Here is a 56526-nt window from a genome sequence, read left to right as displayed (position 1 = left end):
TCGGCCGCCTCTTCCAGCAGCAGCGACAGGTCCACGCGTTCCCGCGCAAACGAACGCTGGCCGGCGCGGCTGAGCAGCAGCAAGGCTTCCGTCAATTCGATCGCCCGCGCATTCACCGCATGGAGGCGTTCGACGAGCTCGCCGGTGTCGCCACGCGGATCCTGCCGCGCGACATCGAGCATCGCCTGCGTCACCGCCAGCGGCGTGCGCAGTTCGTGCGCGGCATTGGCGGCAAACCGCTGCTGTTCGGCGACGTGCGCTTCGAGCCGGGCGAGCATGGCGTCGAACACGTCGGCCAGTTCGCGGAACTCGTCGCTGCGTCCCGAAAGCCGGATCCGATGCGACAGCGAGCCGTTCGCGGCCAGGCGCGTGGCGTCGCCGATGCGATCCAGCGGAGCGAGCATGCGCCCGGCGAGCCACCATCCGCCCACCAGGCCCAGCACCAGCAGAAAACCCAGCGCCAGCACGGCGGCCGAGCCGAACACGACGGGGCCGAAGTTGCTCGGATCGAGCGCTCGCCGCAGGTTGGCAAAGCTGGGTATCAGCATGCCGACGGGCACGCTGCGCAGCAGGAACACCCACGCCGCCGCGAGCAGCAACAGGCCCGCAAGCATGAGGAAGCCCGCATAGCTCAGCGTGAGCTTCATGCGCACGCTCAAGCCCTGCGCCCTAGCCACGCCCGGCTCCTTCGTCCGCGCCCGAATCGATGCGATAACCCACGCCCGGCACGGTTGCGATCAACCACGGTTGACCGAGGCGCTTGCGCAACGCGGAGACGGTGATGCGCACGGCGTTGGTAAACGGGTCGGCGTGTTCATCCCAGGCCTGTTCCAGCAACTGCTCCGCGCTGATCACACCGCCTTCCGCGGCCACCAGCACCTCCAGTACGGCGAACTGTTTCCTGGTCAGCGCGATATGCCGGCCATCGCGATAGACCTCGCGCCGGAACGGGTCCAGCCGCAAACCCGCGATCTCCCGCACCGGCGGCCGGCTGCGCGTGCGCCGGCGATCCAGCGCGCGCAGCCTGAGCACGAGTTCCTTCAGCGCGAAAGGCTTGGTGAGATAGTCGTCGGCGCCGAGTTCGAAACCCGAAGCCTTGTCGTCCAGCCGGTCGGCGGCGGTAAGCATCAGGATCGGCATGCCGCTGCCGGAAGCGACGATGTGCCTGGCGATCTCGTCGCCGGAAGGTCCGGGAATATCGCGATCGAGCACGGCGATGTCGTAGGCGTTGACGCCGAGCAATTGCAGCGCGGTATTTCCATCGCCCGCGATATCGGCGGCGATCGCCTCCAGCCGCAGGCCCGCGCGGATCGCTTCCGCCAGATAGGGTTCGTCTTCGACGATCAGTACACGCATCGCTCTCAAGCTTACGCGCCGCAACGTATCGCCAGCATATCGAAAAAAACCTACGGGCCGGCAACAGCGGCGCCGCGCACGATGCCCGGCGAGTGCTCCTTCACCCGCCGGGAAGATACCCATGCAAGCCACGCCTGTCCGCTCCACCGAAAGCCTTTCCGCGCTGATGAGCGCCCTCCAGGAAACCGTGGTCGCCAGGGCGCGCGGCCTGACCAGGAGCTATGGGCGCGGCGAAACCCAGGTGCACGCCTTGCGTGGCGTCGACCTCGACCTGACGCGCGGCAGCTTCACCGCCATCATGGGTCCGAGCGGCTCCGGCAAATCCACGCTGATGCACTGCCTGGCGGGGCTGGACCGGGCCAGCGGCGGCACCGTCAGCGTGGCCGGCGTGGAGCTCGGATCGCTGGACGACGACGCACTCACCCGCTTCCGCCGCGGGCACATCGGCTTCGTGTTCCAGGCGTTCAACCTGCTGCCGATGCTGACGGCAAGCCAGAACATCCTGCTTCCGCTGGAACTGGCGGGCCAGCGCATCGGCGATGCGGCAAGAGAGCGCGCACACCTGCTGGCCGAGATTCTCGGCGTGGCCGAACGGTTGCACCACCGCCCTGCCGAGCTGTCCGGCGGCCAGCAGCAGCGCGTTGCGATCGCGCGCGCCCTGATCACGCGGCCGGACCTGCTGTTCGCCGACGAACCCACCGGCAATCTGGATAGCACTACGTCGGCCGACGTGCTCGGCCATCTGCGCCGCTCCGCGCGCGAGCTCGGCCAGACCATCGTGATGGTCACCCACGACCGGGAAGCGGCGCGGTACGCCGACGAGGTGATCACGCTGCAGGACGGGAGGATCGCCTGATGCGCAGCGTCTTCTTCGCCTCGTTGCGCACCTATATGCGCAGGTATGTCGCCGCGGCGATTGCCGTGATCGTCGCGGTCGCCTTCGTCGTCGTGCTGGGCGTGCTCATGGCGGCCGCACGGAGCGGCATCATGGCGGGCGACGGAGCGCCGTATCGCGGTGCCGACTTTGTGGTCAGGGCGAAGCCCGATGCCGCAGCGCAGGCTCCCGCGTGTTGCCCCGGGACGCTGGATACGCCGGCGGCGATTGCCATGGTGGAACGTCTAGGCGACAACGCAGCGGGACTCGGCCGGGTGCTGTTGCCGGCGCACACCGCAGATGGCGCCGCGCTTGGCGCGGGCGAAACGGCGGTGGGTCCCGTCGCCGCCGCGCAGGCGCTGCGCTGGCAGAAACTGGTTTCCGGCCGTTTTCCTTCACGCATGGGCGAAGCCGTGGTGCACGTGTGGGATGCGCATGCGTGGAAGATCGCGGTTGGCGACCGCATCCGGCTGGGCGAAGGCGCCACCGCCGCCGATGTGCAGATCGTCGGCCTGGTGGAATCGCCGTCCACCTGGACGCAGGCTTCCGTCTACGTCACCTGGCCGCAGTACCTGCGCTGGCGCGGCCAGCCTTCGTTTCATGTGGGTTCGATCGCCGTGCGCGGCGATGTCGGCCGGATTCCCGAAGGCATGAGCGTGCAACCGGCGGCGCAGTTCGTCACCAACGGGCTGACCAAGCTCAATCACGGCGTGGACACGATCGCGCTGATGCTGGTGCTGTTCGGCGGCGTCGCGCTGTTTGTCGCGGCGCTGGTCATCGCCAACACTTTCTCCATTCTGTTTGCGCAACGGCTGCGCGAGCTGGCCTTGCTGCGCTGTGTCGGCGCGACGCGGGGACAGGTGGTGGGTGCGGTACGCAGCGAGGCCGCCGTAGTTGGCACGGTGGCATCGTCGATGGGAACACTGGCCGGTGTCGGCGTGGGCTACGGACTGGTCGCCGTCATCAATGGACTCGCGCCACGTCCACCACTGGGCATCCCTGCACTGCCTTTGCCCTGGCTGTTGGGTGCGTTCGCGATTGGCATTCTGGTCACCATGCTCGCCTCATGGTTGCCGGCCAGGGGCGTGGTCCGGCTAAGTCCACTCGCGGCGCTGCATCCGCATGGCGCGGTCGACGTGCAAACCGCCACCGGCCGCGCGCGCTTGGCCATCGCCGTGTTTTTGCTGCTGGTCGGGACCGGATTGCTCGGGATGTCGACGATCCTGGCCAGCAAGCTGTTCATGGTAATTGGCGGCATCGCCGTCTTCATGAGCGTCCTGCTGTTCGGCCCGTGGCTCTTCCCTCGCCTGATCCGATCCGCCGGCGCCCTGCTCGGCCCGATCGAACGGCTGGCCGCCGAAAACGCCGCACGCAACCCGCGCCGGACCGCCACCACGGCCGCCGCCCTGCTGGCCGGCGTCACCTTGATGACGGCCGTGCTCACCGGGATGGCTACGTGGCGCACGGCGCTGGACCAGCATCGCGACCGGCAGCTGCCCATCGATATCGAACTCACCTCGCCCGACAAGCCGATCGGCCCCAGCCTGCTCGACCAGGTGCGCAGCACGCCCGGCGTGGAACACGCCATCACGGTGGACGGCACCCTGGCGAAGATCACCGGATGGGATGCCCCGATCCCGCTCATCACCGCCCCGGAGGCGGCCGCCGTGGCGCGCGATGGCGGCGCGTTCGCACGCGTGGAGCCGGGGACGATCCGGCTCGACCGCGATGCGTTTCGTTCGCCGCATAAGGAGCTGGGCATCGCTCCGGGCCGCATGGTCAAGGTGCGCGTCGGCGCGCACGAGGTCGAGCTGAAAGCCGTATTTCTGGGCGGCTGGGGACAAGCCGGCCTGGTATCGCCGGAAACCCTGGCGCAGCTCACCGATGCGCCGCAGCCGCGCGTCATCTGGGTTCGGGCTTCGGCCGATGCGGACAGGCTTCAGCTGGTCGGCGACCTCGAAGGTGTCGCACGTACTGCTGGTGTGGATGTCCACGATCGCCTGCAGGCGCGCGCGGCGGGGGACCGGCAGTTGGACGTCCTTACGTGGTCGGTGCTTGCGTTGCTTGGCATCTCGGTGGCGATTGCACTGATCGGCATCGCCAACACCTTGGCGCTGTCGGTGCTCGAACGCGCGCGTGAACATGCGTTGCTGCGCGCGCTCGGGCTTACCCGCGGACAACTGCGGCGGATGCTCGCGACGGAAGCCCTGCTGTTGTCCACCATCGCCGCGCTGCTCGGCATGGCGATCGGCGTCGGATTCGCCTGGGTCGCTTACCGGGCCATCGTGAAGCGGGTACTGAGCGAGGCCGTCATGCAGATTCCATGGCTGTCGCTCGGCGTGCTTGTCCTTCTCACTGCACTGGCCGGTCTGCTGGCCAGCGTGCTTCCCGCGCGGCGGGCCGCGCGAGTGTCTTCGGCCGGGGGCTTGGCTCTGGACTAGCAGCCGACGAGCCGCTTTTGGACATCCAAACGCCCTGCCTTGCCCGAATGGCGACCGATCGTCCAGCCATGATCGCCGTCCTTTCCATCGGGCACGCCGCCATGCACAAACATCTCTTCGCGATGCTCCTGCTTGCTCTCGCCTGCGGCTCCGCACAGGCGCAGTCCTCGATCTGGCAGCCCACCGCCGGTCACGTGCAGCTGCCGATCTGGCCAGGCAAGGTGCCCGACGCACTGCCAGCCACCAAGCCCGAATCGGTCGGCAAGGACTGGGCAAGAGTCGAAAACGTCAGCCAGCCGACCATGACTTACTACGCCCCGCAGGGCCGCAACACCGGCGTGACGGTGGTGGTGTTTCCCGGCGGGGGTTACCAGATCCTCGCCATGGACCTGGAAGGCACCGATATCTGCGACTGGCTCGTCTCGCGTGGCATCGCCTGCGTGCTGCTGAAATACCGCGTGCCCGATTCGGGGCCGACATGGAAGAACGACCGCCGCTATTACCCGAAAGTGCAGACCGCCTTGCAGGATGCGCAGCGCACGCTCGGGCTGGTGCGCCAGCATGCGGCGGAATGGAAGATCGACCCGCACAAGATCGGCGTGATGGGATTTTCCGCCGGCGGCCATCTGGTGGCCGCGGTCAGCACGCATTTCGACCGGCGCACCTATCCGCCGGTCGATGCCGCGGACCAGCTCAGCTCACGCCCGGATTTCGCCATCGCGGCCTACCCCGGCCATCTGTGGCTGCACGAGGACGAGGACCGCGCCACCCGCCCGCAGACCGACCTGCGCCTGCGCCCGGACATCCGTGTCAGCCCCAATACGCCGCCCACTTTCCTGGTGCAGGCCGAAAACGACCCGACCGATACCGTCGAGGAATCGCTGGCCTATTACGTCGCACTGCAGAAGGCCGGCGTTCCCACCGAGATGCATCTGTATGCGGAGGGTGGCCATGCCTTCGGCCTGCGGCCGAGCAAGTTGCCGATCAGGCGCTGGCCGGAGCTGGTGGAGCAGTGGTTGAAGACGATCGGCATGCTCGCGGCCGATGGCCCGGTCGCCGACAACAAAAGTAATGCCAATCAATAGTTTGCAACGGCAACCAGCGGGCTTCACGGCCGTATTAATCGACGCGTCCCACCCCACGTGTAGAATCGTCGTCTTTTTTTACCCAGCCGCATGGTGCAAGCCCTCCACCGGACGCCCGTCCGCGGCCCGACGTTCATCCGCCTGCTAGCCAGCCTGACGGACGCCGGCGCCCCGGCCTCCCCGCCCCCACTGCCGGACCGGTTGAGCCAATGGCTCGACTGGAATCAGTCCATTGCGCTGTCCACGGCGCTGGATGGCCGGCCGGTGCTGGCGGATGGCGCGCCCTTCACCGACGAGGACGGCGAGGAATGCGCCCGCGCGCGCGCCGCGCTGGCCCAGGCCATCGTGGGCGACCGGGCGCTGTCGCCTGCCGCCGCGCAGGACGAGATCGGCATCGACGCCGCCATCGTCCGCCAGCGCTACCTCACCCATCAGCGCGCGATGCAGGCCGCCGCCGGGCGCCTGCGCGGCAGATTGCGCGACCGGCTCGCCGCGAAAGATGCGGAGATGGCGCGGCTCGCATCCGTGGATGCGGCGATGGAAGTGGCGCTGAGTCCGCGCGAACACGCGCTGCTGGCGGCTGCGCCCAAGCTGCTGGGCGCGCATTTCGAACGACTGCGCCAGGCCGCGGAGAACACCGCGGAAGGTGCTGCGGGAGCGGAGCTCCCGGCTGGGGAAACGTCGGCCGCGTGGCTCGACGTCTTTCGCAAGGACATGCAGAGCGTGCTGCTCGCCGAACTGGATGTTCGTTTTCAACCGGTCGAAGGCCTGCTCGCGGCCCTTCGCGCCAGCTAACTGGAACGTCATGTTCAGAAGTCTCGTTTATCCCCTCGTTTTCGCCGCCGGCCTCGTGGCCGTGGGCTGGATCGGCGCCGGCTACGTCGGCTCCAATCCGCTGGGCGCGGTCATCGCCGCCTTGATCGGCGCCTGCTATCTCGCCGGCGGCGTGGAGCTGTTCCGCTACCGGCAGGCCACGCGCACGCTCGGCGATGCCGTTGCCAAACTTGAAATGGCACCGTCCAACCTGGGCGATTGGCTGGGCCAACTGCATCCCAGCCTGCGCAACGCGGTGCGCCTGCGCGTCGAAGGCGAGCGCGCGGCGCTGCCGGCGCCGGTGCTCACGCCCTACCTGGTCGGCCTGCTGGTGCTGCTGGGCATGCTGGGCACCCTGCTCGGCATGATGGCCACGCTGCGCGGCACCGGCCTGGCGCTGGAAAGCGCCGCCGACCTGCAGGCCATGCGCGGTTCGCTCGCTGCGCCGGTGAAGGGCCTGGGTTTCGCGTTCGGCACCTCGATCGCGGGTGTGGCCAGTTCGGCCATGCTCGGCCTGTTGTCCGCGCTGTGCCGCCGTGAGCGCATGCAGGCGACGCAGCAGCTGGACACGCACGCTGCCACGACCTTGCGCGTGTTCTCCCAGGCGCACCAGCGCGACGAAGCGTTCCGCCTGCTGCAGCGCCAGACCGAGCTGATGCCGGCCCTGGTCGACCGGCTGCAGGCACTGATGGCGAGCATCGAACAGCAGAACCAGAGCGCGCACGAGCGCCAGCTCGCCGGCCAGGACGCGTTCCACGCGAAGACCGAAACCACCTATGCGCGCCTCGCCCACTCCGTCGAGCAGTCGCTGCAACAGGGCGTGGCCGACAGCGCACGCGCGGTGAGCGCATCGATCCAGCCGGTGGTGGAAGCCACCATGGCGGGCTTGTCGCGCGAGACGGCCGCGCTGCGCGAAGTAGTCGAACAAGGTGTGCAGCGCCATCTCGACGGCCTTTCGGCCGGCTTCGAGACGACCACCGCCAACGTGGCCGGACTGTGGAAGGAAGCACTGGACGAACATCGCCGCGCCGGCGCAACGCTTACCGGCGATCTGCACGATTCGCTGCAGCAGTTCAACGGCACGTTCGAACAGCGCTCCGCCGCGCTGATCGGCGACGTCGCCAGCCGCCTCGACACCGCCGCGAACCACGCCGCGGAAGCCTGGCAGCAGACGCTGTCGCGCCAGGAAGCCGCCAACGGCCAGCTCGCCGCGCGCAACCAGGAAGCGCTGGCCGCCGCGGCAGCCACGTTCGAGCAGCACGCCGCCTCGCTGGTCGGCGTCGTGCGCCAGTCGCACGAAGACCTGCATGCGGCACTCACCGCGCGCGACCAGGAACGCCTCGTCGCCTGGACCGAAAGCCTCGGCGCGATGTCCACCGCGCTGCACGGCCAATGGGAACAGACCGCCGCGCACGCCGCGGACCGCCAGCGCGACATCTGCGACACGCTCGCGCAGACCTCGCGCGACATCACGGAGCAGACCAAGGCGCATGCCGGCGAAACCATCGCCGAGATCTCGCGCCTGGTGCAGGCCGCCTCCGAAGCGCCGAAGGCTGCCGCGGAAGTGGTTGCCGAACTGCGCCAGAAGCTCTCCGACAGCATGGTGCGCGACACCGCGATGCTGGAAGAACGCAGCCGCCTGCTCGCCACCGTGGAAACCCTGCTCGACTCGGTCAACCACGCCTCGACCGAACAGCGCGCCGCCGTCGACGGCCTGATCGCCACCTCGGCCGACCTGCTCGACCGTGTCGGCACGCGCTTCCAGGACCACGTCGAAACGCAGACCGGCAAGCTCGGCACGGCCGCCGCGCACGTGGCCGGCGGCGCCGCCGAAGTGGCCAGCCTGGGCGAGGCGCTGGGCGTCGCCGTGCAGATGTTCGGCCAGTCCAACGAGGCGCTGATGGAACGCCTGCAGCAGATCGCCGGCGCACTGGATGCCTCGCTCGCGCGCAGCGACGAACAGCTCGCCTACTACGTGGCCCAGGCGCGCGAAGTGGTCGACCTCAGCATGCTGTCGCAGAAGCAGATCATCGAAGAGATCCAGCAGCTGGCCGAAACCCGCACCGCCGCCGGAGCCGAAACGGCATGAGCGGCGAGATCGAAGCGGAAACCGAATCGACGCCGATCTGGGCCGCCTTCGGCGACCTGATGTCGGTGCTGCTGGGCGTGTTCGTGCTGATCCTGGTCGGCATGATCGGCATGCAGATGCAGCTGTCGAACCAGCTGGAAGAAGAAGTGAAGCGGCGCCAGGCCGAGGCGCAGCGCCGCCAGACGCTGGAACAGGCGCTGGCCGCGCCGCTCGCCGCCGGCCGCGTGACCCTGGTCGACGGCCGCATCGGCATCCGCGGCAATGTGCTGTTCGCGCTGAACTCCGACCAGTTGCAGCCGGAAGGACGCGAGGTGCTCCGGAGCCTGGCCGGTCCGTTGACGGGCTATCTCAAGTCGCGTGACGAGATTCTGATGGTCAGCGGCTTCACCGACGACCGCCAGGTGCGCGACGGCAACCGCCAGTTCGCCGACAACTGGGAGTTGTCGGCCGAGCGCGCGCTTACCGTCACCCGCACGCTGATCGCCGAAGGCGTGCCCGCGTCTTCAGTGTTCGCCGCAGCGTTCGGCGCGGAGCAGCCGGTCGGTTCGAATGCGAGCGAAGACGGCCGTTCGAAGAACCGCCGCGTGGAAATCGCGCCGGTGCCGCGTCCCGCGCAGGGTTCGCCTGAAAGCCTTATCCATGATTGAAAAGCCGTCCCCCGCCAGAGCGAGGCTCGATACCTGGCGCGAACAAGGCGCCGACCGGATCGACCCGGTGCGCTTCCACGTGATGGAAGCGCTGGAACAGCGCGCAGCGGGACACGATGGTGAAGTGCGGCGCCTGCTCGGCGAACGGTTGTCGTCACTGCTCGATGGCTATGCCGCCATCGTCGAAGAAGCTGCCGCGCAACCGCAGTCCAGCACCGTGGCAACCGGCGATGGCCCGCTGCGCTCGCTCGCGGAGACGCTGGCCGGGCGCGCACCCGGCGCCTTTCCCGAACTGCCCATGCTCGGCGATATCCGCCAGCTCTGGTCCGGCCTGCGCACCGAAAGCCAGTTGCGCCAGTCGCTGCAGCCCGCTCCCGCCAATGCCGGCCCGCTCAACTCGAGCGCGCTGGCGCACCGCGCCATTGCCTCGATGCGCGAGCTGTCGCCGGGTTATCTGCGGCATTTCCTCGGGTATCTCGATGCTTTGTCGTGGATGGAGCTGATCCAGGCCGATGGCGCCGTCGCACCTGTCCGTAAGCGCAGCCGCGAGAAGAAAGCGACGTAGCGACGTAGGTTGGGGTGAGCCGCAGGCGAACCCCAACATCGCAACCTTCAAGCATTCCGTATTGTTGGGGTTCGCCTGCGGCTCACCCCAACCTACGCCGGTCGCCTGCGCGCCGTCGACCCGCGCACCACCAGGTCCGCCGACAGCACGCGCTTGCGCGGCGGCACCTCGGCATCGTTGAGCAGCTCCAGCATCATGCTCATCGCCTCGCGCCCCAGTGCGTTCTTCGGCTGCGCCACCGTGGTGAGCGGCGGCGAGGTGTAGCGGGCGAAGCGGATGTCGTCGAAGCCGACCACCGACACATCGTCCGGCACGCTCAGCCCATGCGAGCTGAGCGCGCGCATGGCGCCGATGGCCATTTCGTCGTTGGAGCAGAACAGCGCGGTGAACGATTGCCCCTGCGCCAGCAGTTGTTCGACGGCGCGCTCACCGGCCTCGATCGAGAAATCGCCGGTCACGATCAAACCCGGATGCACCGGCAGCTTCGCGCGCTGCAAGGCCAGCCGGTAACCCTGCTCGCGGTCCACGCAGATGGGACTGGATGGCGGCCCCGCGACGAAAGCGATCTCGCGGTGCCCCAGCATGGCCAGATAATCCACCGCCACGCTCGCCGCGGCGACGTTGTCGATATAAACGCTGGAAATCTGCCCGTCCTTGACGTACTCGCAGGCATTGACCACCGGCAGGCGGCCCTGGATCGGAATCGCCGGCACGCGCGGCGACATGGTGATGATGCCGTCGGCGCGGCGCGCCGCGACCATGTCGGCATAAGCCTGCTCGCGCACCAGGCTGCCCTGCGTTTCGCCCAGCAGCACCGAATAGCCGTTCTCGTGCGCCACCTGTTCGATGCCGCGGATCACTTCGGAGAAAAAGGGGTTGGCGATGTCGGGCAGCAGCGCCACGATCAGCCGCGTGCGGGCCGTGCGCAGGTTGCGCGCCAGGGCGTTCGGCGTATAGCCGAGGCGCTTGACCACTTCGTGGATGCGCTGGCGCGTGGTCTCGCTGACCACCTCCGGCCGCTGCAATGCGCGCGACACGGTGGCCACCGACACTTTGGCGATGGCGGCGATCTCCTTGACCGTACTGACGCGGGCCGGCGGCGCCTCGGCCGCCGCGCCCTTGCCTTTGCGTCCGCCCCTCGATCCCTTGCCGCTCACGAATGCCGGCCTCCCATGCCGCCGATTGGTGCGGGACGATAGCACCCCCGCGCGAGCCCGCAAGCGCCCTGCCAAGGCTCGGGCCGCCGCCCATGCTGCGCCGCAATGTAATGGATTACATGAAATCGTTGCATCGGCATTTCCAAGTCTGTTACATACCAGCGCAGTTTTTTCGCGGTCTTGCCACTTCCCACTTGCGCGGTTTGCATCGCACTTTTCCCGGTTGTGCCTTGGAAGTCCAGTCCGCATGCGGATGTAATCGAATACATTTTCGATGGTAGCGATACCTCGGAGGGGGAACATGCCTAGCCAGTCCATAGCGACCAGCAAAGTCAGGTCATGCCGATGAAGCGTCTCGGCATGGGCTTGGTCGGCCCCGGCTTTATCGCCGCCCATCATCTGGATGCGGTGCGCCGCCTGGGCGACGTCGACGTGGTCGGCATCGCCGGCTCCAGTCCCGAATCGACGCAGAAACGTGCCCGCGAACTGGGCGTCGAACGCGCCTATGCCGACTACCGCGAACTGCTGGCCGATCCGGCCGTGCAGGTGGTGCACAACACCACGCCCAATCATCTGCACCGCGAGATCTCGCTCGCCGCCCTGCAGGCCGGCAAGCACGTAATCTCCGACAAGCCGCTGGCCAGCAGCCTGGAAGAAAGCCGCGAGCTGCACGACGCCGCGCGCAAGGCCGGCGTGGCTCACGTGGTCACCTTCAATTACCGCGGCTACCCGCTGATCCAGCAGGCCCGCGCGATGATCGCCAAGGGCAAGCTCGGTGCGCAGGTGTTCGTGCACGGCTGCTATCTGCAGGACTGGCTGACCGACGAGCGCGCCTATTCGTGGCGGCTCGATCCCAAGCGCGGCGGCGCCAGCTCGGCGCTGGGCGATATCGGCTCGCATTGGTGCGATCTCGCCGAACACGTCACCGGTGCGCGCATCGTCGCCGTGCTGGCCGACCTGCACACCGCGGTGCCGGTGCGCGATGTGCCGGCCGCTTCGCCCAAGGCGTTCGCCAAGGCGGCGAAAACCGCCCCACGCAAGAAGATCAAAATCGCCAGCGAGGATCTCGCCAGCGTGCTGCTGCGCTTCGACAACGGCGCGCGCGGCTGCGTCACCATCGGCCAGGTGCTGCCGGGGCACAAGAACGACCTGCGCCTGGAAGTGAGCGGCCGCGAGGCGTCGCTGGCCTGGCGGCAAGAGCAGCCGAACGATTTGTGGATCGGCCATCACAATCAGCCGAACACCGTGCTGACGCGCGATCCCGCCCTGCTCGATCCGGCCGCGCGTGCGTTTGCGCACCTGCCCGCCGGCCATCCGGAAGCCTGGCCCGATGCGTTCCGCAACCTGATCGCCGACGCCTACGCCTGGATCCGCCAGGGCGGCGCGCCGGCGAAGAAGCCGTCCGCGCTGCCTACCTTCGCGGACGGCTACCGCAACAGCCTGCTGGTCGACGCCATGCTGAAAAGCCACGCCGCGGGTGGCGTGTGGCAGGACGTCGAAGACCTGACCGCAACACCACGCAAAAGGGGAGCACGGGGATGATGAAGTGGCGCCTTAGGTTGATGATGCTGTTCGAGTACGCGATCTGGGGCGCCTGGTATGTCACCGTCGGCACCTGGCTGGGCCAGACCCTGCATTTCAGCGGCAAGGAGATCGGCGCGGTGGCCGGCACCACCGCCGTCGGCGCGATGATCTCGCCGCTGTTCGTCGGCCTGCTCGCCGACCGCCTGTTCGACACGCGCCGCGTGCTTGCCGCCCTGCATCTGCTCGGCGCCGTGCTGCTGGTGTTCGCCGCGAAGCAGACCTCGTTCCCGCTGCTCTACGGCACCCTGCTCGCCTACAGCCTGTGCTACATGCCGACGCTGGCGCTGACCACTTCGCTGGCGATGCGCCACATCAGCGACCCGCAGGAAGAATTCGGCGGCATCCGCGTGCTCGGCACCATCGGCTGGATCCTGGTCGGCCTGGCCGTCGGCGCCTGGGGCGTCGAAGCCACCGCCTCGCCGCTGCATCTGGCCGCGGTACTGTCGGTGGTGACGGCGCTGTACTGCCTCACCCTGCCGCCCACGCCGCCGCTGGCGCGCAACCAGCGTTTCGAGCTTCGCCACGCATTGCCGCTGGAATCGCTGCACCTGCTGCGCGACCGTTCGATGGCGGTGTTCGCGCTGGCGTCCTTCCTGATCTGCATCCCGCTGCAGTTCTACTACGCGTTCACCAACCTGTTTCTCAACGAAGTGGGCGTGGTCAACGCGGCCGGCAAGATGACCGGCGGACAGATGTCCGAGATCCTGTGCATGCTGCTGATCCCCTGGTTCTTCCGCCGCCTCGGCGTGAAGTACATGCTGGCGGTGGGCATGCTGGCCTGGGTGTTGCGCTATGCGATGTTCGCCTTCGGTGCGCCGGGCGAGCTGATGTGGATGCTGTGGCTGGGCATCGTGCTGCACGGCATCTGCTTCGACTTCTTCTTCGTGGTCGGCCAGATCTATATCGACCGCGAAGCACCCACCGCCCTGCGCGCGGCGACGCAGGGCCTGATCACCTTCCTCACCTATGGCCTGGGCATGTTCGTCGGCTCGTGGCTGTCGGGCGTGGTGGTCGATGCCTATGCCACGCCAGGCGCGCACGACTGGCGCTCGATCTGGCTGATCGCCGGCGGTTGCGCCTTCGCCGTGCTGGTGCTGTTCGTACTCGCCTTCAAGGACCGCAGGAGCGTCGCCGGCCAGCCCGCTGCCGTCACCCACTGATCCACGATTCCCCAAGCTACCCACCGGCCGCCCCGAGAGAATCCATATGATGATGAATCGCAGGCAGTTCCTCGCTCGATCCGCCATGTTCGGCGCCGCGGCATGGCTTGCCGCCAGTCCTTCCGGCCGGCTGCTCGCCGCCGGCGCGCAGGGCAAGGCGCTCGGCATCCAGCTGTACATGGTGCTGAAGTCGTACCAGGCCGATCCGCTCGGCACGCTCAAGACACTCAAGAGCATCGGCTACAGCGAGATCGAGGCGATCGTCACCACCACCGCCGCCACCTTGCGCGACCAGTTGAAAGAGGCGGGCCTGGGCTGTCCCAGCTTGCACTTCGACAGCCTCGGTTTCGATCCGGGCATCGAGGCCGCACACACCCTGGGCGCGAAGTTCATCGTCAGCAGCATGCTGCCGTCGATCATGCAGAAGGAAGCCGGCGCCCACGCGCCCGAGCCCACCTATTCGCTGGACGAAGCCAAGCGCACCGCCGAATACGCCAACCGCCTGGGCGAAAAGGCCAAGAAGGCCGGCCTGCAGTACGCGTATCACAACCACCACCTCGAGTTCACCGACGTCGGCGGCGGCCAGACCTTCTACGACGTGCTGCTGAAGGAAACCGACCACCAGCTGGTGCATTTCGAACTGGACTGCGGCTGGGTGCACGTGGGCGGCAAGAATCCCGCCGACTACTTCAAGGCCAACCCCGGCCGCATCGCGCTGATGCATGCCAAGGATTTCCTGCCCGGCGCGGGCGGCAAGGATTTCCCCGGCGCGGAACTGGGCCGCGGCACGCTCGACTACAAGCCGATCATGGCCGCCGCGGACCGCTCGGGCCTCAAGCATTGCTTCGTCGAACAGGAAGGGCCGTTCAGCCGCATGAGCGACCTCGAGGCCGCGCGTATCGACTACGCCTACCTCAAGCCGCTGCGCTGAACCCTTACGTCCCCCACTTTCTGTTGCACAGGGAACCCCATGGACAACAAGCACGTATATGACGCCATCGTCGTCGGCACCGGCGTCAGCGGCGGCTGGGCCGCCAAAGAACTGACCGAGAAAGGCCTCAAGACCCTGGTGCTGGACCGCGGCCCCATGGTCAAGCACGGCGACTACCCCACCGCGATGAAAGCGCCGTGGGAACTGCCGTACGGCGACGAGCCGACGCGGCACGACATCGAGCGCCACCCGATCCACACGCGACCTTCCTTTTACGGCATCACGCAGTCGACCAAGCATTGGTTCGTCGACGATATCGACAACCCCTACGAGGAAACCCGTCCGTTCGACTGGTTCCGCGGCTACCACGTCGGCGGCCGCTCGCTGATGTGGGGGCGCCAGAGCTACCGTCTCAGCCCCATGGACCTGGAAGCGAACGGCAAGGAAGGCGTGGGCGTGGACTGGCCGATCCGCTATGACGACATCGCGCCCTGGTACGACTACGTCGAACACTTCATCGGCGTCAGCGGCTCGATCGAACACCTGCCGCAGCTGCCGGACGGCGACTTCCTGCCGCCGATGGACCTGACCTGCGTGGAGAAGGACTTCCGCGACAAGATCGCCGGCAAGTTCGGCGGCCGCAAGCTGATCATCGGCCGCACCGCCAATCTTTCCGGGCCGCTCAAGCACGACAAGAGCCCGCAGCGCGCACCTTGCCAATACCGCAATCTGTGCATGCGCGGCTGCCCGTTCGGCGCCTACTTCAGCAGCAACTCCTCCACCCTGCCCGCGGCGGAGAAGACCGGCAACATGACCATGGTGACCAATGCCATCGTCTACGAACTGATCTACGACAACGACAAGGGCAAGGCCACCGGCGTGCGCGTGCAGGATGCCGAGACCGGCCACCAGACCGAGTACTTCGCCAAGGTCATCTTCATGTGCGCCTCGACCTTCGGGAGCACGCACATCCTGCTCAACTCCACCTCCAGCCGCTTCCCCAACGGCTTCGGCAACGACAGCGGCGAGCTGGGCCACAACATCATGGACCACCTGTTCGGCAGCGGCGCGCGCGCCATGGTCGACGGCTACGACGACCGCTACTACTCCGGCCGCCGCCCCAACGGCTTCTATATCCCGCGCTACCGCAACGTCGGCAGCGACAAGCGCAGCTACCTTCGCGGCTTCGGCTTCCAGGGCGGCGCCAGCCGCCAGGACTGGACGCGCCTGGTGAACACGCCGCTGATCGGCGGCGATCTCAAGCGCGCCGCGCAGGCACCGGGCCCGTGGAGCATCTCGATGATGGGCTTCGGCGAGATGCTGCCCTCGCACCGCAACAAGGTGACGCTGGACCGCAACCGCAAGGACAAGTACGGCATGCCGGTGCTCAACTTCGATGCCGCGCATGAGGAGAACGAGCTGGCGATCGGCAAGGCGATCGTCGACGACGCGCTGGAAATGCTCAGCGCCGCCGGCTACCGCGACGTGCGTTCGTTCAAGATCCAGGCGAACGTCGGCGCCGGCATCCACGAGATGGGCACGGCGCGCATGGGCCGCGACCCGAAGACCTCGGTGCTCAACGGCTGGAACCAGATGCACGCCTGCAAGAACGTCTACGTCACCGACGGTTCGTTCATGGCTTCCTCCGGCTGCCAGAACCCGTCCCTCACCTACATGGCGATGACCGCGCGCGCGGCCAGCCATGCGGTGGAAGAACTCAAGCGCGGCAATATCTAAGGAGAGCCCTCATGAATCGTCGCGAATGGTTGAAAAGCATGACCACGCTGGCCGTCGGCGTGGCCGCCGCGCCCTCGCTGCTGGCCGTGTTCGACGCGCATGCCGCCGCACAGAAAGGCGGCCCGGCGCCGCAGTTCTTCACCCCGCCGCAGCACGACACAGTGACCGCCGTGGTGGACATCATCGTGCCGCGCACCGACACGCCCGGCGCCGTCGATGCCGGCGTGCCGCGCTTCATCGACCAGATGTTCAAGGACGTCTATACGCCGGAGGAGCAGAAGCGCTACCTCACCGCCATGGCGGCGTTCGAAAAGGAAGGCGGCAAGCCGTTCGCCCAGCTCGACGCCAAGCATCGCCTGGCGCTGGTGACCAAGCTGCACGAGCAGGCGCTGATCAAGGGCAAGGACCTCGATCCGGAGTCCGCCGCGGCATTCGTGCTGATGACCAAGAAGCTGGCGACCTCCGGCTTCTTCATCTCCCAGCCCGGTTGCACGCAAGTGATGCAGTACGTGCCGGTGCCCGGCGCCTACCACGGCGATATTCCGCTGTCCGAGGCGGGCAATGGCCGCGCCTGGGCGGTCGAGACCGTGCTGAGGATCTGACGCATGAAGACACTCAAAGGCCCCGGCATTTTTCTCGCCCAGTACGCGGGCGATGCCGAGCCGTTCAACTCGCTGCCGGCGATCGCGCGCTGGGCCGCGTCGCTCGGCTTCGTCGGCGTGCAGATTCCTTCCAACGACAAGCGCCTGTTCGATCTGGAACAGGCGGCGTCGAGCAAGACGTATTGCGACGACATCGCCGGCATGCTGGCCGAGCACGGGCTTGCGGTGACCGAGCTGTCCACGCACCTGCAAGGCCAGCTGGTCGCCACGCATCCCGCTTACGACCGCCAGTTCGACGGCTTCGCGCCGCCTGAACTGCGCGGCAAGACCAGGGAACGCCAGGCCTGGGCGGTCGAGCAGCTGAAGCTTGCCGCCAAGGCCAGCCGCAACCTTGGGCTGAGCGCGCATGCGACCTTCTCCGGCGCGCTGGCCTGGCATCTGTTCTATCCGTGGCCGCAGCGTCCCGCCGGCCTGGTGGAAGAAGCGTTCGCGGAACTGGGCCGACGCTGGCGTCCCATCCTGGATGCCTTCGACGAAGCGGGCGTCGATGTCTGCTACGAACTGCATCCCGGTGAAGACCTGCACGACGGCGTCACCTTCGAACGCTTCCTCGAAGCGGTGGACAACCATCCGCGCGCCAACATCCTGTACGACCCCAGCCACATGGTGCTGCAGCAGCTGGACTATCTGCAGTTCATCGACTTCTACCACCAGCGCATCCGCGCCTTCCACGTGAAGGATGCGGAGTTCCACCCGAACGGGCGCGCCGGTGTCTACGGCGGCTACCAGAGCTGGATCGACCGCCCCGGCCGTTTCCGTTCGCTGGGGGACGGGCAGATCGATTTCACCGCGGTGTTCAGCAAGATGGCGCAGTACGGCTATCCGGGCTGGGCCGTGCTGGAATGGGAGTGCTGCATCAAGGACGCCCAGCAGGGCGCGCAGGAAGGCGCGGTATTCATCCGCGAGCACATCATCAAGGTCACCGGGCGCGCGTTCGACGATTTCGCCGCGACCGGCGCCGACCGCGACTTCAACCGCCAACTGCTGGGACTCGAATGAGCCATTCGCCAGGCATTACCCGCCGCGCCATGCTCGGCCAGCTCGCCGCCGCCGCGGCCTTCGGCGCCACCGCGGCGCTGGCTCCCGCCGAAAGCGCATCCGCCGCGCCGCAGAAGAGCGGCCCCGGCCGCCTCAAGCAATCGCTGAGCCGCTGGACGTCCAAGGCACCGCTGCCGGAACTGTGCAAGCGCCTCAAGAGCCTGGGCTTCGCCGGCGTGGACCTGCTGTATGCGGATGAATGGGCCGTGGTCAACGACAGCGGCCTGAAGGTGACGATGGGCTATCCGGCCAAACGCGACAACTTCATCAGCATGGGCTTCAGCGATCCGGCCAATCACGCCACCTTGCTGAAGGAGCTGGAGACCACCATTCCGCTCGCGCAGAAGGCCGGCATCAGCAACGTGATCACCATGTTCGGCAACCGCGTGCCCGGCATCGACGACAACCAGGCGCGCGACAACTGCATCGCCGGCCTGTCCAGGATCGCGCCGCTGGCGGCCGAGCACGGCATCACGCTGTGCGTCGAACTGCTCAACAGCAAGGTCGACCACCACGGCTACCAGGGCGACAGCACGCGCTTCGGCGTAGCGGTGATGAAGGGTGTCGGCTCGCCCAACGTGAAGCTGCTGTACGACATCTACCATATGCAGATCATGGAAGGCGATGTGATCCGCACCATTCGCGACAACATCCAGTGGATCGGCCATTTCCACACCGGCGGCGTGCCCGGGCGCCACGAGATCGACGGCACGCAGGAGCTGAACTACCACGCCGTGGCCAAGGCGATCGCCGACCTCAACTACCAAGGCTATATCGCGCACGAGTTCATGCCGGCCGGCCCCGATCCGTTCGCCGCCTTCGCCGACGCCTACAAGATCTGCACCGTCTGATCGCCTACGGGACCCGCTTATGACGCCGCGCCTCGCTCTCGCCCTCCTCCCCTTCGCACTCGCCGCCGGTGTGGCATCGGCGCAGACCACGCCGCCGGCCGGCGATCCCAAGGCCACCGAACAATGGGAACCGGTGCCGCCGGTGGTGACGCCGGGCCAGCGCGATGCCGCGCCGCCGTCGGATGCGGTCGTGCTGTTCGACGGCCATAACCTGGAACAGTGGGAAGCCTCGAAGGACCACTCGCCCGCGCACTGGAAAGTCCACGACGGCGTGGCGACGGTGGACAAGACCACCGGCAATATCCAGACCAAGCGCCGCTTCAAGAACTACCAGCTGCATCTGGAATGGCAGGTGCCGAAGAACATCAGCGGTGAAGGCCAGGCGCGCGGCAACAGCGGCGTGTTCACGGCCTCGACCGGGCCTGGCGACGAAGGCTACGAAGTCCAGATTCTCGATTCGTACCGCAACAAGACCTACGTCAACGGCCAGGCGGCCGCGGTCTACAAGCAGGCGGCGCCGCTGGCCAATGCCATGCGCCCGCCGGGCGAGTGGCAGGCTTACGACATCGTGTGGACCGCTCCCGTATTCGCCGCCGACGGCAGCGTGCAATCACCTGCCTACGTGACGGTGTTCCACAACGGCGTGATCGTGCAGAACCACACCAAGCTCACCGGCGAGACGCTGTACATCGGCAAGCCGGTGTACAAGCCCTACACCGACGCGCCGATCAAGCTGCAGGCGCACGGCGATCCGTCGGCGCCGATCAGTTTCCGCAATATCTGGGTGCGGCCGCTCGACTGAGCGTTGTAGGTTGGGGTGAGCCGCAAGCGACTGCGAAGGCAGGATGCCGTAGCGAACATCCGCGTAGCGGATGGCCCGAAGGGCGGGCTGCTGATGCAGCCCGTAACCCCAACAATGCGATGCGTTTGAACGTGGTGATGTTGGGGTTCGCCTGCGGCTCACCCCAACCTACGCCGAGTCCTCAGCTCAGCCAGCAAGGCCCGCAACAACGGCGACGCCGCCAAACCCGCACGCGTCACCAGCTGGATCTGCCCCCGTAACACCATCTGCCGCGGCGCACGCACCGCTACCTTCGCCTTCGCCGTGCCCAACGCCAGCTCCGGCACGAAGCCGACGCCAAAGCCTTCCGCCACCATATCCAGCAACAAGCCGTAGTCGTCCACGCGATGCGTGATGCGCGGCGCGAAGCCGGCCAGGGCACAGGCGCGTTCGGCGAGCTGGACGTCGTCGCTGCCGCGCGAACCGACGATCCACTCCTCGCCGGCCAGCTTGCGCAGGTCGATGGCGCCGCGCTGCTTGCGCCACGCGGGCGGCAGCGCCAGCACGATCGGCTCCTCCGCCACCGGCAGCACCATCAGGTCTTCGTCGATCGCGCGCGGCGCCAGGCTGTAGGTAAAGCTCAGCGCGAGCTGGCAATCGCCGCGGCGCACGGCGGCGACGCTGTCCGCCGGCTCCAGTTCGTGGATCACCACGCGCAGGCCGGGCGAGCGCTGGCGCATCCGCGCGATGGCCGGCAGCAGGCGCTGGCGTGCATAGGTGGAGAAGGTGGCGATCTGCAGGCTGCCGCCGGGCGAGTCCGCGCCGCGCAGATCGATCTCGGCCAGTTCCACCGTGCGCAGAATGGCTTCGGCGTGCGCCGCCAGTCGCAGTCCTTCCGGGGTCAACTGCACGCGGCGCCCCACGCGTTCCAGCAGGCGCATGCCGCTTTCGCGCTCCAGCGTGGCCAGATGCTGGGATACCGCGGACGACGTCATGCCGAAGGTCTCGGCCACGGCGGTCATGGTGCCGCGGCGGGCAAGTTCGCGGAACAGGCGCAGGCGGGTCAGATCGAGCATGAAGCAAAGCTTATATAACAGTTCAGTTCGATGAAGTAGACCTGACAGATGGGCCACCCTAGCCTTCCGGTGCGAATACAGCCCACCGGACTTCACCGCCATGACCCGCGTCGCTCTGCTCGGCATTCCTCACGACGAGAACTCGTCCTTCCTCAAAGGCTCGGCCCAGGCGCCGCAGGCGATCCGCCATGAACTCCATTCGGACGCCTACAGCATCTGGAGCGAGACCGGCATCGACCTGGGTGCACCCGGGCGGCTGGTCGATCACGGCGATCTGCGTTTCGACACGGACGAGGACGCCTGGACGCGGATCGAACGCGCAGCCGCCGCCATCCACGCCGACGGCACGCCGCTGATCGCCCTCGGCGGCGACCATGCCATCACCCATCCCCTGCTGCGCGCCGCGCATGCGCGGCATCCGTCGCTGACCATCCTGCATATCGACGCGCACGCGGACATCTACCACGCTTACCAGGGCAACCCGCGCTCGCATGCCTCGCCCTTCGCGCGGATCATGGAAGAACGGCTCGCCGGCCGGCTGATCCAGGCCGGACTGCGCACCGTCAACGACCACCACCGCGAGCAATGGCAGCGCTTCGGCGTCGAAGCCATCGAGGCGGCAGCCTGCGGCGACGGCCTGCCGGTGGATATCCGCACACCGGTCTATCTGTCCATCGATATCGACGCCTTCGATCCCGCCTTTGCGCCTGGCGTCGCCCACCGCGAGCCTGGCGGACTATCGCCGCGCCAGGTCATCGGCTGGATCCATGCCCTGCGGCAACCGGTGGTTGCCGCGGACATCGTCGAATACAACCCCGGGCGCGACTGGGATGGCGTTACCGCAACGCTGGCGGCGAAGCTGCTCAAGGAGGTCGCCGGCGTGATGCTGCGCAATCGCTCCGCTCAGGGATAAGGCAACCACCCCAGCGGCGCCGGCGAACCATCCGGCCGGCTCTGCCACGACAGGCGGTTCTGGCCATCCGTGCAGTTGCCGCCGGTTTCCCACGTTGCCAGCTTGCCGTCGCGGGTGGTCAACATCGCGTCGTAGCAGCTGCCGGCTGAGTCGTTGAAGCGATAGGTCTGCCAACCGCCGTGGTCGTTGACCTTGGTGAATACGCGGTACGGGAACAGGCCGGTGGTGACGTCCAGCTCCGCGCCGGTAAGGTTCTGCGCCACCGAGCTGTAGACCGTGTTGCCGTTCGCGCGATGCACCAGCTGCAAGCCGACGTCCTGGCGGTAGCGCCTGATCTCGCGTTCCACCGTGGGGTCGTGCCACAGATAGTAGAAGCTGGACATCGGATAGCCGTAGTTGGTGATGTGCTCGTCCGCCAGCACGCCGTTCAAGTACGTGCGCGTCTTGCCCGTCTCGGTGCTGTGCAAGGTGATGCTCTTCTGCAGCACCTTGCGCTGCAGCGGCGCCACCGGCTCGGCGGGTACGCTGAACTCCTGGGTGTTGTCGAAGCCGACCCAGCGTTCCACCCGATGGCGGATGCGTCCCTTGGACCCGTTCACATAGCCGTCGATCACGAAATGCCGGCTCAGCGTGGTGGCCACGCTGCCGCTGAGATTGCCCTGCCGGTCGCGCACCACCGTGCTGCGCAGCTTCGGCACCGCCGGCTGTCCGGCCAGGTCGTTGCGGGTCAGCATGCCGGTCACCTGCTTCACGCGGCGGTCCTGGTAGACCAGCAGGGTCGCCGAAGCCCACACGCCGGCCACCGGATTATTGGTCAGGCCAGGCACGCTGTTGCTGGCGATGCGCACGGAGACCGTATGCGGCGCGCCATTGCTGAGCAGCGCGGCGAACGGACTCAGGTCGATGCGATGCGGCACGTTCAACAGTTCCTGCGGCTGTGACGCCGGCCGCCACAAGGCCGCGTCGCCCTCGTCCAGGCTGGGATAGGCCGGATACAGCGGCACCACGCCGGCCGGCTGCTGGTCGATGCTCACCTGGGCCTCGCGGAAAGCGCCGCCGATGCAATGCGCGGCGAAGTTGTGCTGCGCATCCAGCAGCAGGCGCGGGAACACCACGGCGAGCGGCGCCGGCAGGCAGCTGTACCAGGCGTCGTGCGGTTCCACGTGGCCTTGCGTCGAGCCCGTGGTCGGCACGTAGTGATAGGTGGACGGCCGCACGATCACATCGAGATAGGCGCGCTCGATATTGCGCGGCAGCGTCTGCTGGCGGGACAGATTGAAACTGGCGGCAAGGCGGTCCGACGTTCCGCGCAAGTCGGCCAGGGCGCCGGTCGCGTAATAGTTGCCGTCCCTGTAGTTGCTTGCCCCGAGCGGGAACACCGCATCGGGCACGGCCGGCGCCGGCTCGGCGACGGTGGCCGGATAGAACTTCAAGGTGGCGATGCTGGCGAAGTACGGGGCGGGCACATAGGCTTCCTGCCCTACCCCGATCACCCAGTTGCCCTCCAGGGCCGGCGCTCCGTCGCGGTAGGCCAGCAGGGGGAGATAGTCGGTGACGTCACGCTCCGTATGTCCGCAATAGAGCTCGAAGCAAGGCTGCATCTGCACGTGGTTGCCGGCCAGCGCGACGCTGCCGGAATACAGGTTCACGCCGCTCAGCCACACGTTCAGTGGCAAGGCCAGGCCCTGCTCCTCCTGGTCGTCGGTGAGCACGAAATCCATCTCCAGCACCACCTTCGCCCACGGCCCCTTGCCGCAGGACTGCGACGAATAGTCGAAGTTGCCTTTGCCCACGCCGTTGGTGGTCATGCGCACCAGTTCCACGCTGCAGGGACGGCTGGACGGACGCGGCACCGGCGGATCGGCGCGCACCAGGAAGTCGGTGCCCGGCGTCGGCGCATCCGCCGCGGCGCATGCATTCCAGGTGAGACAGGCGAGCAGGACGGACACGGCGACGCGACCGGTAATTCCGGGGAACATGACGACCTCCAGATGGCTCCCCCCTGCGCCGGCGATGGTAAGAAACGCCCTCCGGGAAAAGCGTGATAGGCACCGCAGCTAAGCGAACCGCTGCGTTCACGCACGCGTTGTCAGTCACGCGAAAGTTGGCGTTGCTTTTGTGCTGCTGCGCCTGCGTGACCATCGACACACACCGGCCGCAACTGTCATCGATGGCCTTGCCAAGATGACAGCCGTGTCATTCGGACGTCCAAACGCAAGTAAAAGACTTCACACTGCCGTCACCTGATTGCAAAACGCCTGTTTCTAGAATCCCCTGACTTGGATCGATCCAATTCGCCCTGGTGTAATGCCGCGCTCCCTGACGCGGCGGCGCCCTTCCGTCAATGAGCACTGCCATGTCCGCTACGCGTCCCGCACCCGAGCTGCGCACCTCCCCTGCCCGCGCATGGCGCGGTCTCGACGTGCTGGCCATCGCCACCCACGCATGCGCAGCACTGCTCGCCGTGGCCGTACTACCCTCGCTCGCCGCCGAATCCGCGCCGCTGCGCATGAACCAGCTGCAGTACATCGGCAGCCACAACAGCTACCACGCCGGCCTCGCACCCGGTGAAGCGGCGATGTGGAGGCGCACCGATCCGGCGCTGTTCGCCAAGATCGACTACGCGCATCCGCCGCTGGCGAAACAGTTCGACGACGGCGTGCGCCAGATCGAGCTGGACATCTACGCCGACGCCAAGGGCGGCCGCTATGCGCACCCGGCGATTGGCGAGCAGGTGGCGAAAGCGGGGTTGCCGGCGGATCCGCCGTTCGCCGACGCCGAAGTGATGCGCCACCCCGGCTTCAAGGTCATGCATATCCAGGACCTGGACCAGCGCGCCACCTGCCAGCCCCTGCTCGCCTGCCTGCGCGAAGTGCGCGCCTGGTCGCAGGCGCATCCGCGGCATCTGCCGCTGTTCGTGCTGCTGGAGACCGAGGAGACGCCGCTCACGCTGCCCTTCCCCACCGTGCAGCCCGAGCCGTTCGACACCCAGGCGCTGGATGCATTGGACGCGGAAATCCGCTCGGTGTTCGCGCGCAAGGAATACATCGCGCCCGACGACGTGCGCGGCCGCTTCGCCACCCTCAACGCCGCCATCCGCGCGCAGGGCTGGCCCACGCTGGACAGCGCGCGCGGCAAGATCGTGTTCCTGCTCGACCAGCGCCACGTCGGCCCGGCGTATCTGCAAGGCCACGCCTCGCTGCGCGGCCGCGTGCTGTTCACCAACGCCAAGCCCGGCGACGACGATGCCGCTTTCACCGAGCTCAATGACGGCAGCGCCGAAGCCATCGCGCAGCTGGTCAAGCAGGGCTACATGGTGCGCACCCGCACCGACGCCGACCTGCAGGAAGCGAAGCGCAACGACACGAAGCGCCGCGACGCGATGCTGGCCAGCGGCGCGCAATTATTGAGCACCGACTACCCCGACGGCGAAGCCGCTGCCAATGGCTATGTCGTCGGCTTCGCCAAGCATCTGCGCGCACGCTGCAATCCGCAGTTCGCCGATGCGCGCTGCAACGAGGCCGACCTGAAGCCCTGACCGCCGCCGCAAGGAAGCGCACCGCCATCCCCGCCTGACCGCCCCGGCCGCGCCCCGCGCGCGGCATGGGCGCGGCTTGCCCATTGCCAAATCCCCCACTGAAGCCATCCCCATGCGCCAGCTCCATCGCCACCACCTGCTCGCCGCCTCGATCCTGCTCGGCCTGGCTCTCAGCCCCGCCGGCCACGCCACCGACGACGATGCCGAGAAAAACCCCAAGACGCTTTCCGCCGTCAGCGTCAGCGCGGACTCCATGCCGCAGATCGGCACCATCGACGAGCAGCGCCTGTCGGTCAGCGTCAACACCGTGATGAGCAAGCAGGAAATGAATGCGGTGCCGTCGGCGAATATCGCCGACGTGGTGGCGCGCATGCCGGGCCTGTCGGCGTACAGCGACATGCACCTGGGCCAGGCAGCCACCGGCGAGAACGAGTACGTGACCATCCGCGGCCTCGATTCCAGCTACAACGCCTACACCTTGAACGGCTTCGCCCTGCCCGAAACCGACGCCTCCACTCGCGCCATCTCGCTGAACATGCTGGCGCCGTTCGGCATCCAGTCGGTGAAGGTGTCCAAGGCGCCGACGCCGGACCTGCCCGGCGATTCCATCGGCGGCAGCATCGACATGCGCACGCCCACCGCCTTCGACTTCAGCAAGGACGGCTATGCGCGCACCACCGTGCAGGGCCAGATGAACAGCCTGGCCTCGGACCTTGGCGTCTCGAACAAGGGCGGCACGGTGCAGCAGGAATTCGCGCGCCGCTTCGGCGCCGACCAGTCGCTGGGCCTCTATGTGGCGGCCTACTACGGCAAGAACGACAACGCTGCCGAGGCGGTGGCGCCGAACGCTTCGTACAAGCCGGTCGATCCCGCCCAGGCCAAGAACCCGGACCTGAGCACCGCCGGTCCGCTGCAGAGTTCGCAGTACAAGTACAGCATCTACACGAACCGCATTAAGCGCTACGGCGCCAACGCCTCGCTGGACTGGCACGGCGAAACCACGTCGCTGTATGCCCGCGCCATCTACGGCGTGTACAGCGTGGCCGGCGAGCAGAACCAGGCTTCCGCGCGCAACCCGAACGCGGCCAACGCGCAGCGCGGCGGCTACTTCAACACACGCGACCTGCGCGAGAAGACCGCTGCCCTGCAGCTCGGCGGCAGCAGCGCGGTGGACGGCTGGGACATCGACTACGGCACTTCCTACGGCTACGGCACGCGCAAGCGGCCGAACTACGTCGAGGCCAGCCTGTACGGGCCGGTGCCGGCGGGCCAGTTCGCGTTCGACCTCAGCGACCCGACCTATCCCAGCATCGCCGGCAGTTCCGCCGCGCTGAAGAACTACTTCTACAGCCTCAACTCCAACAGCTTCTGGAAGGTGCAGGGCCACGACGCCGGCAGCACCGACACCCGCATCAATGCGCATGCCGACGCCAGCTACCGCTTCGACGACGGCCCGGTGGAGAGCGTGAAGTTCGGCCTGTCCGGCGACACCTCCAAGCGCGACGCCTACGACCATCCGTTCTTCCACGACGATAACAACTTCATCTACGGCGGCCCGTATTTCGGCGGCCCGAACTACCCGTCCACCGCGCCGGGCGGCCCCACCCTGGGCGCGTTGCCCGGCCAGACGATCAACGGTGCGTTCGACGGCCGCTACGCCGGTCCGTTCAAGCTGATCGACCGCAACTGGGTGCTGGCGCAGGCGGTGCCGTACAAGTTCGTCAACGACCCCAAGGGCGCCGGCAACTACACCGCCAACGACTACAACGCCAACACCACGTCCAGCCGCGAGAACATCTACGCCGCCTACGTCATGACCACGCTGCGCTTCGGCGCGCTCAGCGTGCTGCCGGGCATGCGCTACGAGTACACGCATTACTCGGCCAATTCCTGGCAGTCCAACGGCGACGACGCCACCGGCCGCTTCGTCGGCATGGGCCGCAGCTACGGCGAATTCCTGCCCGGCATCAGCCTGAACTACCGCCCCGACGAACTGAGCGTCTACCGCGCCTCGCTGCGCCGCAGCTTCAGCCGCCCGGCCTTCGGCCTGATCTCCGGCCAGACCACCTATTCGATCGACGACATCACCGGCCAGGTGCTGGGCATCTCCCAGCCCAACCCGAACCTCAAGCCCAGCACCGCCGACAACCTCGATCTGTCCGCCGAGTTCTACGACGCCCAGGGCGGCGTGCTGAGTGCCGCGGCGTACTACAAGCGCATCAGCAACTTCATCTACACCTCGCAATCGGCCACCAGCAACGACAGCACGCTGGGCGGCAACGTGCCCACCGGCACCGTCATCACCGACGGCATCCCGATCACCACGCCGGAGAACGGCGGCACCGCGCGCCTGTACGGCCTGGAACTGGCCGGCCGCCGCCAGTTCGTGGAACTGCCCGGCGTGTGGAGCCATTTCGGCGCGGGCGCCAACCTCACCCTGCAGCACAGCTCCGCCGACAGCCAGCGCCCCGACCACGACGGCCGCAAGACCTGGCTGCCGCGCGCGCCGCAGCGCATGTACAACCTCGACCTGTTCTACGACGACGGCAGCCTGCGCGCCGATCTCACCTACAACTACACCGGCCTGCAGCTGCTCGGCCTGACCGGCAATGGGCTGGATTACTACCTGCAGCCGACGCGCACGCTCAACCTCACCACCACCTATCACCTGCCCTACGGTTTCGACATCGGCTTCGCGGTGAAGAACCTGCTCGACAACAGCACCTTCCACGAAACCCAGGGCAAGTCGCGCCGCTACCTCGCCTACGATCCCGGCGCGGACGGCGCGTACTTGGAGACCGGCCGCATCTATATGCTCAACCTCAGCTACAACTTCTGAGGCGTGGACGCCCCGCGCCGCAGGGCGCGGGGCGCTCCTTCCAAGGGATCGATGCGATGACGATGCAAACCGCGATCTACCGCCGGCTGCCGCACGTGGCAGCCTGGCTGCTGCTGGGCCTGTGCCTGGCGCTTATTTCCTCGCACGCTTCCGCCGCCGACGGCATGCAGCTGGAACGCGTGGTGCTGCTGTACCGCCACGGCGTGCGCACGCCGCTGCCCGGCGAGATCCAGCTCGACGAAGCCAGCGGCAAGCCGTGGCCGAAGTGGAAGCAGGCGCCGAGCCAGCTCACGCCGCATGGCATCGCCGGGGTGAAGCTGATGGGCGCCTACGACCGCCAGCGCCTCGCCGCGCTGGGCTTATTCAAGCCGCACGGTTGCCCGGCCGCGGAGCAGTTGTGGTTCTGGGCCAATACCGACCAGCGCACCATCGACAGCGCGGCGGCGCTGGCCGAAGGCTTCGCGCCCGGTTGCCGTATCACCGTTGGCCACAAACCGCAGGGCAGCGAAGATCCGCTGTTCCATCCGATCGAAGCGAAGAGCACCGACTGGAACGCAGCGGATGCGGTGGCTTCGATCCAGAGCGCCACCGGCGGCCCGGACGCGCTGACCGCACCGCATGCCGACGCGCTGGCGGCGATGGCGCAGGTGATGGGTTGCGGTGGCGGGCGCGATCCGGCGTGGTGTTCCCCGAGCGAATGGCACGGCAGCCTGTCGCTCGCGCCGGAGACGGGACACCTGCGGCTGACCGGCCCGATCGCCACCACGTCCGGCACGGCCGAAGCGATCCTGATGGCATATGCGGAAGGCCGGCCCTTGCCGGAAGTGGGCTGGGGCCGCACCGACGCGCAGCGGCTGCGGCAGTTGTCGCAGCTGCATGCGCTGCTGTTCGAGATTCACGCGCGGCCGGCCTATATGGCCGAGCGCGTGGCTTCATCGATGAGTGCCCGCTTGCTCCAGCTGCTGCGCAACCCGAATGAGTCGCGGCTCAGCGTACTGGTCGGCAGCGACAACAATATCGTCGCGCTGGCGGCCGTGCTGGGCGTGCATTTCCAGCTGGGCGGGTATGCGAAGGACGATCCGCCGATCGGCGGGGCGTTTGGCATCGAACTGTGGAAGGACGCGGCGGGCAAGCGTTATGTGCGCCTGTTGTATCAAGCGCAGAGTCTGGAGCAGTTGCGCGGGTTGGATGGCAGGGCGCCGCCGGCTACGTTGGCGCTGGTGCCGGCGGGATGCGAGGTGGACAAGCCTTGCCCGTTGGACGTCGTAGTGACTGCACTTAAACGTGCGGCGGCGCATACGCGCTCTGTCCATGGAGCATGGATCACAGGAACGCTGCTTTGGCCCTCATCCACCAAGAACCTACCAAAACTGGAATCCTTCTCCCTCCGGGAGAAGGTGCCGGCAGGCGGATGAGGGTTCGGGCGGAGCGGTGCACGTCACCCTTGCGCTCCGCCCGTACCCTCACCCCAACCCCTCTCCCAGGGGGAGAGGGGCTCTATCGCGACGTTATTCGAGCCCGTCCAGAAAATCCGCCGCCGGCACGAAATACAGCGACCCCGTCACCGCCTTGCTCACATCCAGCAGCCGGTCGTAATTTCCCGCCGGCCGCCCCACGAACATATTCACCAGCATCCGCTCGATCCGCGACGGCGAACGCGCATAGCCGCAGAAATAGGTGCCGAACTCGCCCTTGCCCACCTCGCCGAACGGCATGTTGTCGCGCACGATGTCCAGCTCCTCGCCGTTCTCCTCGATCACGGTGAGTGCGTTGTGCGCGTAGCTGGGCTTGGTTTCATCGTCCAGCTCGATGTTCGAGGCCTTCTTGCGGCCGATGATCTTTTCCTGCTGCTCGACCGGAATCGCGTCCCAGGCCTTCAGGTCGTGCAGGTATTTCTGCACGATCACATAGCTGCCGCCGGCGAAGCCCGCGTCCTCGTCGCCGATGATGGTGGCGTCGACCGCCTCCTGGTTCACCGGGTTCTCGCTGCCGTCGACGAAGCCCAGCAGGTCGCGCGCATCGAAATACTTGAAGCCGTGCACCTCGTCTTCCACCGCGGCGAACTCGCCCAGGCGCGACATGATCACCGTCGCCAGTTCGAAACACATGTCCATCCGGGTGGCACGGATATGAAACAGCAGGTCGCCCGGCGTGGACGGCGCATGGTGCGCGCCCTGGATCTCGCGGAACGGATGCAGCTCGGCCGGCCGGGGCTGGCCGAACAGCCGGTCCCACGCGGCGGAACCGAAGCCGGTGACGCAGGAGAGATGGCGCTCCGGGTAGCGGAAGCCGATCGAGCGCACCACGGCGGAGAGATCGGCGCACAATGCACGCACCGCCGCGTCGCCGTGCGGCTCGGGCTTGAGCGTCACCACCAGGAAGATCGCCGCCTGGGTCAGCGGGGCGGTCACCGCTTGCGTCATGACAGAAGACACATCGAATCCTTTGCTTGAATGGCCGGTCTTGCCGCGGCGCCGGGTTGCCGCGCCGCGAAGGTGCGCGAACATTGCGGCGCGGCCACGGGCCTGTCAATTCGGCTCAGGGTTGCCAGTCCTTCATCCACGCGGTGAACAGCGCGAGCTGGTCTTCGTTCCAGCCCGGGCCACCCGGCGGCATGCGCGGCTTTTCGCTGCCGTCCAGCCGCGCCAGCACGTGGCGCGCGTTGGCGTAATCGGCGAACACCGCGTCGCCGGTAGGGTTGGCCATGTAGTCGTACTCGCGCAGATGGACGCCCATGCCGCCCATGCAGCGCGCGTCGCCGTCGGTGAACAGCGGGGCGATGTCTTTGGCGAAGGAAACGGTCATGGCGTGCTCCCGGCAGGAATGAACGAGGGCGGCCAGCATGTCGACGGCCATCGCGCCGCTGTAGACCCGCGGGGGACGCCACCGTGTTTCCGCGCGGACACCAACCGCCGCCACGCATCTGCGTCACAATGCAAGGTGGCGCAAACGATTGTCACGGGCGAGGGATCGCTCCCACGCAAGGGGTAAGCACAGCGCATGGCCACCAAAGACCTCAACGCCGTCTTCCACGGCTTGCGCCCGCGCCTGCAGGGCATCGCCTACGGCATGCTCGGCAGCGTGGCCGATGCCGAGGACGTGGTGCAGGACGTATGGCTGCGCTGGCATGCCGCCGAGCAGTCGCGCATCGAGAACCTCGAAGCCTGGCTGGTCACCGCCACCACCCGCACCGCCATCGACCGCCTGCGCGCGCTGAAGGCGCGGCGCGAGCACTACGTCGGCATGTGGCTGCCCGAGCCGATGCTGACCGACGCCACCGACACGCCGGAACAGCTGCAGGAGCGCTCCAGCGAAGTATCGGTCGCCCTGCTCCTGCTGCTCGAACGCCTGTCGCCGGAGGCGCGCGCGGCCTTCTTGCTGCGCGAAGTGTTCGACGTGGACTATCCCGAGATCGCCCGGATCATCGACAAGAACGAGGCCGGCGTGCGCCAGATCGTGCACCGCGCGAAGTCGCAGCTGCAGGACGGACGGCCGCGCTACGCGGTGTCCGCGGAATCGCACCTGCGCATCGTGCGGCGTTTCGCACAGGCCATGGCCGAAGGGGAATTCAAGCTGCTCACGGCCTTGCTGGCCGACGATGCGGAGCTGATCGGCGACGGCGGCGGCCGGACCACCTCGCTGCCCAAGCCCATGCCCGGCGGCAAGCGGATCGCGCAGCTGCTGTATGCCGGCAGGCTGCGTTTCAAGGGCGAGCTGGGTATCGACGTGGTGGACGTCAACGGCAGGTTAGCGATCCTGCGGCTGATCGGCGGGAAGCTGGAATCGGTGATGATGGTCGAGACGGATGGCGAGCGGATTGCGGATATGTTCGTGCAGCGCAATCCGGAGAAGCTGGCGGGGGTGGCCAATAAGCTTGGCGTGGAGTTGTGGACCCCGCTCTGACGCAGCGTTGCCCTTACCGCCCGGCGTAGGTGGGGGTGAGCCGCAGGCGAACCCCAACAAACCCGCACCTCGACGCAACGTTGGGGCTCGCCTGCGGCTCACCCCAACCTACGCCAGCGCTGTCGACTCAATGCACCGGCGTCAGCAACGGCTTCCCCTGCTCTTTCAACAACAGCACCACAAACTTCGCCGGCTCCGTCTGACTCGCATTGCGCCCGATCGTATGCACATCGTTCGGCCCCTCATAGAACGTATCCCCCGCCTTCAACGTCACCGGCTTGCCGCCCTTCACGCCCATCACGATCGACCCTTCCAGCACATACACGAAGGCATGCGCATCGTGGCGATGCACCGGATCCACCGCGCCCGGCGGATAGTCTACGGTGATCATGGTGGCCTCCTTGCCGGGATAGTCGCTCAGCGCCTTGGTCATCAAGGTCGCCACGCTGGCATGCGGACCGGTCTCCTGTGCGCCGGCCGCACCGGCGACCGACAGCAGCAGTGCCGCAAGGATTCTGGAAACGCTCATGGTGTTCTCCTCGGTAATGATCAGGCCAGCCCGGCCTTGTCCAGGCCATAGGCCTTGTCGAACGCACCCGGCTGCGGCCGGAACGCCACGTTGATGCGGTTCCACGCATTGATCGACATCACCAGATAGGTAAGGTCGGCGACCTCCTTTTCCGAAAGCTGGGTGCGCACGCGCTCGTAGATCTCGTCCGCCACGCCCTCGCGCGGCAGCTGGGTCAGCGCCTCGGTCCAGGCCAGCGCGGCGCGCTCGCGCGGCGAGAACAGCGTGGATTCGCGCCAGGCCGCCACGTGGTACAGGCGCAGCGGGCGCTCGCCGCGCAGGGTCGCCTCTTTCACGTGCATGTCCAGGCAGAAGGTGCAGCCGTTGAGCTGCGAGGCGCGGATATTGACCAGGTCGTGGATCGACGCCTCGATCGAGGAATGATTCAGGGCAACACTGAAATCGGCGAACTTCTTGAACAGTTCGGGCGATTGCTGCTGGTAGTTGAGGCGCTGGCTCATGGTCTTTCCTCGTGGGTGGTGGAAGGCATTGCGTGGGCGGCGGAAGACTGGAACAGGCGATGCGCGACCGGTAGGCGCGCGCGGCGGCTCACACTGTTGCCTGCATGGCACCAGTGCGCGTCACCAGCTCGCGCCCCAGTATTCGGACTGCTCGATCCAGCCGCCGAAGTCCATCGCGCACAGATGCGCGTCGCTGCCGGGAAGCAGGGAATCGCTGGCCAGCCGCGCGCCGAAATAAGGCGCCAGCGGGTCGGCGACCACGTCGTACGGCGCTTCGATCTGGGTAAGAAAACGCTGGATGATCTCGGACATCCGCTCGCGCTCCGGCCCCGCCATTTCGATCACGCCGTTGCGCGGCGGACGCACCGCCAGTTCGGCCAGGCAGGCGGCGACGTCCGCGGACGCCACCGGCTGGATATACGCCGGCGCCAGCCGCAGCGCCTGGTCGTAGACGCTGACCTCGACGATATCCAGCAGGAATTCGAAGAATTGCGTGGCATGCAGCACGGTGAACGGCAGGCCGGACTCGCGGATGCGCTGCTCCTGGAAAGCCTTGCCGCGAAAATAAGGGCTGTCGTCGAGCCGCTCGGTGCCCACCACGGACAGCGAGACATGATGCTGCACGCCCGCCGCGGCCTCCGCATCGAGCAGGTTGGCGATGGCGGCCTTGAAGAAATCGCACGGCGCCTCGCCCACGAGCACGGGCGAGTTGCTCACGTCGACCACGACTTCGGCCCCGTCCAGCGCCTGCGCCAGGCCTTTCCCGCTGACGATGTCCACACCGGTGGCGCGCGATGCCGCCGTCACCTCGTGTCCCTTGGCGCGCAGGCGGCGCACGACATTGCGGCCGACCAGTCCGTTCCCACCCACCACAACGATGTTCATGCGCTACCTCAACGGGCGATGGCCGATGTCCATGGGCGATCGAATGGCCGCAGCCACGTTTTCGATGCTAGGCCCGCACCCGCAGCGCCAAAAGCCGCAGCGAGGGACATAGCGCGTTGCCGCAAGCGCACCAATGCGGCGCCGCGTTCCGGCCCACCATGCAGGCCTGGCGCAGCGACGGAGCGAGGCAATGGAAAAGGGGCGGCTGGAAGCATTCACCGATGGCGTGATCGCGGTGGTGATCACCGTGATGGTGCTGGAGCTGCACGTGCCTTCGGCGGCGACCTGGACGGCCCTGCTGGAGGACGGCACGGTCTTCCTCAGCTACATCCTCAGCTTCATCTACGTGGGCATCTACTGGACCAACCACCACCATCTGTTCCAGCTGGTCCGCCGCGTCAACGGCACCGTGCTGTGGGCGAACCTGTTCTTCCTGTTCTGCCTGTCGCTGTTTCCGTTCTCCACCGCCTGGCTCAACAAGGCGCAACCGGGGCCGGCCGCGGTGCCGACGGTGTGCTACGGCATCACCCTGCTGCTGACCGCGCTGTCGTGGGGGCTGCTGGAGCGCACCCTGGTCGCGGCCAACGGCGGCGAGCAGTCGGAGTTGCGCAAGGCGCTGGGCGCGGACCGCAAGACACGGCTCTCGATCGTGATCCATCTGGCGGCCACCTCGCTGGCCTTGCGCAGCCCGGTGGCGTCCTGCGTGCTGTACGCCGTGGTGGCGGCGATGTGGTTCATCCCGGACCGGCGGATCGAGCAGCGCCTGGGCGGGATTTAGCCGAGACGGACTTTTTTCGCCGCCCGCGTCACAAACGCCCGGGCTCATACGACTAGAGGGCATGGACCGGCCGGCGCCTGCGCCGGCATCCGTCCGGACCCTATCGACGAGGCCCCCGCGCATGAGCTTGAACCTCCCGGACAAACCGCAGCACGAGGCCGACGCCCTTGCTTCCAGCTTTACCGCCAGCTATGCCGGCGTGGTCGCTTTCATTGCCGTCGCCGCCGAGGGCAGCTTCGCCCGCGCCGCCGACCGCCTGGGCGTGGGCCGCTCCGCGGTCAGCCGCAGCGTGCAGAAACTGGAAGCGCAGCTCGATGCGCGGCTGTTCCAGCGCACCACCCGCAACACCTCGCTGACCCGCGAAGGCGAGCTGTTCTTCCGCAACTGCCACCCCGGCGTGCAGCGCATCGTGCAGGCGCTGGAGGAAATGCGCGAGCTGCGCGAAGGCCCGCCGAAGGGGCAACTGCGCATCAGCGCCACGGTGGGCTTCGGCCGCCGCGTGATCGCGCCGCTGCTGGCGGATTTCCGCGCAAGCTATCCGGAGATCGCGATCGACCTGGTGCTGGACGACCGCTTGACCGACTTCACCTCGGACCGCGTCGACGTGGCCTTCCGCGACGGGCAACTGGAAGACAGCCAGGTGATCGCCAAGCGGCTGGTGCCGATGCAGATGCTGGTGTGCGCGGCGCCGTCGTACGCACAGGCGCATGGCCTGCCGAAGGATGTCGGCGAGCTGGATGCGCATGCCTGCATCCACTACCGCACGGTGGCGGGGCGGATCGCGGAATGGGAATTCAAGGTGGAAGGACAGAAGCGCAGGCTGGTGCCGCCGTCGCGCTCGTCCTTCAACGATCTGGACCTGGTGCTGGAAAGCGTGCTGCGCGGTGAAGGCCTGGCGCAGCTGCCGGGCTACATGGTGAGCGAATACCTGCGCGACGGGCGGCTGGTGGCCTGCCTGGCGCAATACGCGCCGGACGACCGGGGGCATTACCTTTGTTATCTCAGCCGGCAGCAGCTGCCGACGCGGGTGCGGGTGTTTATCGACTATATGACGGAGGCGGTGCGGGGGTTGGAGTTGATGCATGTGCATGGATTGTCTGCTCCGCACGAGCCGGCGTAGGTTGGGGTGAGCCGCAGGCGAACCCCAACGGGTGGTGCGTATGGGGTGCGCAAACGTTGGGGTTCGCCTGCGGCTCACCCCAACCTACGCCGCTACGCCGCGCGCGGTGTTCGATTGATGCCCCCAACGCAACACCATGCGCCCATCGCCGCGCCTACCGCCTCTCTGCCCCGCTGCCTAGCATCACCACGACGCGCGTCCAGCGCCCCCAGCGGAGATCCCCATGAAAATCGTGGTCATCGGCGGTACCGGCCTGATCGGCAGCAAGGTCGTCGCGCGCCTGCGCCAGCGCGGACACGAAGTCATTGCCGCCTCGCCGGCTTCGGGCATCAACACGCTGACCGGCGAAGGCCTGGACGCGGCGCTCACCGGCGCCGATATCGTGATCGACCTGGCCAACTCGCCCTCGTTCGAGGACCAGGCCGTGCTGGACTTCTTCCGCACCGCGGGCGGCCATCTGGCCGCCGCCGAAAAGAAGGCCGGCGTGCGGCACCACGTGGCGCTTTCCGTGGTCGGCACCGACCGCCTCAAGGACAGCGGCTATATGCGCGCCAAGCTGGTGCAGGAGCAGATCATCCGCGACTGCGGCATCCCCTACACCATCGTGCACTCCACCCAGTTCTTCGAATTCCTCAGCGGCATCGTCAAAGCCGCGGCCAAGGGCAGGCAGGTGCATGTGTCGCCCGCGCTGATCCAGCCGATCGCCTCGGACGACGTGGCCGACGCCGTCACCGACTACGCGCTGGGCAAGCCGGTGAACGGCACGGTCGAAATCGCCGGCCCGGATGCGTTCGGCCTGTCGGCCCTGGTCGAGCGTTTCCTCACGCTCACCCACGATCCGCACGAAGTCCTGGCCGATGCCAGCGCGCCCTACTTCGGCGCCATCCTGCAGCAGGACTCGCTGCTGCCGGCCTCGGGCGCGCGGATCGGCGCGGTGAATTTCCAGACCTGGTTCGACCGTTCTGAGTTCGCGCAGTCGGTATGAGCAGGCCCGCTGCGCGCATCGCGCCGCCATGGCCATGCGCGCGGCCGGTACACCGGCGAAGGATGTCCCCATGAGCGTACTGATGCGCGTCCGCGGCTGGGTGGACGAACGGGCGCCCGGCCTGGGCGCCCTGGTGCGCAAGCACTACACGCAGTACTACGCGCCGAAGAACCTCAACTTCTGGTATTTCTTCGGCGGCCTGAACCTGCTGGTGCTGGTCAACCAGATCCTCACCGGCATCTTCCTCGCCATGAACTACAAGACCAGCGCGGCGGAAGCCTTCGCGTCGGTGGAGTACATCATGCGCGACGTGCCGTGGGGCTGGCTGATCCGCTACATGCACTCGACCGGAGCGTCGCTGTTCTTCATCACCGTGTTCCTGCACATGCTGCGCGGGATCATGTACGGCTCGTACAAGAAACCGCGCGAACTGGTCTGGCTGCTGGGCAGTGTGATCTTCCTGGTGCTGATGGCCGAAGCCTTCATGGGCTATGTGTTGCCCTGGGGCAATATGTCGTTCTGGGGCGCCAAGGTGATCATCTCGCTGTTCGGCACCGTGCCGGTGGTCGGCCCGCACCTGGTCGAATGGATCATGGGCGACTACCTGCCGGCGGACGCCACGCTCAACCGTTTCTTCGCGCTGCATGTGATCGCGCTGCCGCTGGTGCTGGTGCTGCTGGTGGTGCTGCATATCTTCGCGCTACACGAAGTCGGCTCGAACAACCCGGACGGCATCGACGTCAAGCACGGCCCGAAAGGCAACCGCTGGGATGCCAGCAAGCCGATCGATGCGATCCCGTTCCATCCCTACTACACCATCCACGACATCTTCGCGGCGGTGTTCTTCCTCACCCTGGCCGCCTTCGTGGTGTTCTACGCGCCGACCTTCGGCGGCTGGTTCCTGGAGCACGACAACTTCACGCCGGCCAACAATCTGGTGACGCCCAGCCATATCAAGCCGCAGTGGTACTTCACACCCTTCTACGCGATCCTGCGCATGGTCCCGTCGTACTTCGGCACGCCGATCTGGGGTGTGCTGGCGATGTTCGGCTCGATCCTGCTGCTGGTGCTGTTGCCGTGGATCGACCGTGGACAGGTGCGTTCCGTGCGCTATCGCGGGCGCGGCTTCCGCGTGGCCTTGATGGTGTTGGTGGCGAGTTTCCTCGGGCTGGGCGCGGTGGGCGCGGGCGTGACCGCCGAGCTGATTCCCCGCTGGTTTCCGCGTGCCGACGTCACCGTGTGGGAGAACGCCTTCGGCCGCGCCATGACCCTGGGCTATTTCGGCTTCTTCGCCTTCCTGTGGTTCTACACGCGCTACGGCCTGGAACGCACCCGGCCGCTGCCGCCGCGCGTGCATCCCGAAACCTGATGCCGCCACCGCCTGCGAGTTCCGCATGACCAAGCCACAGCGCCCTTCCACTTCACTGCTCGACAAGTACCGCGGCGCGGATTTCCATCCGCTCTATACCGGCACCGTGCGCGTCACCGGCGGCGAGGCCGCGCATGCGCGCGCGTCCGGCGTGGCCTGTTCCGACGACGGCAAGCTCGATGTGCGCCTGCGCATGCCGGCGGAACTCGGCGGCCAGGGCGAAGGCACCAATCCCGAGCAGCTGTTCGCCGCGGGCTACGCCGCCTGCTTCCACGGCGCGCTGACCCTGCTGGCCGCGCGCGCGGGCGTGGCGATTCCGGATGCGGCGGTCACCGCCGCGGTCACCTTCGGCCGCGATCCGGTGGATGGATTGTTCATGCTGATCGCGCGGGTGCGCATCGAGCTTCCCGGCGTGGCGCGGGCCACGGCCGAAGAACTGGTACGCAACACCGAGCGCATCTGCCCCTACGCCAAGATGGCGCGCGAAGGCATCGACTGCGTGGTCTCGCTGGATTGAAGCCGCGGCTCAGCCGGCGGCGCGCACCGGACGCGGCGCGGGTCCGTCCTCGCCGCCGTCGTCGCAGCGATGCAGCGCCAGCAGGCGGCTGCCGCGGTAGGTGATGCGCAGCGGCACGCTCTTGCCGTTGCGCTCCATCTTCGCCGGCGCCAGCACGGCGCAGCCGGCTTCGAGCGGGGCGAGATAGCCCATCAGCATCAGCCGCGCGGCGCGGCGCGTTTCCACCACTTTCAGACGGCCGGCATGGATATGCAGCAGCGTGTCGATGTCGGCCTGGTCCAGTTCGATGGACATCGCCATCCTCTTCTTCTTATGTACTGGTGCTTGCGGGAGGCGCAGGCTCGCACACGGATATGACATAACCGCGACGCGCATCACACTCCACACCGCCTTCACGCTGCGAGCTGGCGCAGGGCGATGCCCATGGCGATGCGATAGCTGGTCGGCAGATCGCCGTTGATCACGATGGTGGCCAGCGGCGCATGCCGCGCGGGGCCGGGCGGCGCCATGGCCGCACCGCTGTCGTCGTGGATCTCGATATACGGCGAAGGCAAGGCATCCAGCGCTTCGCCCAATCCGTCGGGTTGCGCGCGCACTTGTTCGGCCAGCTCGCCGGGATCGAGCACCACGAATTCGGTGTCGTCCGCGCGCAGCTCGCGGATGCGCCCGACCAGGTCCTTCAAGCCCCCGCACTAGCAGACCGCCAGCGTATGTCCCGCCGCCTGCACCGCACGCTGCAGCGCGGCCACGAAATCGCCGCCGACGGCGTGTCCTTCCGCATGCGGGCCTTGGACGATCAGGATGCTCATAAGCGATGGACCTCGTGGGGGGAGCGAGGCCATCTTGGCGCCGGTGCGGATAAAGGCTCCACCAAGCGCGGGGGGCTGCGCATAAATTCCGCGCATATTTTTTCGCGGCGCGTCGCGCTAGAGGTAGGAATTCTTCGATCCGGGCGGCACGCGCTCGCGCCATGCATCGAGCAGTGCCTCGCGCTCCGATGCGTAATCGAACGTGGGCTCGGCGCGCTCTTCCTGCGCCTGCACCACCTCGAACGCAAACGCCTCCTCGCCCAGCTCGCGCCAATCGCTCTGCAACTGCGCGATGCGGTGCATGCCCAGGCGCAGCTGGGTGCGGTGGCGGTTGAGCGCGCCGGTGGTGTTGGCGCTCTGCTCGATCAGCATGCGGCCGCTGCGCAGGTTGCGGATGGCGTAGATGCCCATTGGCGGGAAGGCCAGCTTGTAGGCCTGCAGCAGGGCTTTGCGCCTGGCGCGGTCCATCACGGCGCTCCGAGCATGGCTTCGATGCGTGCGCGCACCTCGTCCGGCCAGGAAGCGATGCACAAGCGCAGGCGCGCGCGGTCGTCGGCGAACAGGGCGCGTGCGGCTTCTTCGAACTGCGGGCGGTCACCACCGGCGTCGCGCATGTAGAAGTAGCAGTCCTCCTTGGCCGCGGCCTTGCGGTAGTGGCCGTCGGCGTCGCGGCTGGCGCGCTCCACCAGGCGGCGCAGGGTGGCTTGGGCGCTGATCGGCTGCGCGTCGAGCCAGGCCCAGTGGCGGTCGAACAATTGGATGTTGCGGCCGCGCGCGGAGGGCGGCGGCTGGTGAGTCGTGGAGGGCATGAGGGTCGATCCTTGAAGGGGGCGACATATATATCCGGGTTAATTAGCTTCGTCAATATATACCGGGCAAAATAGCCGGGAGCCCTGCATGGTGGATCTTCCCGTCCAGATTCATCTGGATAGAAACAGCTTTATCAACGACTTGAAAGGATTTCCTTCCGCTGCTGGCATCGCCGCCATAAAGTTGTATATTGCAACCAATAGCCACCAAGGCCCCGCCAGCATGAACGACCTGATCGACGATATCCGCGCCGCATCCCGCCAGATGGCGCGCGAATGGGGCTTCCTGCGCCCTACCCTGGCCGGCACCACCTACTCGCCTTCCGCCGTGCACGCCATCGTCGAACTCGGCCGGCGCGGCACGCTGACCGCGGCCGACCTGGTCGAGGTGCTGGGCCTGGACAAGTCCAGCGTCAGCCGCCTGCTGACCAAGCTGACCGAGGCCGGCGAGATCACCGTGCTCGACAGCGCCAGCGACGCACGCATCAAGCCGCTGGTACTCACCGACAAGGGCCGGCGCACGCTGGCCGCCGTCGACGCCTTCGCGCGCAAGCAGGTGACCGCCGCCGCCTCGCACTTCGCACCGGCCCGGCTCGATGCGGTATGCGGCAGCCTCGTCGCCTATGCAGAAGCGCTGCGCGCGAATCGCCTTGGCGTGGCGCCCGTGCAGGAAGACATCCGCATCGAGACCGGCTACGCGCCCGGCGTGATCGGCGGCGTGGCCGCGCTGCATATGGCGTATTACGCGCCGGCGGTCGGCTTCGGCCAGGTGTTCGAAAGCCGCGTGGCGGCGGCGGTGGCCGACGTCACCTCACGCCTGGACCGCCCTGGCAACCAGATCTGGCGCGCCATGCTCGGCGACACCCTGGTCGGTTCCGTCGCCATCGACGGCGAAGGCATGGGCCCGGGCGTCGCTCACCTGCGCACGTTTATCGTCGATGGCCGCATGCAGGGCCGCGGCGTGGGCCGGCGCATGCTGGACGAAGTGCTGCGCTATTGCGATGAGCAGGGCTTCAGCGAGATTCGCCTGTGGACCGTGAAAGGCCTCGACGCCGCGCGCCATCTCTACGAGCAGGCCGGTTTCAGCCTGGTCTCCGAAGCGCCCGGCGAACAATGGGGCAAGCCGATGGTGGAGCAATGCCTGGTCCGGCAACGGCCGCAGTGACATGATCGCCGGCAGCCTTCCCCAGGAAACCGCTGCCCATGAGCGACACCATCGCCGGCCCCGACGGCAAGCCGCGCTGCCGCTGGAGCGCGTCCGCGCCGGACTTCATGCATTACCACGACACCGAATGGGGCTTTCCGGTCGCCGACGATGTCCGCCTGTTCGAGAAGCTCAGCCTCGAAGGTTTCCAGTCTGGGCTGAGCTGGCGGACGATCCTGGCCAAGCGCGAGAATTTCCGCGCGGTTTTCCACGGTTTCGATTACCACCGCGTGGCGCGTTTCACCGAGCGTGACGTGCAGCGGCTGCTGAAGAACGAAGGCATCATCCGCCACCGCGGCAAGATCGAGGCGGTGATCAACAATGCGCGCCATGCCGTGGAACTGGCGGAGCGCGAAGGCTCATTGGCCGCCTACCTGTGGCGCTACGAGGCCGACCGCAAGCGGCCGGCGCCGACGCAGGCCATAGCCACTTCCGATGAGTCGGTGGCGCTGTCGAAAGCGCTGAAGAAGCAGGGTTGGAAGTTCGTCGGGCCGACCACGATGTACGCCTTCATGCAGGCGATGGGGCTGGTGGACGATCACGTGGAAACGTGTGCGATCCGGGCGAAGGTGGAGAAGGCGCGGAAGGCGTTCAAGCGGCCCGGTGGGTGAAAGCCCCTCTCCCACCGGGAGAGGGGTTGGGGTGAGGGTACGGGCGAAGCGCAGGAGTGATGTGCACCGCTCCGGCCGAACCCTCATCCGGCTGCCGCCACCTTCTCCCGGAGGGAGAAGGATTTCAGCATGAAGATTTCAGCTCGATCAGAACCGATAGAACGCATACGCCACATACGTGTTCTGCATCCGCTTCGCCACGATCGGACTATCCGACGCATCGCCCTGCAAACGCGCCGCGATGGCGCGCGCGCCCACGGTCCAGCGCTCGCCGATCCGATAATCCGCTCCCAGCGAAAACCGCACCGTTTCCAGCCCGGAACCCGGCCGATACGCGGCATACCCCGAACGCAGGCTCTGCACGTCGTCCACGCCATAGAACGTGCGATTGTGCTTGCCGTCAGCCCAGGTCACGCCCGGCCCCGCCACGAAGCTGAGCTTGTCGTTCCAGCGGTACTTGCCTTCCAGGTCGAGCGACGCCGTCGTGCCCTGGTCCTTGCCGGCGACGTCGCTGGACACATTGCCGCGCACCGTCAGCCAATCGTGCGTATAGCTGCCGAACAAGGTCACCCGCGCCGTGCGGTCGATATCGCCCATGCCATGCAGGCGCTGGCGGTCGTCGGATTCCTTGCGCGGCTGCACGAAGTCGTACGACAGCGACACGCCTGCGCGCCACTGCTCGTCCTGATGGAAATACATGCCCAGCCCCGCCGGCGAGCCCGAGCCGGGCGCGCCGCCGAGAAAGAAGCGGCCGTAGCTGGCGCTCAGCATCGGCACCAGCTGGCTGCGCCGCTCGGTACTGCCCGGATAGCGCGGCATGTCCAGCCCGCCGGCACCGACCACCACATGCCAGCCGTCGTCCGCCGCAAACGCGGCGCCGCTGCCGGACAGGAAGAAAACCAGGGACAAGGCACGGGCACGACCACGCGCACGTTGATGCATGGGGAACTCCAGGTGGGGGGAAGTAAGGGATGGCTTGCGTGCGCTCACCAGGAGCGCATGCGCTCGGCCAGCGAACGCACCGCACGCAGCACGTGCGGCCGCGCGCCGCAGCCGCAGTCGAGGAACAGCGCGGCCTCGATCTCGGCGGTGCCCGGATCGGGGTTGTCCATCAGCAAGGCGGTGGCCGCCATGATCATGCCGGCCTGGCACGGGCACGGCGGCACGCCGCATTCGGCCCAGGCACGCTGCATCGCGTGCAGCTGGCCCGGTGGCAGGCCTTCGCGCGCGGCCAGGCCTTCGATGGTGACGATCTGCGCGCCCTGCACCACGTACACCGGCACGCGGCAGGCGCGGGTCGGCCGGTCGTCGACGTGCACCGTGCAGGCGCTGCAGCGTCCGTTGGTGCAGGCGAAGCTGGCGCCGGTCAGGCCCAGGTCCTGGCGCAGCACGCGCAGCAAGGGGGTGTCCGGGTCCGCATTGATCGTGCGGGCCTGGCCGTTCACACTCAGGCGCATCGCGCAGCGTTCCGGCGCGGACTCGGCCGGAACGGCGGCGTGCGGCGCATCGATGGGCAGGCGGCTGGGTTGGGCGCTCATGGCATCGTCTCTTGTGCGGAGGGAGCCGGCACCTTCCCTGTCCGCATGTGGGGTGGAGCGGACCGTGCCGGATGTCTGGCAGTCTGGCCGTCCGGATTTAAGAATTCTTTAAAGCCGCGCGCCTACGCTGCATGACTCATGACACGGCTGTAGCGCCACGAGGGGACCTTGCCGAACATCCTGCTAGTCGAAGACGACCGCATGCTGGCCGACGCCATCGCCGCGGCCCTGCGCCAGGACGGCTGGCACGTGGACTGCGCGCACGACGCCGCGGCCGCGCGCATCGCGCTCACCGACCATGCCTATACCGCCGCCCTGCTCGACCTGGGCCTGCCGCGCGGCTCGGGCCTGGACGTGCTGCGCGCCATGCGTGAGCGCTACGACACCACGCCGGCCTTGATCATCACCGCACGCGACCAGCTCGGCGACCGCATCCGCGGCCTCGATGCCGGCGCCGACGACTACCTGGTGAAACCCTTTCAGATCGACGAACTGCTGGCGCGCCTGCGCGCGGTGATCCGGCGCAGCGAAGGCCGCGTGGCGCCGGTGCTGAGCTGGAAAGGCATCGTGCTGGATCCGGCGCGGCGCACCGTCACCCGCAACGGCGAATCCGTGCGGCTGGCCGCGCACGAATACCGCACCCTGCTCGCGCTGATGGAGCGCCAGGGCCGCGCGGTGGCGCGCGACCTGCTGGAAGACCTGGTCTACGGCGGCCAGGGCGCGATCGAGAGCAACACCATCGCGGTGTACGTGCACCAGCTGCGGCGCAAGCTCGGCGAGGACGTGATCGCAACCGTGCACGGCTACGGCTACCGCCTGGGCGAGGAACGCTGATGGCCCTGCGCATACGGTCGCTGCGGCGGCGGCTGTTTATCGTGCTGCTGGCGATCTTCGTGGTCGCCTGGGGCGTCACCATCACCTGCCTGGGCATTCGCTATTCCAAGGACCGCACCGGCCTGTGGGACAGCAACCTGAGCGACATCGCGCGCGAGATCCTGGTCTCGATGCCGGCCGACGTCAGCCGCCTCGACGGCAACGCCAACCTGCGACTGCCCGAACACAGCGCGCCGCCGCCGGAACATCGCGGCAAGCTCGGCCGCCTGATCTTCCAGGTCTGGATCAAGGACCGCCACCTGCTGGTGGTGCATTCGCTGGAGCCCTTCCGCAAACCGCTGCAGCCGGATTTCACCGACGGCTTCGCCACGCGCCGGATCGACGGCGAGGAATGGCGCATCTATGCCGTCAGCGACTCGCACGGCGAAGTGCAGGTGCAGGTCGGCAAGCCCACCGCGGACCTGGCCAACGACCTGCGCCAAGGCGTACGCATCGGCCTGATCACCACCGCCTTGCTCCTGCTGGTGCTGGCGGTGGCGATCCAGCGTGTGCTGTTCTGGTCGCTGCGGCCGATCACGCGCATCCGCCAGGCCATCACCGCGCGCGACACGCTGGACCTCACCCCGCTGCCCGACCACAACCTGCCCAACGAAGTGCAGCCGCTGGTCGAATCCTTCAACCGCATGCTGGCGCGGCTGGACCGCGCGATGCACAACGAGCGCCAGTTCCTGGCCGAAGCCGCGCACGAGCTGCGCACGCCGCTGGCCGCCCTGCTCACTCATGCGCAGGTAGCCTTGCGCTCGCGCAGCCTGGAAGAAGCGCAGGCACCGCTGCGGCAGCTGGTCAAAGGCGTGGAGCGCAGCGCACGGCTCTCGCAGCAGCTGCTGGATTCCGCGCGGCTCGACGCCGACCGCCCGAACAGCGAGCGCGTGCCGGTGGAACTGGCCGACCTGGTGGCGATGCTGACGCGCGAGTTCGAGACCATCGCCGCGGCCAAGCAGCAATCCATCGTGCTCGATACCTGCCCCAGCCCGATCGAGGGCGACGTCGACGAGCTGGGCATTCTGATCGGTAACCTGATCGACAATGCACTGCGCTATACGCCGGTTGGCGGGCGGGTGGCGGTGAGTTGCCTGCGCGATGGCAATCGGGTGCGGCTGCAGGTGCGGGACAACGGGCCCGGCGTGGCGGAGGAAGACCGGCCGCGGATTTTCGACCGGTTTTATCGAGTGGCGGGGAGCAATGAGCGCGGCAGCGGGATCGGGTTGTCGCTGGTGGCGCGGATTGCGCAGTCGCATGGGGCGAGGATTGAGATTGGCGCGGGGCTGGATGGCCTGGGTTTTGGAATCAGCGTGGTGTTTCCCGCGTGCGTTCAAGGCAAGTCCGAATCTCACACCCCCGTCATTCCGGCGTAGGCCGGACGAGCGCGTAGCGCGAAGAACGCCCGAAAGGCGGCCCCGAAGGGGTGAGCGAAGCGAATCATCCAGTAACGACGCCGCGCGGTTGTCGCGAAAGCACTAAAGGGCAAAATCCTCAGGCGCCATCGCCTGCATCAAACGCATCGCTACTGGATCCCGGCCTGCGCCGGGATGACGAGCAAAGGGCGTTAACGCAGCTCCAAGGTCACGATGGCTTTCGCCGGCAGTGACACGGCGAGAGCACCATCGCCACCGATCTTCGCCCCATCGAACCCCACCGGCTTCACCGCATCCGGCTTCTCGAAGCTGTTGATGGTGTTGATCGCCGGCGCCGTCAACACACGCCCGCTCACCTTCCCCACCTTCATCCCAGGCAAGGCCACCGCCACCCGCAACGCATGTTCCGGATCGGGATTGACCAACGCCACGTGCACCGCACCATCCGTCCCCCGCGCCGCGGTAACGAACAAGCCCGGCACCCGCACGCCGCCCTGCGCGTACTCACCCGCACGCACCTCCACCGGCAACGACGTCGCCCCCTGGAACACCTGGTACAGATCGAACACGTGATAGGTCGGCGTCAACACCATCCGCCCCTTGTCGGTGAGGATCATCGCCTGCAGCACGTTCACCATCTGCGCGATATTGGCCATGCGCATGCGCTCGGCATGCGCGTGGAAGATGTCCAGCGTAATCGCCGCCACCATCGCATCGCGCAGGCTGTTCTGCTGGTATAGCGCCGAATCGCCGGGCTCGGTGTCGTACCAGGTGCCCCACTCGTCCACCGCCAGGGCGATGCGCCTCGACGGGTCGTACTTGTCCATGATGGCGCTGTGGCGCGCGACCAGTTCGTCCATGCGCAGCGCGGCTTTCAAGGTGGCGATCCAGGCGTTCTCGTCGAACGCCACCGCCGAGCCCTTGTGCTTCCAGTCGCCGGTGGGCAGCGTGTAGTAGTGCACGCCGTAGGCGTCGATCTGCGACGCCGCGCCGGCCATCACGGCTTCGGTCCAGGCGTAATCGTCGGCGTTCGCACCGCTGGCGACCTTCATCAACGCAGGGCCATTCATGGTGCGCGCAAACGTGGCGTACTGGCGGTACTGGTCGGCGTAGTACGCGCCGCGCATGTTGCCGCCGCAGCCCCAGCTCTCGTTGCCGATGCCGAGGTAGGCAATCTTCCAGGGCTTATCGCGCCCGTTCGCGCGGCGCTCGCGCGCAAGATCGGTCTGCCCGTCGCCGGTGGCGTATTCCAGCCAGTCGCTCATCTCGCGCGGCGAACCGGTGCCCATATTGGCGGCCAGATACGTCTGCGCGCCCACCAGCTCGGCGAAGTCCATGAACTCGTGCGTGCCGACGGCGTTGTGTTCTTCACCGCCCCACGAGTGATTCGGCCGCACGGCGCGCTTCCCGCGCGGACCGATACCGTCGCGCCAGTGGTATTCATCGGCGAAGCAGCCGCCGGGCCAGCGGATCACCGGCACGTGGATGGCTTTCAATGCATCGACCACGTCCTTGCGGAAGCCGTGCACATTCGGGATCGACGAGTTCTCGCCTACCCATAATCCTTCATCGATGCCGCGTCCGAGCTGCTCCGCGAACTGGCCGTAGATTTCGCGATGGATCACCGCGCCCGGACGATCCACGTGCACCGTCACCTGCGCGTTCGGCGATTCGGCAAACGCAACGCCAACCGCACCGGACGACACGCAACACCCCAACGCCACCACCCACGTGCGCAACCCCATCGCCTGCTCTCCCTCGTACCGGCGCGAATGCCAGCGCGCATCTTCGGCAAGAGCGGCTTGCGATTTCCGGGAATGGCGCTTGTGTTTTTTCCGAACGTGATATGGCGCACAAGCGCGTTCCGCGGCTTGTGGCCGCGGGTGTCACAGAGTGACGTAACATGAACGAATCGCGTGTCACATGAGCGATACAGTGGCTTCACGCACGCTCACGCAAGTGACTGAAAGATCGTGCACTGGCCGCTTCAATGTCAGGCCGGCGACAGTCCTGCGCATGGATTGAATGCTTTGACTCGATCCATGTGATTCATGCTAACTAAAATTTCATCACTTGTAACGATGAGCAACTAGACTGCTCCCCGTCAGCGAAACCCGGTGCGTTGTCTCCCGGGTGATACGGTCCGGCCCGCTCCAGGACGGGCGGAGCCACGCGGAAGGGCATACCGAAAGGGTGTCGTTCCGCGATGAGCTCCTGGTGGTTCCTGCCGTTTCGCCGGCACTCCCAGCGTCGATATCCGTCGCTTCCCCTCGGCCTCCACGGCCCAGGGGCTGGGGGTTGCGTTGTACGGACGACCTTCACCAGTGCGCGGAACGCACGACTTAAGCCCGGCCGCCCGACTTTCGGGGGCGACCGATGTATCGCTGCGGCTTTTTTTTCGCCGCAGCCAACCGGGGGAACGGATCGCCCACGCAAGCGAACTCAAATCAAATCTGATGAACAAGACCACCGCAAAAACCCTTCTCGCTTCCCTGCTCGCCTCGGCCGCGCTCTATGCCGGCTCGGCTCCGCTGTCCTCCGACGTGCACGCCCAGGCCGCCACCACCATCAAGGCCCCGATCTACGGCGTGACGGTGGACGACATCTCCAACATCAACGCCATCGTTACTTCGCTCAGCAAGCTGCCGTACCGCCCGACGGTGCGCGTGGTGTTCGATCCGGACACCAGCACCGCCGACTATTACGCCGCCCTCGTCAAGCTGCACACCGTGGCTTACACCATGGGCGAGATCATGGACTCGTACTACTTCCCGACCGACATCAACACCTACACCGCGCGCACCAAGGAGCTGGTGGGCAAGCTCAACGGCCTGGTCGACGTGTGGGAGATCGCCAACGAGATCAACGGCGAGTGGCTGCGTCCGAACCCGAACGGCAGCAACTCCGTGGTCAATGCGCAGGAAACGCAGATCGGCCAGATGGTCGCCGCCGCGCACCAGATCGTGAAGGCCGCCGGCGGCAAGACCGCCATCACGCTGTACTACAACGACGACAGCAAGGGCACCAACTGCTGGGAAAAGCCGGTCGACAACTGGAAGACCTGGCCGACCACCTTCCTGCCGCTGAGCGTGCGCCAGAACACCGACTACGCCCTGTTCAGCTACTACCCCTACCAGGACTGCCCGGGGCTGTCGCCGTCGTGGCAGGCTGACTTCACCGCGCTGGAAGGCATCTTCCCGAACGCCAAGGTCGGCTTCGGCGAGATCGGCACCTCGAGCCTGAGCGCGCCGACCACGGTGCAGACCAACCTGATCAAGACCTACTACCCGATGGTCAACACGATGAAGGATTCGCGCTTCATCGGCGGCGTGTTCTGGTGGAACTACGCCGAGCAGATGGTGCCGTACACCAAGACGTACTGGGGCACGCTGAACCAGACGATCTCGACGCTGAAGGTTCCGCAGTAAGACCGCACCGCAGGTCTACCGTAGGTTGGGGTGAGCGCAGCGAACCCTAACATGCGCCGGAACGGAAAACGCCTCCTTACGGAGGCGTTTTCTTTTCGCGGCAACGTACGAATCAAACATCGCCGCAGCTCACGCCGGCACCGCATCCAGACACTCGCCCAGCAACTGCATCGCATCGCGCAGCTCCGCCACCGACAGGCTGCAGTAGCCGAGCAGCAGGCCCGGCCGCGGCGGCGGCACGAAATAATGCGGCGCCATCGAATACAGCCCCAGCCCGCGCTCGTGCGCGTACCACATCAGGGCTTCGGCCCGCTCGTGATCGTAGCCGTTCAACCACGCCACCACATGCATGCCCGCCGGCGAATGCACGATGTCGACGCGGTCGCCAGCATAGCGGCGCAGGCCGGCGATCAAAGCCTCGCGCCGGCACTGCAGCTCCTTGCGCGCATGGCGCAGATGCCGCTCGAAGCCACCGCTCTCCATGAAATGCGCCAGCGCGGCCTGCTCGATGCCGGGCGACGACACGTCGCTGAGGTACTTGGCGGTGGTGAGGTCTTCGCGCAGTGCTTCCGGCATCACCAGGTAACCCATGCGCAGCGTGCCGAACAAGGTCTTGGAGAACGTGCCCGCATAGATCACCCGGTCGCCTTCGTCGAGCGAGCGCAGCGCGGCCAGCGGATGGGCGTCGTAGCGGAACTCGCCGTCGTAGTCGTCCTCGATGATCCAGCATTGCTTGCGCGCCGCGTAGCGCAGCAGCTCCAGCCGGCGCGGCAGCGACAGCACGGCGCCGGTGGGAAACTGATGCGAAGGGGTGACGCAGATCAGCTTGGGCGCCTGCTCCGGCAACTCCGCGCAGACCAGCCCGTCGTCGTCGCAGCGCACCGGATGCAGCTTCGCCCCATGCGCCTGCAGCACGTGATACGCGCCAAAGTAATGCGGCTCTTCCAGCACGGCGGTGTCGCCCTCGTCGAGCAGCACGCGCGCGCACAGCGAATATGCCTGCTGCGTGCCGGTGACGATCAGGATCTTGTCCGGCTCGGTCAGCAGGCCGCGCCGGCGCGCCAGGTAGGCGCAGATCTGCTGGCGCAGCGCGGGCAGGCCCCACGAGCCGGTGATGCCCAGCGTCGAATAGGCGGCGGCGCGCGCCAGCTCGCGTCCCCAGGCGGCATTCAAGGCCGGATTGGTCAGCGGGTCGCCGTAGCGCATTTCGTAGCGCAGGCCGTAATGCAATCGTGCGATCTTGCGCTCGCGGAACAGGCGGGCGCGCTCGGCAAAGCGCGAATGGGCCGTATCGGCCGCATCCGCCGGCCGCGGCAGCGACGGCGTCAGCTGCAGGCCGCTGACGTAGCTGCCCGACCCCACCCGGCCATTGATAAAGCCCTCGGCGCGCAGCTGCTCGTACGCCGCCAGCACCGTGGTGCGCGACAGGCCGAGGTTGAGCGCGAACTCGCGCGTCGGCGGCAGGCGCGAGCCGGAGAGCATGCGCCCGTCGAGAATGGATGACTTCAGCGCGCGGACCAGCTGCGCGTACTGCGGACCTTGACCGTCGAGTTCGAGAAACATGCCCGCGCACACTCCATGGCGTCGGCCATAAGGGTTGCGCACAAGCCGGGTGCTCAGCAATCCCGGGGCATGTTGCAGCGCGGCTGCGGATGGGCTGCGCATGCTCAGCCGAACGTGAAGGAGTACACCCGCAGCCCCGCCCCGGGGATGCGCAGGTGCAGCACATGCTCGCGGTCGTCGTGGCTGTCGAACAGCGTATAGAGGCGGCTGCCCTGCACTTCCACCGCCGGTTGCGGGTTGCCGTCGACGGTCACCTCCAGCGCGGTGGCGCTGTCCGCGCTGGCCACCATATACAGCTTGGCCGCCTTAAAGCGCAGTTGCAGTTCCACGTCGGTGCCCGCCGTGCGGACGTATTGGCGGGTGATCTCCCAGCTCCCGCCCAGCGCGAACTTGTGCATCGCCAATGCCGCGGGAACGCTGAAGCGCCGCGTCCCTTCGCTGCCGCTTTCCGCGTTGCCGAAGCCTTGCTGTCCCGCGCTGCCCAGATGCAGTTCCGGCGTGTCGCCGGGGCCTGGCTTGAACAGGTTCGCCGTGTTGTCCGGCGCCTGCATGTCCAGGCCCAGCAGCAGCCGGATCGCGTTCTCCATCTTGTCGTAGCCGCCTTCGCCATAGTGATGGCCGATCAGCTTGCCATCGCGGTCGACCAGATACTCCGCCGGCCAGAACCGGTTGTGCCATGCGTTCCAGGTGGACAAGCCGCTGTCCATCGCCACCGGATACGTAACGCCGGCCCGCGCGATCGCCGCCTGCACATTGGCCGGGTCGCGCTCGAAATCGAACTCCGGCGCATGCACGCCGACCACCACCAGGCCCTGGTCCTTGTAGGTCTCGTACAGATGCTCGACGTGCGGCATCGCGCGGATGCAGTTGATGCAGGAGTACGCCCAGAAATCGATCAGCACGACCTTGCCGCGCAGGGCGGACATGCTCAGCGGCGGCGAGTTGAACCAGTGGTCGATGCCGGCGAATTCGGGGGCTTGCGTCGGCGTCGATGTCGCCGCTGCGCCGGAAACGATAGAGAGCAGCACCGCAAACAGCATCGACTTTTTCATCGCCATGGCTCCGCAAAGCAAATACCCGCCGAGGTGCCCGGCGATCACGCCGGGCACCCGCCACCCGGGCTCAGTAGTCGTAGGTGATGCCGAACTGCACGTAGCGCGGCGACTGCGTGGACAACGGCAGGTTGTAGGTCGGGCGCACGCTGGTGGAACTGCCATAGCGCCCGTTGGTCTGCGTGATCGCCTGCTTGTTGAGCACGTTGTAGATCTGCACGCTGAAGCCCAGCCGCTGGCGTCCCCACTCCGGCCGGTACTGCGCGCCCAGGCTGAGCAGATAGGTCCAGGGCTGGCGCTTGTAGCCCGGCACCACCGGCACGCCGCCGCAGAAATGGTAGAAGGAGCCGTAGCCCAGGCCGGGGTTGGTCTGGTCCGCCCCGTACAGGCCCAGGCAGCTCTTGGGCGCACCCGACAGGATCGCCACGTTGCCCGAGACCAGCCACTCCGGCGCCACCTGGTAGTAACCGTAGGCTTTGAGCTGGTGCGTGCGGTCGTTCGACAGCGCACCGTTGGCGTAATCCATCACCTGCGTGTAATCCCAGTCCACCGTCGCCGACACGTCGGTCTGGCCGATATCCGAACGCACCTGGCCTTCGGTATTGCCGTAGTTGCGCGAGAACAGGTAATCGACCTTGCCGTACCACTTGCCGTCGAACGGATGCTCCAGGTACATCTCCAGCGCGTAGTACTTGCGCTTGAGCGTGGTGTTGAAGCCCATGTCCTTCTTCCAGTCCAGCGGCACCTCGTAGTAGCCGCCGGAAAGTTTCGGCACCTGGATGACCGGGTTGCTGCCCGGGTTGATCAGGTAGCTGCCCTGGATGCCGTTGACCTTGTCGTAATCGTTCATGCCCAGCTCGGCCATCTTGGCGGCGATGCGGCCGGTGTCGCCCCAGTCGTCGATGGCGCGGCCGAGCTTGCGCCAGGTGGCCTTGGCGCCGTACACCCAGGCATCGCCCAGCTTCTTGTCGAAGCCGAGGATCAGTTCGTCCTGGTATTCCGATTTGATATTGGTGGCGGCGGCCGTCTTCGGATCGCGCGGCTGGCCGTATTCGAGATTGGCCGAGATCGGCTGTTCCAGGCCGCGGTAGGTGTCGATCGGCGTCAGCCCGGTCGGATAGCCAGTCTTCGGATCGATGCCGGTGTAGGTGTAGTACACGTTGGTAAAGGTGGACGAACCGGCCGAGCGCAAGGCCACCGACGCAGGCACCGCCAGGTAATAGCGGCCGGCATTGCCATACACCTTCAGGCTGGAATCGCCGTTGACGTCCCAGGTGAAGCCGAGCCGTGGCGCCAGCTGCGAATGGGTCAGGCGCAGATAAGGCGTGCCGCCACCGTTGTAGTTGGTGAACTCGTCATTGCGCAGGCCGATCTTCACCAACCAGCGGTCGTTGATCTGCCAGGCGTCCTCGATGTATTGCGCCTGCTGCTTCACCCGCACCGAAGCGCTGTTGGCGAACACCTGCCTGGAAACGTAATAGCCGGTCGAGCCGCCCGGATAACCGCCCGGCGGACGCACCCACGGATAGCCTTGCCAACCCGGTCCGTTCGCGTCCGGGCCGCCGGTGATCCAGGTGTTCGGATCGCCGGACGCATACGCCCATCCGAAACCGGGGCCGGAGGTGAACTGGCCATCGTGGATGTCGCGCACGTCCTGGTTGTCGATGCCCGCGGTCAGGGTGTGGTCGCCCAGCTTGTAGCTCAGGTCCAGGCGCAGGTTGGTGTTCTTGGTGATGTGCTGCGGATCGAACAGCTGCACCACGGTCTGCGCATTGCCGTAAGACGAGCCGCCGGTGAGCGCGGGATTCTGCGAGGACTGCCCGATGATTGGACTGAGCGTCGGGTCGTAGCCCGGCAGCTCGTTGTAATGCGTGCCCTTCATCTTGCCGTACAGCACCGACAGCGTCAGCGAGTCGGTGAGGTAGCTGGTGAACTTGCCCAGGTACAGGTCCGAACCGTCCTTGATGTTCAGGTCGTGGTGATCGAACGGCCCTTCCTTGCCGGTGGTGTAGTCGTATTGGTACAGATTGCCGCGGTAGGACGATTTGTTCGACGCGCCGGTCAGCTCGAGCAAGTTGCTGTCGGTGATGTTCCAGTCCAGCTTGGTGTACCACTTCGGATCGTTCAGCCGGCTATGGTTGTTGTAGCTCGGCGCCAGGTTGAAGCCCACGCCCGCCACCGAACCGACCGCACCCGAAGGCATGCCGGCCGATGCGCCCGTGCCCTGGATGCGTTCGCCCTCGACCGAGGCGAACACATACAGCTTGTCCTTGATCAGCGGGCCGCCGACATAGGCGTCGACCGTGGTGGTGGTGGACTTGTTGTCGCCGCGCCGCCAATACAGCTGCCCGGCCTTGGGGCTGCCTTCGCCGTAGTAGATGTCGCGCGGATCGCCCTGCAGCCCCTTCGGCTTCCACAACACCTGTCCGCCGAAATGCCACTCGTTGGTACCGCGCTTGCCCACCTGGCTGATCACGCCGCCGTCGGAGCGGCCGTACGCCGCGCCATAGCCGCCGCTGAGGATTTCTTCCTGGTCGATCGAGCCGTAAGGCAAGGTCAGGCCGCCGAAGCCGCTGATCGGGTCGGTGGTGTTGAATCCGTTGATGTAATACGCGTTCTCGGTGACGGACGAGCCGCCGAACGAAACGAACTTGCGCGGCGACGACGCGCCCATGCCCATGCCCATGAAGGTGTCGCTGCCTTCCACCGCGCCCGGCGCCAGCAAGGCGATCGCTTCCGCGCTGCGCGCCAGCGGCAAGCGCGCCAGCTGCTGCGAGGTGACCACGGTGCGCGAATCCACCTGGGTCACGTCGATCGCCGGCAGGCTGTTCGCCGTCACCGTCACCGAAGCCAGGTTCTGCGCGTTCTGCGCCACGAAGGAAACCTCGGTGCCCGCGCCGACGTGCAGTTCGACGTCGGTACGCGTGTCGACCGTCTGCCCGTCGCGCTGCAAGGTGACGGTGTAGGTGCCCAGCGGCAGCGCGGCGATCGCATAGCGGCCCGACGCATCCACCGCCACTTGCCGCGTCACGCCCGATGCGTTCTGCACTTTCACCGTGCCGCCCGCGGCGGCCGGCGCCTGGCCGAAGATGCTGCCGGTGGTGGCCTGCGCATGCACGGGCGGCGCCATCGCGCCGTACAGCGCGAGCGCCAGGGCCATGCCTAGCGCAGACGGACAGGCCCTGAACCGGGCCGAGCGAATCCGATGCTGGTCATTCATGCGACTCCCCTTGAATAGCTTGATGGATATCCGCGGCCCAGATGCCGCGAAGACACTGCAGTGGTGCCATCGGCACCGGCGGCGACCACGCCGCGGTCGCAACTACCTGGCGTGGCGGTTTTGGCGCACAGGCCTGCGCGACCTCCCGTGCGGAGGCCTGTGTGCACGAACACGAGGTCGATCCCCTGCGGTCAGGCGGGCGGCGCTTGACCGTTGCCGCGCAGACAGCCGGCAAGCTTCTTGTGGAAAGCGATGACGCGCGTGGCGTCGGGTGGCTCGGCGAGCATGGTGTAGAGCTCGACGATAGCTTCGGCACGCTGCGCGACGCTCAGCGCACCGCCGGCCAGCACGATGTAGGACTGCAGCATCTGCAAGGCGGCGGCGAGCCGTTCGGAATCGACGCCGGTCTTGTGCGCCGGTGCATCCGGCGCCGGGACGTCGTCGTCGGTCATGCCGCCCTCGCCGCTGACCAGCCATAGCGCCGAGATGCCCATGGCGCGCGCCAGCACCACGCAGCGGTGGCGCGAGATATCGCCGCGGCCGCGGCTCCAGTTGTTCACCGTGCGCGCGGTGACACCGCAGCAGCGCGCCAGCGCGCCGACGCCGCCGGCGCGTTCGATCAGCAGCTGGATGCGTTCGGGGAAATCCTGCTCGGCGGTGTGCGCCGACATCGCAAGCCTGGCGTCAGCTTGAGCGGGGCCAGGTGCTTTGCCCCGGCGGTCGGCTACGTCCAGTGCAAAAGGAAAACCGGATACGGCGGCGCCGGTCGACACCGTTCTCGCCGCCGCCATCAAATCATCGGACACGGATGCCAAAGCGGACACAGGGTTCACTCCGGATCGACTGGGCTGGAAGAAGGGACTCGCACGGAAGTGGGGAGCTTCCGGCGAGCCAAGGTGGCCGCGTCAAACCGTTGAGTGTGGGGACATCAACTTTTCGTTATCGCGGCTGGAGCCAAAGATAGGCGCCGGCCGCGCGGACGGTACATAACCAATTTGAACGGATTCGTAGAGACCAATTCAGATTGGTGGGGGGGCATACACTGGCCTCGCGCGCTCATCTCCCTCTCCCCTCCGGGGAGAGGGTCGGGGTGAGGGGGACCTACGGAGCGATGAAGCGAAGCATCAAAGCAAGCGACGCTTCGTCGCTCTTCCGCCGCAAGCACCCGCCCCTCATCCGGCTGCCGCCACCTTCTCCCCGGAGGGGAGAAGGGATCCACGCTGGTTTGGCGAGGGAACTCAGTTGGTTTGGCGAGGGAACTCAAGCCTTCACGCAACCTGCCCCCTCTCCCCTCCGGGGAGAGGGGTGGGGGGAGGGGGA

The 56526-nt window shown here is 67.0% G+C and carries 51 protein-coding genes (1 of these 51 only partly in view); 30 read left to right on the top strand and 21 right to left on the bottom strand.

What is annotated here, in order from left to right:
• Together KK141_RS20940 and KK141_RS20935 are read right to left on the bottom strand one after the other, a co-directional pair.
• Positions 1-677: the 5' portion of a HAMP domain-containing sensor histidine kinase gene (locus tag KK141_RS20940; protein WP_214572005.1), read on the bottom strand. It extends 412 nt beyond the left edge of the window; 677 of the gene's 1089 nt are visible here — the first part of the coding sequence; the start codon lies at positions 675-677; its stop codon lies off the left edge, out of view.
• Positions 670-1356, bottom strand: coding sequence for a response regulator transcription factor (locus KK141_RS20935; RefSeq protein WP_214572004.1), 687 nt, complete (start codon positions 1354-1356; stop codon positions 670-672). Before KK141_RS20935 ends, KK141_RS20940 begins: the two co-directional genes overlap by 8 nt.
• A 166-nt stretch (positions 1357-1522) precedes the next feature.
• Between KK141_RS20935 and KK141_RS20930 the strand changes: the two genes are divergently transcribed.
• The 7 genes from KK141_RS20930 to KK141_RS20900 all read left to right on the top strand — a co-directional run bounded on the left by KK141_RS20930 (position 1523) and on the right by KK141_RS20900 (position 9870).
• A complete protein-coding gene (locus KK141_RS20930; RefSeq protein ID WP_214572123.1) occupies positions 1523-2212 on the top strand; it encodes an ABC transporter ATP-binding protein in 690 nt (229 codons plus the stop codon).
• Positions 2212-4671 (top strand): FtsX-like permease family protein, encoded by a 2460-nt coding sequence (locus KK141_RS20925; protein WP_214572003.1) that lies wholly within the window; start codon positions 2212-2214, stop codon positions 4669-4671. Before KK141_RS20930 ends, KK141_RS20925 begins: the two co-directional genes overlap by 1 nt.
• Before the next feature lie 122 nt (positions 4672-4793).
• Entirely contained in the window at positions 4794-5756 is a 963-nt protein-coding gene (locus KK141_RS20920) for an alpha/beta hydrolase (protein WP_250901921.1), read from the top strand.
• Positions 5757-5846: 90 nt separating this feature from the next.
• Positions 5847-6551 (top strand): DUF3348 family protein, encoded by a 705-nt coding sequence (locus tag KK141_RS20915; protein WP_214572001.1) that lies wholly within the window; start codon positions 5847-5849, stop codon positions 6549-6551.
• 10 nt (positions 6552-6561) lie between these two features.
• Complete coding sequence (locus tag KK141_RS20910; RefSeq protein WP_214572000.1) at positions 6562-8658, top strand: DUF802 domain-containing protein; 2097 nt, start codon at positions 6562-6564, stop codon at positions 8656-8658.
• A complete protein-coding gene (locus KK141_RS20905; RefSeq protein ID WP_167256866.1) occupies positions 8655-9305 on the top strand; it encodes an OmpA family protein in 651 nt (216 codons plus the stop codon). Before KK141_RS20910 ends, KK141_RS20905 begins: the two co-directional genes overlap by 4 nt.
• Positions 9298-9870 carry a DUF2894 domain-containing protein gene (locus KK141_RS20900; RefSeq protein ID WP_214571999.1) on the top strand — a complete coding sequence of 191 codons (573 nt, stop codon included), beginning with the start codon at positions 9298-9300 and terminating at the stop codon, positions 9868-9870. The genes KK141_RS20905 and KK141_RS20900 overlap by 8 nt, the downstream gene beginning before the upstream one ends.
• A gap of 92 nt (positions 9871-9962) precedes the next feature.
• Here the strand turns inward: KK141_RS20900 and KK141_RS20895 are convergent, their stop codons facing one another.
• Entirely contained in the window at positions 9963-11027 is a 1065-nt protein-coding gene (locus KK141_RS20895) for a LacI family DNA-binding transcriptional regulator (protein WP_214571998.1), read from the bottom strand.
• A gap of 339 nt (positions 11028-11366) precedes the next feature.
• Here KK141_RS20895 and KK141_RS20890 point away from each other — a divergent pair, with 339 nt between their 5' ends.
• The 8 genes from KK141_RS20890 to KK141_RS20855 are packed head-to-tail and all read left to right on the top strand — an operon-like array spanning position 11367 to position 19792.
• On the top strand, positions 11367-12569 hold the full coding sequence (locus KK141_RS20890; protein ID WP_250901915.1) for a Gfo/Idh/MocA family oxidoreductase: 1203 nt from the start codon (positions 11367-11369) through the stop codon (positions 12567-12569).
• Positions 12569-13771, top strand: coding sequence for a nucleoside permease (locus KK141_RS20885; RefSeq protein ID WP_214572121.1), 1203 nt, complete (start codon positions 12569-12571; stop codon positions 13769-13771). Before KK141_RS20890 ends, KK141_RS20885 begins: the two co-directional genes overlap by 1 nt.
• A 46-nt stretch (positions 13772-13817) precedes the next feature.
• The gene (locus KK141_RS20880) at positions 13818-14702 is read left to right on the top strand and encodes a sugar phosphate isomerase/epimerase (RefSeq protein WP_250901914.1); all 885 of its coding nucleotides are present in this window, start codon (positions 13818-13820) and stop codon (positions 14700-14702) included.
• A 39-nt stretch (positions 14703-14741) separates the two neighbouring features.
• Positions 14742-16439, top strand: a complete 1698-nt coding sequence (locus KK141_RS20875; RefSeq protein ID WP_214571997.1) for a GMC family oxidoreductase — start codon at positions 14742-14744, stop codon at positions 16437-16439.
• An 11-nt stretch (positions 16440-16450) separates the two neighbouring features.
• Positions 16451-17041 (top strand): gluconate 2-dehydrogenase subunit 3 family protein, encoded by a 591-nt coding sequence (locus KK141_RS20870; protein ID WP_214571996.1) that lies wholly within the window; start codon positions 16451-16453, stop codon positions 17039-17041.
• A 3-nt stretch (positions 17042-17044) separates the two neighbouring features.
• Positions 17045-18100, top strand: coding sequence for a sugar phosphate isomerase/epimerase (locus tag KK141_RS20865; RefSeq protein WP_214571995.1), 1056 nt, complete (start codon positions 17045-17047; stop codon positions 18098-18100).
• Complete coding sequence (locus KK141_RS20860; RefSeq protein ID WP_214571994.1) at positions 18097-18990, top strand: TIM barrel protein; 894 nt, start codon at positions 18097-18099, stop codon at positions 18988-18990. The genes KK141_RS20865 and KK141_RS20860 overlap by 4 nt, the downstream gene beginning before the upstream one ends.
• A gap of 19 nt (positions 18991-19009) precedes the next feature.
• Positions 19010-19792, top strand: coding sequence for a DUF1080 domain-containing protein (locus KK141_RS20855; RefSeq protein ID WP_214571993.1), 783 nt, complete (start codon positions 19010-19012; stop codon positions 19790-19792).
• Positions 19793-19950: 158 nt separating this feature from the next.
• Here the strand turns inward: KK141_RS20855 and KK141_RS20850 are convergent, their stop codons facing one another.
• Positions 19951-20847: a LysR family transcriptional regulator gene (locus KK141_RS20850; protein ID WP_214571992.1), complete on the bottom strand. Its 897-nt coding sequence runs from the start codon at positions 20845-20847 to the stop codon at positions 19951-19953.
• Positions 20848-20947: 100 nt separating this feature from the next.
• Here KK141_RS20850 and KK141_RS20845 point away from each other — a divergent pair, with 100 nt between their 5' ends.
• Positions 20948-21760 (top strand): agmatinase family protein, encoded by an 813-nt coding sequence (locus KK141_RS20845; RefSeq protein ID WP_214571991.1) that lies wholly within the window; start codon positions 20948-20950, stop codon positions 21758-21760.
• Here KK141_RS20845 and KK141_RS20840 read toward each other — a convergent pair.
• Entirely contained in the window at positions 21751-23739 is a 1989-nt protein-coding gene (locus KK141_RS20840) for a peptide-N4-asparagine amidase (RefSeq protein ID WP_214571990.1), read from the bottom strand. The two genes, KK141_RS20845 and KK141_RS20840, sit on opposite strands and share 10 nt — an antisense overlap.
• A gap of 530 nt (positions 23740-24269) precedes the next feature.
• Between KK141_RS20840 and KK141_RS20835 the strand changes: the two genes are divergently transcribed.
• The 3 genes from KK141_RS20835 (at position 24270) to KK141_RS20825 (ending at position 29552) form a co-directional block, all read left to right on the top strand.
• Positions 24270-25298 carry a phosphatidylinositol-specific phospholipase C1-like protein gene (locus KK141_RS20835; RefSeq protein WP_250901919.1) on the top strand — a complete coding sequence of 343 codons (1029 nt, stop codon included), beginning with the start codon at positions 24270-24272 and terminating at the stop codon, positions 25296-25298.
• 112 nt (positions 25299-25410) lie between these two features.
• Positions 25411-28137 carry a TonB-dependent receptor gene (locus tag KK141_RS20830; protein WP_214571988.1) on the top strand — a complete coding sequence of 909 codons (2727 nt, stop codon included), beginning with the start codon at positions 25411-25413 and terminating at the stop codon, positions 28135-28137.
• Between the two features lie 56 nt (positions 28138-28193).
• Positions 28194-29552: a histidine-type phosphatase gene (locus KK141_RS20825; RefSeq protein WP_214571987.1), complete on the top strand. Its 1359-nt coding sequence runs from the start codon at positions 28194-28196 to the stop codon at positions 29550-29552.
• 93 nt (positions 29553-29645) lie between these two features.
• Here KK141_RS20825 and KK141_RS20820 read toward each other — a convergent pair whose 3' ends face one another.
• Positions 29646-30572 (bottom strand): Dyp-type peroxidase, encoded by a 927-nt coding sequence (locus KK141_RS20820; RefSeq protein ID WP_214571986.1) that lies wholly within the window; start codon positions 30570-30572, stop codon positions 29646-29648.
• A 103-nt stretch (positions 30573-30675) separates the two neighbouring features.
• The gene (locus KK141_RS20815) at positions 30676-30942 is read right to left on the bottom strand and encodes a hypothetical protein (RefSeq protein WP_214571985.1); all 267 of its coding nucleotides are present in this window, start codon (positions 30940-30942) and stop codon (positions 30676-30678) included.
• 195 nt (positions 30943-31137) lie between these two features.
• Between KK141_RS20815 and KK141_RS20810 the strand changes: the two genes are divergently transcribed.
• Positions 31138-32040 carry an RNA polymerase sigma-70 factor gene (locus KK141_RS20810; protein WP_214571984.1) on the top strand — a complete coding sequence of 301 codons (903 nt, stop codon included), beginning with the start codon at positions 31138-31140 and terminating at the stop codon, positions 32038-32040.
• 127 nt (positions 32041-32167) lie between these two features.
• Here KK141_RS20810 and KK141_RS20805 read toward each other — a convergent pair whose 3' ends face one another.
• The 3 genes from KK141_RS20805 to KK141_RS20795 form a co-directional block, all read right to left on the bottom strand.
• Entirely contained in the window at positions 32168-32569 is a 402-nt protein-coding gene (locus KK141_RS20805) for a cupin domain-containing protein (protein ID WP_214571983.1), read from the bottom strand.
• Positions 32570-32589: 20 nt separating this feature from the next.
• Positions 32590-33069, bottom strand: a complete 480-nt coding sequence (locus tag KK141_RS20800) for a carboxymuconolactone decarboxylase family protein (protein WP_214571982.1) — start codon at positions 33067-33069, stop codon at positions 32590-32592.
• A gap of 120 nt (positions 33070-33189) precedes the next feature.
• A complete protein-coding gene (locus KK141_RS20795; protein WP_214571981.1) occupies positions 33190-33954 on the bottom strand; it encodes an SDR family oxidoreductase in 765 nt (254 codons plus the stop codon).
• A 190-nt stretch (positions 33955-34144) separates the two neighbouring features.
• Here KK141_RS20795 and KK141_RS20790 point away from each other — a divergent pair, with 190 nt between their 5' ends.
• The 5 genes from KK141_RS20790 (at position 34145) to KK141_RS20770 (ending at position 38723) form a co-directional block, all read left to right on the top strand.
• Positions 34145-34732 (top strand): TMEM175 family protein, encoded by a 588-nt coding sequence (locus tag KK141_RS20790; protein WP_214571980.1) that lies wholly within the window; start codon positions 34145-34147, stop codon positions 34730-34732.
• Between the two features lie 121 nt (positions 34733-34853).
• Positions 34854-35852 (top strand): LysR family transcriptional regulator, encoded by a 999-nt coding sequence (locus KK141_RS20785; RefSeq protein WP_214571979.1) that lies wholly within the window; start codon positions 34854-34856, stop codon positions 35850-35852.
• A 223-nt stretch (positions 35853-36075) separates the two neighbouring features.
• Positions 36076-36837 (top strand): SDR family oxidoreductase, encoded by a 762-nt coding sequence (locus tag KK141_RS20780; protein WP_214571978.1) that lies wholly within the window; start codon positions 36076-36078, stop codon positions 36835-36837.
• 70 nt (positions 36838-36907) lie between these two features.
• Entirely contained in the window at positions 36908-38206 is a 1299-nt protein-coding gene (locus KK141_RS20775; protein WP_214571977.1) for a cytochrome bc complex cytochrome b subunit, read from the top strand.
• A 25-nt stretch (positions 38207-38231) separates the two neighbouring features.
• Positions 38232-38723 (top strand): Ohr family peroxiredoxin, encoded by a 492-nt coding sequence (locus tag KK141_RS20770; protein WP_214571976.1) that lies wholly within the window; start codon positions 38232-38234, stop codon positions 38721-38723.
• Positions 38724-38732: 9 nt separating this feature from the next.
• Here the strand turns inward: KK141_RS20770 and KK141_RS20765 are convergent, their stop codons facing one another.
• The 4 genes from KK141_RS20765 to KK141_RS20750 form a co-directional block, all read right to left on the bottom strand.
• The gene (locus tag KK141_RS20765; RefSeq protein WP_214571975.1) at positions 38733-39017 is read right to left on the bottom strand and encodes a hypothetical protein; all 285 of its coding nucleotides are present in this window, start codon (positions 39015-39017) and stop codon (positions 38733-38735) included.
• A gap of 98 nt (positions 39018-39115) precedes the next feature.
• The gene (locus tag KK141_RS20760; RefSeq protein WP_214571973.1) at positions 39116-39406 is read right to left on the bottom strand and encodes a hypothetical protein; all 291 of its coding nucleotides are present in this window, start codon (positions 39404-39406) and stop codon (positions 39116-39118) included.
• A gap of 243 nt (positions 39407-39649) precedes the next feature.
• The gene (locus KK141_RS20755; protein WP_214571971.1) at positions 39650-40000 is read right to left on the bottom strand and encodes a GIY-YIG nuclease family protein; all 351 of its coding nucleotides are present in this window, start codon (positions 39998-40000) and stop codon (positions 39650-39652) included.
• The gene (locus KK141_RS20750) at positions 40000-40341 is read right to left on the bottom strand and encodes a DUF2239 family protein (protein WP_214571969.1); all 342 of its coding nucleotides are present in this window, start codon (positions 40339-40341) and stop codon (positions 40000-40002) included. The genes KK141_RS20755 and KK141_RS20750 overlap by 1 nt, the downstream gene beginning before the upstream one ends.
• A 223-nt stretch (positions 40342-40564) precedes the next feature.
• Here KK141_RS20750 and KK141_RS20745 point away from each other — a divergent pair, with 223 nt between their 5' ends.
• Both KK141_RS20745 and KK141_RS20740 read left to right on the top strand, forming a co-directional pair.
• Positions 40565-41506 (top strand): bifunctional helix-turn-helix transcriptional regulator/GNAT family N-acetyltransferase, encoded by a 942-nt coding sequence (locus KK141_RS20745; RefSeq protein WP_214571967.1) that lies wholly within the window; start codon positions 40565-40567, stop codon positions 41504-41506.
• Between the two features lie 38 nt (positions 41507-41544).
• Positions 41545-42156, top strand: coding sequence for a DNA-3-methyladenine glycosylase I (locus KK141_RS20740; protein ID WP_214571965.1), 612 nt, complete (start codon positions 41545-41547; stop codon positions 42154-42156).
• Between the two features lie 147 nt (positions 42157-42303).
• Here the strand turns inward: KK141_RS20740 and KK141_RS20735 are convergent, their stop codons facing one another.
• Both KK141_RS20735 and KK141_RS20730 read right to left on the bottom strand, forming a co-directional pair.
• The gene (locus KK141_RS20735) at positions 42304-43065 is read right to left on the bottom strand and encodes a MipA/OmpV family protein (RefSeq protein ID WP_214571963.1); all 762 of its coding nucleotides are present in this window, start codon (positions 43063-43065) and stop codon (positions 42304-42306) included.
• 77 nt (positions 43066-43142) lie between these two features.
• Complete coding sequence (locus KK141_RS20730; protein WP_214571961.1) at positions 43143-43694, bottom strand: (2Fe-2S)-binding protein; 552 nt, start codon at positions 43692-43694, stop codon at positions 43143-43145.
• A 168-nt stretch (positions 43695-43862) separates the two neighbouring features.
• Here KK141_RS20730 and KK141_RS20725 point away from each other — a divergent pair, with 168 nt between their 5' ends.
• Together KK141_RS20725 and KK141_RS20720 are read left to right on the top strand one after the other, a co-directional pair.
• Complete coding sequence (locus KK141_RS20725) at positions 43863-44528, top strand: response regulator transcription factor (protein WP_284733904.1); 666 nt, start codon at positions 43863-43865, stop codon at positions 44526-44528.
• Positions 44528-45943 (top strand): ATP-binding protein, encoded by a 1416-nt coding sequence (locus KK141_RS20720; protein ID WP_214571959.1) that lies wholly within the window; start codon positions 44528-44530, stop codon positions 45941-45943. The genes KK141_RS20725 and KK141_RS20720 overlap by 1 nt, the downstream gene beginning before the upstream one ends.
• A 191-nt stretch (positions 45944-46134) precedes the next feature.
• Here the strand turns inward: KK141_RS20720 and KK141_RS20715 are convergent, their stop codons facing one another.
• Positions 46135-47688 carry an alpha-L-arabinofuranosidase C-terminal domain-containing protein gene (locus KK141_RS20715; RefSeq protein ID WP_214571958.1) on the bottom strand — a complete coding sequence of 518 codons (1554 nt, stop codon included), beginning with the start codon at positions 47686-47688 and terminating at the stop codon, positions 46135-46137.
• Between the two features lie 711 nt (positions 47689-48399).
• On the opposite strand from KK141_RS20715, the gene KK141_RS20710 reads away from it, so the two are divergent.
• Positions 48400-49371, top strand: coding sequence for a hypothetical protein (locus KK141_RS20710; protein ID WP_214571956.1), 972 nt, complete (start codon positions 48400-48402; stop codon positions 49369-49371).
• Between the two features lie 129 nt (positions 49372-49500).
• Here KK141_RS20710 and KK141_RS20705 read toward each other — a convergent pair whose 3' ends face one another.
• The 4 genes from KK141_RS20705 to KK141_RS20690 all read right to left on the bottom strand — a co-directional run bounded on the left by KK141_RS20705 (position 49501) and on the right by KK141_RS20690 (position 55877).
• Positions 49501-50934 carry a PLP-dependent aminotransferase family protein gene (locus KK141_RS20705; protein WP_214571955.1) on the bottom strand — a complete coding sequence of 478 codons (1434 nt, stop codon included), beginning with the start codon at positions 50932-50934 and terminating at the stop codon, positions 49501-49503.
• A 104-nt stretch (positions 50935-51038) separates the two neighbouring features.
• Positions 51039-51986, bottom strand: a complete 948-nt coding sequence (locus KK141_RS20700; RefSeq protein ID WP_214571954.1) for a thioredoxin family protein — start codon at positions 51984-51986, stop codon at positions 51039-51041.
• Between the two features lie 70 nt (positions 51987-52056).
• Positions 52057-55146 (bottom strand): TonB-dependent receptor, encoded by a 3090-nt coding sequence (locus KK141_RS20695; RefSeq protein ID WP_250901913.1) that lies wholly within the window; start codon positions 55144-55146, stop codon positions 52057-52059.
• A 251-nt stretch (positions 55147-55397) separates the two neighbouring features.
• Positions 55398-55877, bottom strand: a complete 480-nt coding sequence (locus KK141_RS20690; RefSeq protein ID WP_214571952.1) for a YdaS family helix-turn-helix protein — start codon at positions 55875-55877, stop codon at positions 55398-55400.
• Positions 55878-56526 lie beyond the last annotated feature (649 nt).

The sequence above is a fragment of the Dyella sp. LX-66 genome (assembly GCF_018599165.1).
Taxonomy (GTDB): domain Bacteria; phylum Pseudomonadota; class Gammaproteobacteria; order Xanthomonadales; family Rhodanobacteraceae; genus Dyella_D; species Dyella_D marensis.
Note: the sequence above shows the minus strand (reverse complement) of the source record. Positions and strands in the feature narration are given on the sequence as shown.

Excerpts from the sequence above, each read along its gene's own strand:
- KK141_RS20935 (WP_214572004.1), bottom strand. The coding sequence starts at position 1,356 with ATGCGTGTACTGATCGTCGAAGACGAACCCTATCTGGCGGAAGCGATC.
- KK141_RS20930 (WP_214572123.1), top strand. The coding sequence starts at position 1,523 with ATGAGCGCCCTCCAGGAAACCGTGGTCGCCAGGGCGCGCGGCCTGACC.
- KK141_RS20925 (WP_214572003.1), top strand. The coding sequence starts at position 2,212 with ATGCGCAGCGTCTTCTTCGCCTCGTTGCGCACCTATATGCGCAGGTAT.
- KK141_RS20920 (WP_250901921.1), top strand. The coding sequence starts at position 4,794 with ATGCTCCTGCTTGCTCTCGCCTGCGGCTCCGCACAGGCGCAGTCCTCG.
- KK141_RS20915 (WP_214572001.1), top strand. The coding sequence starts at position 5,847 with ATGGTGCAAGCCCTCCACCGGACGCCCGTCCGCGGCCCGACGTTCATC.
- KK141_RS20910 (WP_214572000.1), top strand. The coding sequence starts at position 6,562 with ATGTTCAGAAGTCTCGTTTATCCCCTCGTTTTCGCCGCCGGCCTCGTG.
- KK141_RS20905 (WP_167256866.1), top strand. The coding sequence starts at position 8,655 with ATGAGCGGCGAGATCGAAGCGGAAACCGAATCGACGCCGATCTGGGCC.
- KK141_RS20900 (WP_214571999.1), top strand. The coding sequence starts at position 9,298 with ATGATTGAAAAGCCGTCCCCCGCCAGAGCGAGGCTCGATACCTGGCGC.
- KK141_RS20890 (WP_250901915.1), top strand. The coding sequence starts at position 11,367 with ATGCCGATGAAGCGTCTCGGCATGGGCTTGGTCGGCCCCGGCTTTATC.
- KK141_RS20885 (WP_214572121.1), top strand. The coding sequence starts at position 12,569 with ATGAAGTGGCGCCTTAGGTTGATGATGCTGTTCGAGTACGCGATCTGG.
- KK141_RS20880 (WP_250901914.1), top strand. The coding sequence starts at position 13,818 with ATGATGATGAATCGCAGGCAGTTCCTCGCTCGATCCGCCATGTTCGGC.
- KK141_RS20875 (WP_214571997.1), top strand. The coding sequence starts at position 14,742 with ATGGACAACAAGCACGTATATGACGCCATCGTCGTCGGCACCGGCGTC.
- KK141_RS20870 (WP_214571996.1), top strand. The coding sequence starts at position 16,451 with ATGAATCGTCGCGAATGGTTGAAAAGCATGACCACGCTGGCCGTCGGC.
- KK141_RS20865 (WP_214571995.1), top strand. The coding sequence starts at position 17,045 with ATGAAGACACTCAAAGGCCCCGGCATTTTTCTCGCCCAGTACGCGGGC.
- KK141_RS20860 (WP_214571994.1), top strand. The coding sequence starts at position 18,097 with ATGAGCCATTCGCCAGGCATTACCCGCCGCGCCATGCTCGGCCAGCTC.
- KK141_RS20855 (WP_214571993.1), top strand. The coding sequence starts at position 19,010 with ATGACGCCGCGCCTCGCTCTCGCCCTCCTCCCCTTCGCACTCGCCGCC.
- KK141_RS20850 (WP_214571992.1), bottom strand. The coding sequence starts at position 20,847 with ATGCTCGATCTGACCCGCCTGCGCCTGTTCCGCGAACTTGCCCGCCGC.
- KK141_RS20845 (WP_214571991.1), top strand. The coding sequence starts at position 20,948 with ATGACCCGCGTCGCTCTGCTCGGCATTCCTCACGACGAGAACTCGTCC.
- KK141_RS20840 (WP_214571990.1), bottom strand. The coding sequence starts at position 23,739 with ATGTTCCCCGGAATTACCGGTCGCGTCGCCGTGTCCGTCCTGCTCGCC.
- KK141_RS20835 (WP_250901919.1), top strand. The coding sequence starts at position 24,270 with ATGAACCAGCTGCAGTACATCGGCAGCCACAACAGCTACCACGCCGGC.
- KK141_RS20830 (WP_214571988.1), top strand. The coding sequence starts at position 25,411 with ATGCGCCAGCTCCATCGCCACCACCTGCTCGCCGCCTCGATCCTGCTC.
- KK141_RS20825 (WP_214571987.1), top strand. The coding sequence starts at position 28,194 with ATGACGATGCAAACCGCGATCTACCGCCGGCTGCCGCACGTGGCAGCC.
- KK141_RS20815 (WP_214571985.1), bottom strand. The coding sequence starts at position 30,942 with ATGACCGTTTCCTTCGCCAAAGACATCGCCCCGCTGTTCACCGACGGC.
- KK141_RS20810 (WP_214571984.1), top strand. The coding sequence starts at position 31,138 with ATGGCCACCAAAGACCTCAACGCCGTCTTCCACGGCTTGCGCCCGCGC.
- KK141_RS20805 (WP_214571983.1), bottom strand. The coding sequence starts at position 32,569 with ATGAGCGTTTCCAGAATCCTTGCGGCACTGCTGCTGTCGGTCGCCGGT.
- KK141_RS20800 (WP_214571982.1), bottom strand. The coding sequence starts at position 33,069 with ATGAGCCAGCGCCTCAACTACCAGCAGCAATCGCCCGAACTGTTCAAG.
- KK141_RS20795 (WP_214571981.1), bottom strand. The coding sequence starts at position 33,954 with ATGAACATCGTTGTGGTGGGTGGGAACGGACTGGTCGGCCGCAATGTC.
- KK141_RS20790 (WP_214571980.1), top strand. The coding sequence starts at position 34,145 with ATGGAAAAGGGGCGGCTGGAAGCATTCACCGATGGCGTGATCGCGGTG.
- KK141_RS20785 (WP_214571979.1), top strand. The coding sequence starts at position 34,854 with ATGAGCTTGAACCTCCCGGACAAACCGCAGCACGAGGCCGACGCCCTT.
- KK141_RS20780 (WP_214571978.1), top strand. The coding sequence starts at position 36,076 with ATGAAAATCGTGGTCATCGGCGGTACCGGCCTGATCGGCAGCAAGGTC.
- KK141_RS20775 (WP_214571977.1), top strand. The coding sequence starts at position 36,908 with ATGAGCGTACTGATGCGCGTCCGCGGCTGGGTGGACGAACGGGCGCCC.
- KK141_RS20770 (WP_214571976.1), top strand. The coding sequence starts at position 38,232 with ATGACCAAGCCACAGCGCCCTTCCACTTCACTGCTCGACAAGTACCGC.
- KK141_RS20765 (WP_214571975.1), bottom strand. The coding sequence starts at position 39,017 with ATGTCCATCGAACTGGACCAGGCCGACATCGACACGCTGCTGCATATC.
- KK141_RS20755 (WP_214571971.1), bottom strand. The coding sequence starts at position 40,000 with ATGGACCGCGCCAGGCGCAAAGCCCTGCTGCAGGCCTACAAGCTGGCC.
- KK141_RS20750 (WP_214571969.1), bottom strand. The coding sequence starts at position 40,341 with ATGCCCTCCACGACTCACCAGCCGCCGCCCTCCGCGCGCGGCCGCAAC.
- KK141_RS20745 (WP_214571967.1), top strand. The coding sequence starts at position 40,565 with ATGAACGACCTGATCGACGATATCCGCGCCGCATCCCGCCAGATGGCG.
- KK141_RS20740 (WP_214571965.1), top strand. The coding sequence starts at position 41,545 with ATGAGCGACACCATCGCCGGCCCCGACGGCAAGCCGCGCTGCCGCTGG.
- KK141_RS20730 (WP_214571961.1), bottom strand. The coding sequence starts at position 43,694 with ATGAGCGCCCAACCCAGCCGCCTGCCCATCGATGCGCCGCACGCCGCC.
- KK141_RS20720 (WP_214571959.1), top strand. The coding sequence starts at position 44,528 with ATGGCCCTGCGCATACGGTCGCTGCGGCGGCGGCTGTTTATCGTGCTG.
- KK141_RS20715 (WP_214571958.1), bottom strand. The coding sequence starts at position 47,688 with ATGGGGTTGCGCACGTGGGTGGTGGCGTTGGGGTGTTGCGTGTCGTCC.
- KK141_RS20710 (WP_214571956.1), top strand. The coding sequence starts at position 48,400 with ATGAACAAGACCACCGCAAAAACCCTTCTCGCTTCCCTGCTCGCCTCG.
- KK141_RS20705 (WP_214571955.1), bottom strand. The coding sequence starts at position 50,934 with ATGTTTCTCGAACTCGACGGTCAAGGTCCGCAGTACGCGCAGCTGGTC.
- KK141_RS20700 (WP_214571954.1), bottom strand. The coding sequence starts at position 51,986 with ATGAAAAAGTCGATGCTGTTTGCGGTGCTGCTCTCTATCGTTTCCGGC.
- KK141_RS20695 (WP_250901913.1), bottom strand. The coding sequence starts at position 55,146 with ATGGCCCTGGCGCTCGCGCTGTACGGCGCGATGGCGCCGCCCGTGCAT.
- KK141_RS20690 (WP_214571952.1), bottom strand. The coding sequence starts at position 55,877 with ATGTCGGCGCACACCGCCGAGCAGGATTTCCCCGAACGCATCCAGCTG.